At 41.4% G+C, this 57,671-nt stretch carries 53 protein-coding genes and 2 pseudogenes (1 of these 55 running past the window's edge); 10 read left to right on the top strand and 45 right to left on the bottom strand.

Annotation, left to right across the window (positions count from 1 at the left end):
- Positions 1-300 (top strand): immunoglobulin-like domain-containing protein (locus PCORN_RS19465; protein WP_036081927.1); only part of this gene is annotated, 300 nt, incomplete at its 5' end.
- 221 nt (positions 301-521) lie between these two features.
- Here PCORN_RS19465 and PCORN_RS14465 read toward each other — a convergent pair.
- On the bottom strand, positions 522-1,307 hold the full coding sequence (locus PCORN_RS14465; RefSeq protein ID WP_036081929.1) for a C39 family peptidase: 786 nt from the start codon (positions 1,305-1,307) through the stop codon (positions 522-524).
- A gap of 597 nt (positions 1,308-1,904) precedes the next feature.
- On the opposite strand from PCORN_RS14465, the gene PCORN_RS17575 reads away from it, so the two are divergent.
- Positions 1,905-5,045: an MSCRAMM family protein gene (locus tag PCORN_RS17575; RefSeq protein ID WP_051999507.1), complete on the top strand. Its 3,141-nt coding sequence runs from the start codon at positions 1,905-1,907 to the stop codon at positions 5,043-5,045.
- Between the two features lie 72 nt (positions 5,046-5,117).
- Here the strand turns inward: PCORN_RS17575 and guaB are convergent, their stop codons facing one another.
- From guaB to PCORN_RS14560, 16 genes are all read right to left on the bottom strand, one after another.
- On the bottom strand, positions 5,118-6,584 hold the full coding sequence (guaB, locus tag PCORN_RS14475; protein ID WP_036081931.1) for an IMP dehydrogenase: 1,467 nt from the start codon (positions 6,582-6,584) through the stop codon (positions 5,118-5,120).
- A 645-nt stretch (positions 6,585-7,229) separates the two neighbouring features.
- Complete coding sequence (locus PCORN_RS14480) at positions 7,230-9,008, bottom strand: EndoS/ChiA family endoglycosidase (protein ID WP_065520144.1); 1,779 nt, start codon at positions 9,006-9,008, stop codon at positions 7,230-7,232.
- Positions 9,009-9,144: 136 nt separating this feature from the next.
- A complete protein-coding gene (locus PCORN_RS14485) occupies positions 9,145-9,942 on the bottom strand; it encodes a hypothetical protein (protein ID WP_036081933.1) in 798 nt (265 codons plus the stop codon).
- Positions 9,943-9,958: 16 nt separating this feature from the next.
- Positions 9,959-10,147: a hypothetical protein gene (locus PCORN_RS14490; protein ID WP_036081935.1), complete on the bottom strand. Its 189-nt coding sequence runs from the start codon at positions 10,145-10,147 to the stop codon at positions 9,959-9,961.
- The gene (locus PCORN_RS14495) at positions 10,122-10,433 is read right to left on the bottom strand and encodes a hypothetical protein (RefSeq protein ID WP_036081937.1); all 312 of its coding nucleotides are present in this window, start codon (positions 10,431-10,433) and stop codon (positions 10,122-10,124) included. Before PCORN_RS14495 ends, PCORN_RS14490 begins: the two co-directional genes overlap by 26 nt.
- A 515-nt stretch (positions 10,434-10,948) precedes the next feature.
- The gene (locus tag PCORN_RS14505; RefSeq protein ID WP_036081941.1) at positions 10,949-11,128 is read right to left on the bottom strand and encodes a hypothetical protein; all 180 of its coding nucleotides are present in this window, start codon (positions 11,126-11,128) and stop codon (positions 10,949-10,951) included.
- Positions 11,129-11,601: 473 nt separating this feature from the next.
- The gene (locus PCORN_RS14510; RefSeq protein WP_036081942.1) at positions 11,602-12,165 is read right to left on the bottom strand and encodes a hypothetical protein; all 564 of its coding nucleotides are present in this window, start codon (positions 12,163-12,165) and stop codon (positions 11,602-11,604) included.
- 503 nt (positions 12,166-12,668) lie between these two features.
- Positions 12,669-13,067, bottom strand: a complete 399-nt coding sequence (locus PCORN_RS18695) for a barstar family protein (protein ID WP_051999508.1) — start codon at positions 13,065-13,067, stop codon at positions 12,669-12,671.
- A 421-nt stretch (positions 13,068-13,488) separates the two neighbouring features.
- Positions 13,489-14,187, bottom strand: coding sequence for a HEAT repeat domain-containing protein (locus tag PCORN_RS14520; RefSeq protein WP_036081944.1), 699 nt, complete (start codon positions 14,185-14,187; stop codon positions 13,489-13,491).
- 163 nt (positions 14,188-14,350) lie between these two features.
- Positions 14,351-15,016, bottom strand: a complete 666-nt coding sequence (locus PCORN_RS14525) for a HEAT repeat domain-containing protein (RefSeq protein WP_206537452.1) — start codon at positions 15,014-15,016, stop codon at positions 14,351-14,353.
- A gap of 208 nt (positions 15,017-15,224) precedes the next feature.
- A complete protein-coding gene (locus PCORN_RS14530) occupies positions 15,225-16,184 on the bottom strand; it encodes an SMI1/KNR4 family protein (RefSeq protein WP_036081948.1) in 960 nt (319 codons plus the stop codon).
- Between the two features lie 1,094 nt (positions 16,185-17,278).
- Positions 17,279-17,797: an RHS repeat-associated core domain-containing protein gene (locus PCORN_RS14545; protein WP_051999509.1), complete on the bottom strand. Its 519-nt coding sequence runs from the start codon at positions 17,795-17,797 to the stop codon at positions 17,279-17,281.
- A 169-nt stretch (positions 17,798-17,966) separates the two neighbouring features.
- Positions 17,967-18,095 carry a hypothetical protein gene (locus PCORN_RS20935; RefSeq protein ID WP_277620212.1) on the bottom strand — a complete coding sequence of 43 codons (129 nt, stop codon included), beginning with the start codon at positions 18,093-18,095 and terminating at the stop codon, positions 17,967-17,969.
- Positions 18,096-18,253: 158 nt separating this feature from the next.
- On the bottom strand, positions 18,254-18,694 hold the full coding sequence (locus PCORN_RS14550; RefSeq protein ID WP_036081953.1) for a hypothetical protein: 441 nt from the start codon (positions 18,692-18,694) through the stop codon (positions 18,254-18,256).
- A gap of 11 nt (positions 18,695-18,705) precedes the next feature.
- Positions 18,706-19,041: a hypothetical protein gene (locus tag PCORN_RS19090; protein ID WP_036081955.1), complete on the bottom strand. Its 336-nt coding sequence runs from the start codon at positions 19,039-19,041 to the stop codon at positions 18,706-18,708.
- The gene (locus PCORN_RS14560; RefSeq protein ID WP_051999510.1) at positions 18,989-25,267 is read right to left on the bottom strand and encodes a DNRLRE domain-containing protein; all 6,279 of its coding nucleotides are present in this window, start codon (positions 25,265-25,267) and stop codon (positions 18,989-18,991) included. The genes PCORN_RS19090 and PCORN_RS14560 overlap by 53 nt, the downstream gene beginning before the upstream one ends.
- Before the next feature lie 941 nt (positions 25,268-26,208).
- Here PCORN_RS14560 and PCORN_RS14565 point away from each other — a divergent pair.
- The 3 genes from PCORN_RS14565 to PCORN_RS14575 all read left to right on the top strand — a co-directional run bounded on the left by PCORN_RS14565 (position 26,209) and on the right by PCORN_RS14575 (position 30,164).
- The gene (locus PCORN_RS14565; RefSeq protein WP_036081957.1) at positions 26,209-27,654 is read left to right on the top strand and encodes a glycoside hydrolase family 1 protein; all 1,446 of its coding nucleotides are present in this window, start codon (positions 26,209-26,211) and stop codon (positions 27,652-27,654) included.
- A 254-nt stretch (positions 27,655-27,908) separates the two neighbouring features.
- Positions 27,909-29,273 carry a PTS sugar transporter subunit IIC gene (locus PCORN_RS14570; RefSeq protein ID WP_036081959.1) on the top strand — a complete coding sequence of 455 codons (1,365 nt, stop codon included), beginning with the start codon at positions 27,909-27,911 and terminating at the stop codon, positions 29,271-29,273.
- A 12-nt stretch (positions 29,274-29,285) separates the two neighbouring features.
- On the top strand, positions 29,286-30,164 hold the full coding sequence (locus PCORN_RS14575) for an ROK family protein (RefSeq protein ID WP_036081961.1): 879 nt from the start codon (positions 29,286-29,288) through the stop codon (positions 30,162-30,164).
- Positions 30,165-30,296: 132 nt separating this feature from the next.
- Here PCORN_RS14575 and PCORN_RS21420 read toward each other — a convergent pair whose 3' ends face one another.
- From PCORN_RS21420 to PCORN_RS14605, 8 genes are all read right to left on the bottom strand, one after another.
- Positions 30,297-30,404 (bottom strand): type I toxin-antitoxin system Fst family toxin, encoded by a 108-nt coding sequence (locus PCORN_RS21420; RefSeq protein WP_420912043.1) that lies wholly within the window; start codon positions 30,402-30,404, stop codon positions 30,297-30,299.
- Positions 30,405-30,536: 132 nt separating this feature from the next.
- Complete coding sequence (locus tag PCORN_RS14580) at positions 30,537-31,265, bottom strand: MurR/RpiR family transcriptional regulator (protein WP_036081963.1); 729 nt, start codon at positions 31,263-31,265, stop codon at positions 30,537-30,539.
- A gap of 99 nt (positions 31,266-31,364) precedes the next feature.
- The gene (locus PCORN_RS20940) at positions 31,365-31,499 is read right to left on the bottom strand and encodes a hypothetical protein (protein WP_277620213.1); all 135 of its coding nucleotides are present in this window, start codon (positions 31,497-31,499) and stop codon (positions 31,365-31,367) included.
- Between the two features lie 22 nt (positions 31,500-31,521).
- Entirely contained in the window at positions 31,522-31,980 is a 459-nt protein-coding gene (locus tag PCORN_RS14585) for an NUDIX hydrolase (protein ID WP_159102609.1), read from the bottom strand.
- Between the two features lie 59 nt (positions 31,981-32,039).
- Positions 32,040-32,699 carry a DUF1129 domain-containing protein gene (locus PCORN_RS14590; RefSeq protein ID WP_036082048.1) on the bottom strand — a complete coding sequence of 220 codons (660 nt, stop codon included), beginning with the start codon at positions 32,697-32,699 and terminating at the stop codon, positions 32,040-32,042.
- A gap of 77 nt (positions 32,700-32,776) precedes the next feature.
- Entirely contained in the window at positions 32,777-33,874 is a 1,098-nt protein-coding gene (locus tag PCORN_RS14595; protein WP_149024373.1) for a hypothetical protein, read from the bottom strand.
- A gap of 116 nt (positions 33,875-33,990) precedes the next feature.
- The gene (locus tag PCORN_RS14600; RefSeq protein ID WP_036081967.1) at positions 33,991-34,878 is read right to left on the bottom strand and encodes an ATP-binding cassette domain-containing protein; all 888 of its coding nucleotides are present in this window, start codon (positions 34,876-34,878) and stop codon (positions 33,991-33,993) included.
- Between the two features lie 5 nt (positions 34,879-34,883).
- Positions 34,884-35,261 (bottom strand): GntR family transcriptional regulator, encoded by a 378-nt coding sequence (locus PCORN_RS14605; protein WP_036081969.1) that lies wholly within the window; start codon positions 35,259-35,261, stop codon positions 34,884-34,886.
- A 298-nt stretch (positions 35,262-35,559) separates the two neighbouring features.
- On the opposite strand from PCORN_RS14605, the gene gshAB reads away from it, so the two are divergent.
- Positions 35,560-37,782, top strand: a complete 2,223-nt coding sequence (gene gshAB / locus PCORN_RS14610; protein WP_149024374.1) for a bifunctional glutamate--cysteine ligase GshA/glutathione synthetase GshB — start codon at positions 35,560-35,562, stop codon at positions 37,780-37,782.
- A gap of 218 nt (positions 37,783-38,000) precedes the next feature.
- Here gshAB and ychF read toward each other — a convergent pair whose 3' ends face one another.
- From ychF to PCORN_RS14640, 6 genes and pseudogenes are all read right to left on the bottom strand, one after another.
- Positions 38,001-39,104: a redox-regulated ATPase YchF gene (ychF, locus tag PCORN_RS14615; protein ID WP_036081971.1), complete on the bottom strand. Its 1,104-nt coding sequence runs from the start codon at positions 39,102-39,104 to the stop codon at positions 38,001-38,003.
- A 116-nt stretch (positions 39,105-39,220) separates the two neighbouring features.
- On the bottom strand, positions 39,221-39,922 hold the full coding sequence (locus tag PCORN_RS14620; RefSeq protein ID WP_036081973.1) for a hypothetical protein: 702 nt from the start codon (positions 39,920-39,922) through the stop codon (positions 39,221-39,223).
- Positions 39,923-40,316: 394 nt separating this feature from the next.
- A complete protein-coding gene (locus PCORN_RS14625) occupies positions 40,317-40,511 on the bottom strand; it encodes a hypothetical protein (protein WP_149024375.1) in 195 nt (64 codons plus the stop codon).
- Positions 40,512-40,605: 94 nt separating this feature from the next.
- On the bottom strand, positions 40,606-41,328 hold the full coding sequence (locus PCORN_RS14630; RefSeq protein ID WP_036081977.1) for a hypothetical protein: 723 nt from the start codon (positions 41,326-41,328) through the stop codon (positions 40,606-40,608).
- A gap of 32 nt (positions 41,329-41,360) precedes the next feature.
- On the bottom strand, positions 41,361-41,525 hold the full coding sequence (locus tag PCORN_RS19475) for a hypothetical protein (protein WP_159102610.1): 165 nt from the start codon (positions 41,523-41,525) through the stop codon (positions 41,361-41,363).
- A gap of 286 nt (positions 41,526-41,811) precedes the next feature.
- Positions 41,812-43,266, bottom strand: a pseudogene (locus PCORN_RS14640) (catalase); the annotation flags it as partial.
- 350 nt (positions 43,267-43,616) lie between these two features.
- Here PCORN_RS14640 and PCORN_RS14645 point away from each other — a divergent pair.
- Positions 43,617-44,792 carry a pectate lyase-like adhesive domain-containing protein gene (locus PCORN_RS14645; RefSeq protein ID WP_036081981.1) on the top strand — a complete coding sequence of 392 codons (1,176 nt, stop codon included), beginning with the start codon at positions 43,617-43,619 and terminating at the stop codon, positions 44,790-44,792.
- A 228-nt stretch (positions 44,793-45,020) separates the two neighbouring features.
- Complete coding sequence (locus PCORN_RS14650; RefSeq protein ID WP_036081983.1) at positions 45,021-45,305, top strand: hypothetical protein; 285 nt, start codon at positions 45,021-45,023, stop codon at positions 45,303-45,305.
- 65 nt (positions 45,306-45,370) lie between these two features.
- Here the strand turns inward: PCORN_RS14650 and PCORN_RS14655 are convergent, their stop codons facing one another.
- A complete protein-coding gene (locus tag PCORN_RS14655) occupies positions 45,371-46,078 on the bottom strand; it encodes a hypothetical protein (protein ID WP_051999513.1) in 708 nt (235 codons plus the stop codon).
- Between the two features lie 95 nt (positions 46,079-46,173).
- Here PCORN_RS14655 and PCORN_RS14660 point away from each other — a divergent pair, with 95 nt between their 5' ends.
- On the top strand, positions 46,174-46,434 hold the full coding sequence (locus PCORN_RS14660; RefSeq protein WP_036081985.1) for a DUF3139 domain-containing protein: 261 nt from the start codon (positions 46,174-46,176) through the stop codon (positions 46,432-46,434).
- Positions 46,435-46,568: 134 nt separating this feature from the next.
- Entirely contained in the window at positions 46,569-46,820 is a 252-nt protein-coding gene (locus PCORN_RS14665) for a hypothetical protein (protein ID WP_036081987.1), read from the top strand.
- A 48-nt stretch (positions 46,821-46,868) separates the two neighbouring features.
- On the opposite strand, the gene PCORN_RS14670 is transcribed toward PCORN_RS14665, so the two are convergent.
- The 13 genes and pseudogenes from PCORN_RS14670 to PCORN_RS18700 all read right to left on the bottom strand — a co-directional run.
- Positions 46,869-47,060 carry a DUF951 domain-containing protein gene (locus PCORN_RS14670; protein WP_036081989.1) on the bottom strand — a complete coding sequence of 64 codons (192 nt, stop codon included), beginning with the start codon at positions 47,058-47,060 and terminating at the stop codon, positions 46,869-46,871.
- 5 nt (positions 47,061-47,065) lie between these two features.
- A complete protein-coding gene (locus PCORN_RS14675) occupies positions 47,066-47,923 on the bottom strand; it encodes a ParB/RepB/Spo0J family partition protein (protein WP_036081991.1) in 858 nt (285 codons plus the stop codon).
- Positions 47,916-48,677: a ParA family protein gene (locus PCORN_RS14680; RefSeq protein ID WP_036081992.1), complete on the bottom strand. Its 762-nt coding sequence runs from the start codon at positions 48,675-48,677 to the stop codon at positions 47,916-47,918. Before PCORN_RS14680 ends, PCORN_RS14675 begins: the two co-directional genes overlap by 8 nt.
- A 219-nt stretch (positions 48,678-48,896) precedes the next feature.
- Positions 48,897-50,306: a DHA2 family efflux MFS transporter permease subunit gene (locus PCORN_RS14685; protein WP_036082055.1), complete on the bottom strand. Its 1,410-nt coding sequence runs from the start codon at positions 50,304-50,306 to the stop codon at positions 48,897-48,899.
- 255 nt (positions 50,307-50,561) lie between these two features.
- Complete coding sequence (locus tag PCORN_RS14690) at positions 50,562-51,299, bottom strand: helix-turn-helix domain-containing protein (protein ID WP_036082057.1); 738 nt, start codon at positions 51,297-51,299, stop codon at positions 50,562-50,564.
- A gap of 75 nt (positions 51,300-51,374) precedes the next feature.
- A complete protein-coding gene (locus PCORN_RS14695) occupies positions 51,375-52,097 on the bottom strand; it encodes a YqeB family protein (RefSeq protein ID WP_051999514.1) in 723 nt (240 codons plus the stop codon).
- Positions 52,097-52,687 (bottom strand): TetR/AcrR family transcriptional regulator, encoded by a 591-nt coding sequence (locus PCORN_RS14700; RefSeq protein ID WP_036081994.1) that lies wholly within the window; start codon positions 52,685-52,687, stop codon positions 52,097-52,099. The genes PCORN_RS14695 and PCORN_RS14700 overlap by 1 nt, the downstream gene beginning before the upstream one ends.
- 107 nt (positions 52,688-52,794) lie before the next feature.
- Positions 52,795-53,214 (bottom strand): annotated as a pseudogene (locus PCORN_RS14705) (ParB/RepB/Spo0J family partition protein); the annotation flags it as partial.
- Positions 53,215-53,399: 185 nt separating this feature from the next.
- Positions 53,400-54,419, bottom strand: coding sequence for an Lmo2079 family surface lipoprotein (locus PCORN_RS14710; RefSeq protein ID WP_036081996.1), 1,020 nt, complete (start codon positions 54,417-54,419; stop codon positions 53,400-53,402).
- Between the two features lie 34 nt (positions 54,420-54,453).
- On the bottom strand, positions 54,454-56,382 hold the full coding sequence (locus PCORN_RS14715) for an ABC transporter ATP-binding protein/permease (RefSeq protein WP_036081998.1): 1,929 nt from the start codon (positions 56,380-56,382) through the stop codon (positions 54,454-54,456).
- Positions 56,327-57,055 carry an alpha/beta fold hydrolase gene (locus PCORN_RS14720; RefSeq protein WP_036082000.1) on the bottom strand — a complete coding sequence of 243 codons (729 nt, stop codon included), beginning with the start codon at positions 57,053-57,055 and terminating at the stop codon, positions 56,327-56,329. Before PCORN_RS14720 ends, PCORN_RS14715 begins: the two co-directional genes overlap by 56 nt.
- A gap of 289 nt (positions 57,056-57,344) precedes the next feature.
- On the bottom strand, positions 57,345-57,626 hold the full coding sequence (locus PCORN_RS14725) for an acyl carrier protein (RefSeq protein WP_036082002.1): 282 nt from the start codon (positions 57,624-57,626) through the stop codon (positions 57,345-57,347).
- Positions 57,614-57,671 carry the final stretch of a 4'-phosphopantetheinyl transferase superfamily protein gene (locus PCORN_RS18700; protein WP_159102611.1) on the bottom strand. 209 nt of this gene lie beyond the right edge of the window, so only the last 58 of its 267 coding nucleotides appear in the window; its start codon lies beyond the right edge, outside the window; it ends in the stop codon at positions 57,614-57,616. The genes PCORN_RS14725 and PCORN_RS18700 overlap by 13 nt, the downstream gene beginning before the upstream one ends.

Raw genomic sequence — 57,671 nt, forward strand, 5'->3', positions numbered from 1 at the left:
AAAGAAGTCAACACGAAAACAGTCACAGTGATTCCGAACGGCTCCATCTATGATTACAAACTAGACGTTAATGCGTATACCTTTGGCGATGCGACCATCACAGGAACATACGGAAAAGACGTTACCGCTGTTCGCCTATGGGTCAATGGAGCTCCGGTTAAAAATGCAACATTGAGCAACGGAAACTTCACAATCAATGGTCTGGCAACCATCACGAAAGCGACTGATAAAGTAGAAGTCGTAGCCGTCAACGCAAGCTTTAAAGAAGTCAACCGTAAAACAGTACAAGCTGGCGAATAAGCAAGTAATAGTCAGTCACACATGAAAAGAAGCACACTGTCCAAAAATGGATGGTGTGCTTCTTTTGGTTGCTCTCTGGTTAGCATTATTATTCATCAAGCGGCATTTCATCTGGAAAACATTTCATTTTTATGTGCAACCATTCAGAAAAAAGAAGGACTTTCGCGAAATCCGTTTTTTCATAGATCCCAAGCGCTTCAAAATTAGTTTTTATCCTTGATTTAGTAACTAATCGCGCGTTTTTTCAAAGCAGCCCACGTACTATTGAACGAAGTCTTCGAAATTCGGACGTTCTTTTTCACTGTCCACGGATCATTGTAATAATAATAACTGCCATCGTAGCCCGTAAGCGTCACAGCGTGGACACTAAATCCATGCATCCGCGTCCAAGCAACGACCGGCCGACCCGATTTCAACTTTTTCTCCAGAGTCGTGTTCGCAGCCCCTGTCAAATTCACCGCTGAACCCGTATACTTCTTCGTTAATTTCATCAAAGCAGGCGGATAAATCGTGTAGCCCGAACGATTAAACGGACTTCCGACATAGCCCAAATTCGGATTGCTCGCATGTTTTGGCATCTCGCGCGCCAACCTCACCTTGTCCACGTTCGCGCCCTTATACTTCAACATCATTGTCACCGCCACAATCTCACACCCCGTTGGCAATTGTGGTCGCTGCGCAATGAGCGGCACATTAAGCAACACTTTTGCAGTAGGTTTCGGGGCCACCACAGGCTTCACAACCCGCGTCGTCAAATAATTCCCCGACACATATGCCTTCTTCCCTTTAAAAATAATCTGGTGCCATTTCCCTGTTTTCGCTAAACTGCTCACTTTTGCGCCCTTTGCCAGCCAACCAACCGCCTTGTAATTCGTTCCAGCCCCAGCGCGCACCGTCAAACTCCCCGTTGTATAATACGTCGTTGCAGCCGAAACCGCAGAAACGCTCACAATACTCAACAACATAACCAAAACCATTCCCAGTAGCCACTTTCGATAATTCCCCACTTTGCAGTCCCCCTAATCATTTCCACAAAAAAAAGACCAACATTCCCCTGCTAGTCTCTCACGTTGCGCTAGTTCTATATACCACCGTACGCATTTCTAAAACAAACATAGGGCGCACGTTCGATTATTCTAGCTAAAAGAAACAAGTTTTTAATAAAACGAATTAATTCCATTTATATCAAAAAATTCACATTTTAGACATAACACACTTCACCTAAGTAGTAAGACACGCACATCCTAGTAGAACTCACGCAAAAATAGACTTTTTTAGTAAGACCCATCACACAAATAAAGCGCATCACGGTTATCTTTTTTACAATTAATAAACCTATTTACATAAAGTCATGACCTCCTGTTTAGACATCCTTTACACGCTTACTTGTCTATGCTAATATTTTACTTTGTAGGTGAGTAATAAAGAATTTTATAGCATTTATTTCAAATCAATAACTAAAAGGAGGTCATATTAAACGAATTTATATAAAAATCGCACTTATTGAATTATACTGCTTTTTCACAGACCCTATCTGGCACACACTCTCTACGTTTAGATAAGTTAGACTTTTCAAAAAATGATTACCATAAAGGAGAAACATAATGAAAAACAAACAAAAATACCTAATAACCTTGATATGCTTTATCCTATTCTTACAATCGTTTAGCTTGGTCGCAGTAGCCGCTCAAACTACATCCTCCACAGATAGCATCAAAACAGCGATTACTGTCCCATCTGGCTCCATTACTAACCGAGAAGAAGTCACCCTTAAAATCGACCTTTCTGGTAGCGCTGGTTCCTTCACACCAGCGAACGGCGATCTCACTGTCACTGTACCAAAAGATATCGTTTACAGCGTCACAGATTTTACATCCAAACTGGATTTGCCTGTACCATTCAAGTTGAAGAGCGTCACCTCGGATGGCGCGAATTACAAAATACTAATATCCATAGACACCTCCTTGATTGCCTCGAATGAAGCCTTTCACGGTATTTTTCAGATTCAATTTGGCGCACCGATACTGACAATTGGCGATGCACATAATGATGCACAGACTTTTTCAGTCGATTATGCGACCACGCACGATGAAATAACAGTTGATGTCTCAAAGAAAAATCCGATTGTACCAACGATTTTTGATAAGTGGTATAAAGGGGATTTAGACGAAAACAATGTTGCGGTTTTAAATACAACGGCACCTGAAAATAATAAATTCCAGCTTGTCGTGAACTACAAACAAGTGGCTCTAGATGACGTCATCATAACCGATACACTTCCCATTGGTACCTCTTTAGTCGCTACCAACAAAAATTCCAGTATACCGGGAGATAGTACGACAGTTGATAACATCAGGATTTTAAAGGCTACCACATTTGATGCACAAGGCGCCGCTGTCGGTTTTAAATATGCAACGGCGGATTTCCAAGATAAGATTAGCTACGACACAACAGCTCGCACTTTTAAAGTAGATTTAGGTGATGTAGCAGCGGAAGATACTTACTTTATTGAATACGCTTTAAAAGTAGATGACCCCGACCTTGGCGCGCAAGTAAATACCGCTAATTTCACAGCGTCAAATACGAACGCTATTCAGAAAGTCTTTCCAGTTAAAGCGATTCAGCATTTTGGAACAAGCTACGTTCTAAGCAAAAGCGTGGATAAACAAATTCTGAACTACGATGAAAACACGCTTACCTACACGCTAAAACTGATGTCACTAGATGGCGCGAGCATTCCTGCGGGCACGATTATTACTGATCCGCTAGATTCCCGTATCCATGTCACATCGATACTTGACTATGATAAAAGCAAATTTGACATTCAATATGATGCAGATTCCGTAACGATAACAACGCTCGTCGACACACCGAAAAACGGGAGTAACAGTTGGGCTTTTGAAGCCAACGTCTCCACTTTAAAAATTGGCGACTCGCTCCTGAACTCGGCCTATATGAACCTATCCAATAACATTATCCAGTCAAATACCGTCGCAACGAAGAAATACGATGGCCGAATCCAAATAATGAAAACGGATAACTTCAATCAACCGGTCGCTGGCGCCGAATATACCATCACAGACACGAACGGTACGGTGGTGTTCCAAGGGGAGACGGATAAAGCCGGGATTCTGCTATCGGCGGCATTGCAAACTGGCACGTATACAATAGTAGAGACAGCTGCGCCGGCCGGTTACGTTCTTGATAACACACCTCAATCCGTGACGATTACCGAGCAAGATACTGACCCGATTATCTTACAGACCAAGAACATCGTTAAAACTGGTTCAGTGGAACTGACAAAAGTCGATTCGGCAGACCACTCAGTGAAGCTTGCTGGGGCCACTTTTGATTTACTAGACGAACAAGGTACAACTTTGAAAGCTGGCCTGAGCACTGCTGCAAATGGTGTTTTGAAAATTTCTAGTTTGAATCCAGGAAAATACAGCCTTGTCGAGACCTCGGCACCTATCGGCTACACGCTGGATAAAGCGCCCATCGCGTTCGAAATTCTTTTTGGCGATAATCAGACTCCTGTTACTGTAGTCAAAGAAAACACGATGAAGAATGGTTCTGCGGAACTGACGAAGGTCGATTCAGCAAACAAGCAAGCCCTGCTACCCGGTGCTGTTTTTAGCTTACTAGATGAGCAAGGTACCGTTTTAAGGCAGAACCTAACTACCGATATAAACGGATACTTGAAAATTGCGAATTTGAAACCTGGGAAGTACAGCCTTGTCGAAACTGCGGCTCCTTCTGGTTACACACTAGATAGTACACCGGTCGCGTTCGAAATTGCTTTTGGCGATGACCAAAATCCGGTTACTGTAAGCAAAGAAAACACGATGAAGAACGGTTCTGTGGAACTGACGAAAGTTGATTCGGACGACCATGCAATGATGCTTGCCGGAGCTACTTTTGACTTGTTAGATGAGCAAGGTACGATTTTGAAAACTGGCCTGACTACCGATGGCAACGGATTTTTGGAAGTTTCTAATTTGAAGCCTGGAAAATACAGCTTTGTTGAAACGGCGGCTCCAGCTGGCTATACATTGGATAGCACACCAATCGCGTTCGACATTGCTTTTGGTGATGACCAGACTCCTGTTACTTTAGTCAAAGAAAACACGATGAAAAATGGGTCTGTGGAGCTAACAAAAGTCAGCGCATCTGACCATGCGATTTTATTAGCTGGCGCTGTTTTTGACCTACTAGACGCGCAAGGTGCGGTTTTACAAGAAGGGCTTACAACAGATGAGAATGGACTTTTGGCAGTGGATGGGTTGAAACCCGGGAAGTATAGCTTCGTCGAGACCACGGCTCCTGCTGGCTACACATTGGACAGCGCGCCGCTCCTATTTGAAATTCCGTTTGGCGACGATCAGACTCCGGTGAAAGTCGTGATGGATAATGTGATTACGTTCCAACCCGCACCACCATCAATGGATGACCCTACACCGCTTGATCCAACGCCAGTCAGCCCAGATCCGGAGAAACCGAGCACAGAAAAACCGGATCCGGAGAAACCTGGCACAGAAACATCGAACGTAGAAAAACCAAGCATCCAAGACCCAGCAAAAAAAGCACCAGTTCTCGAAGAAACGAGCACACCGACAAAAACAACAGATTCAAAAATACCAAAAACTGGTGACAGCTCCGAGCGCAATTTAATCCTAGTTGGCTTACTTTTATGCCTGCTTGCTTCCATGCTATTCGTAGCACAAGCGAGAACGCGGAAAAACTAGACCACACAAAAAAGCGTACTAGATTTGATGAGATTTGCGAGTCTCATCAAGCCTAGTACGCTTTATTTTTATTTAGGAAATACTATAGTTTGGCGCTTCTTTTGTAATTTGGATATCGTGTGGATGCGACTCACGCAAGCCCGCACCAGTCATCCGGATGAATTGCGACTCTTCACGTAAGTGGCGCAAATCGGCCGAACCGCAATAACCCATACCAGAACGAATACCGCCAATCAGTTGGAACAGCACGTCCGCAAGAGAGCCCTTGTAAGGCACGCGCCCTTCAATACCCTCCGGAACTAGCTTCTTCGCATCCGCTTGGAAATAACGGTCCTTAGAGCCCTTCTCCATCGCAGCAAGACTACCCATACCACGATACGTTTTAAAACGACGACCTTGGAAAATTTCCGTTTCGCCAGGACTTTCGTCGGTTCCAGCAAACATACTACCGATCATAACCGCATGTCCGCCAGACGCAAGAGCCTTCACGATATCGCCGGAATACTTAATCCCGCCATCCGCAATAATCGTTTTGCCATACTCACGCGCAACCGTCGCACAATCATAAATCGCCGTAATCTGAGGCACACCAACACCTGCCACTACACGCGTTGTACAAATCGAACCAGGCCCGATACCCACCTTCACGATATCCACCCCCACATCAAAAAGTTCACGCGTTGCTTCGGCCGTAGCCACGTTACCAGCAACAATATTCACATCTGGGAACGCCGCACGAATCTCAGCAATTTTATTCAAAACGCCTTGCGAGTGACCGTGCGCCGTATCAATAATGATAGCATCCGCGCCAGCTTTGACTAGTTTTTCCGCACGGCTCAGCGTATCATGCGTCACGCCAACTGCTGCGGCAACGAGCAAACGACCATGAGAATCCTTTGCCGAATTCGGGAACTCGATCACTTTTTCAATATCTTTTATCGTAATAAGACCTTTCAAAACACCATTGTCATCCACGAGTGGAAGTTTCTCAATCCGGTGCTTCTGTAGGATGTTCTCAGCTTGCTTCAACGTCGTGCCAACTGGTGCTGTAACTAGGTTTTCCTTCGTCATCACATCAGAAATCACGATCGAATAGTCTGTAATGAAACGCAAATCACGGTTGGTCAAAATCCCAACAAGAATGCGATCTTCTTCATTATTAACAATCGGTACACCAGAAATGCGATATTTCGCCATCAAATGCTCCGCGTCAAATACTTTATGATCTGGCGTCAAGTAGAATGGGTCAATAATAACACCACTCTCCGAACGTTTCACCTTCTCAATTTCCCCAGCTTGCTCATCGGCTGTCATGTTCTTATGAATAACCCCGATGCCACCTTGACGTGCAATTGCAATCGCCATTTTAGCCTCCGTAATCGTATCCATACCCGCACTAAAAACCGGTACATTGAGCTTCAGTGTCGGCGTCATTTCGACTTTCAAATCCACTTCATTCGGCAGTACATCCGACTTCGCCGGTACCAACAATACATCATCAAAAGTAAGACCTTCTTTTGCAAACTTAGTCTCCCACATGGGTCGCAACACTCCTTCAAATTTGGTTGACGTCACCGCTCCAAAATTACAAGCCATTCTATAGTAGAAAAAATCGCTCGCAACTCCTCTTCGTTTCCGCCGATAGATTTTGCTAATTAGATAAATGCTACAAGAAATAGCGTCATATGTCAAGAGGCTTGCAATTATCAGTTTTTTCTGAACTAGTTTGACTTTTAGACCATCAGCCAACTATTTTGATATGAAAGGAGTTACAGCCGTTTTTCACGTTCTTTCAACATGGGTATATAGTCTCTATGTTTCACGTGAAACAATTGCTATTTTGGTGTACACAAAAAAGCTTAAGCAAATCCTCGATAATCCGGCAAACAACGCGTCAGAAAACGCACTATTTCAAAATTCGAGACAAATGCCAAGCTTCTTCTCTATCTTATTTCAACGTGGGAATCCATGCTTCTCTTATTTTTTCGATATTCAGTTACGCAAGTTGGACAGACTTGTGTCCTGTAACTGAAAAGATGGAAAAAATGGCACGGATGATACTGCATAAATTGGCAACTAACTTCAAACGTGCTATCGAGAATTTCATGGGTTCCTCACCTCTTTCCATTCCTAAAATACGCTTTTAGAACACTAGGTTTGGCGCAGATTGTCAAACCCTATTTATTACGCCTTCTCTTTTTTCCTATAAAGAATGATCACAGACGTCAAAATTGCTAGCAAACCAACGAGGATTAGCCATTTATTCGATGACTCGTCGCCCGTTTCTGGGAGTTCACCAACTTTTTCTGGACTTTTCACAGCGGCCGCAGCTTCTACGACTTTCACAGCTTGCCCATTATCCACGGTTGGTACTGGCGCCGGTGCAGCTTTTGCGTAAATGTAAACGACCTCTTGTGCCGTTTCTGAAAACGTGCCGCTACTCTTGCCGTTAACCTCTTGCAACGTATAATCTGGAATATCTTTTTGCGCGAAGTCGTAACTCTCGCCAAATTTTCCGGTAAGTTGCGCATTGTCCGCAAGTTTTTCGCCATTCGTATCCTGATAAATCGCAGTCACTGGTTGCGGGACGGCTGCAATACGGCTCGCGAGATTTGCCACAGCTTCACTTACTTCCGCCTCCGTATATTTCTTCCCGCCGATCAAGTTTGTTAATTCGTTTTTCGCCGTTTTCAAAGCGTTCACATTCGCCGTATTATTCTCGACTTTAGACAAGATGAAATTAGCTTCGTCAATCGCCGCAAACGCTGATGTGAGGTCAATACTCGTTAGCACTTTCTCCAAAATAGGATCGTAACTCGGGCTAATCGCCGTTTCAAAATTTGCACCTAGAATCGCGACATTCACCTCGTACAGATTGCTCGCCTTGTCAATAAGGTTCTCAAGCTCGGCAACTTTGGCGCTGGCGATACCTTTACTGTACTGAATACGCTGCAAATGATGTTTCGCCAACTCCTTCGCGCTTTCTACAGAATAACCGTTAACCTCCAAAATTGCCGTTTTCGTCCATAGCAGATTCGACGGTGAAACGCTGCTTATATCAGGCTCATTATACGTTTTGCCATCGCGATCGAAGGCGTACAAGAACATCCCCGACAAATCGTTCTCCCGCACATATTTCGCCAGCTGGTACATATTCGATTCCTCATACGGAAGTTTCGTGTCATACCAACGATTCCGATCCTGCTCCTCCGGGAAAGTCAGACCCGGCAAGAACTTATCCTTCGCAATATACGGCGCATAAGCATTCGACGACATCTCCGTCCTATCCGTGCCACTGCCATACTGCTGATACGCCAACATGTCAAAACTGTCGCTCACATTCTCGAACGGAGCCATCGTTTCTGCATTGGTATCGTACAAAAAGAGCGTCCCATTATTCGCTTTCGGACCAATATACTTCGATAACGCCTTGATAACACCATCAGAAATTTTCACGTCAGCCGGACTTGGATACGTTTCCATATCAATATCCAGCCCGTCCAAACCCCACGGAATCATCAATTCATCCAGCAAAGCTTTCGCATAATCGTCAAATTCCTTCTCAGTCGGAAAACTACCCGCATGCGGCACTGTCAGCAATTTCGAGTAGTCAAAACCACGAATCAACTTAACCCCACGCGCATGCAACTCCGGTCCATATTCCGTTTTTAGCTTATCAAAAAACGGTTTTGCAAGCTCCTCCTGACCCGGTGGCACATAACTGAAAACGTTGACAATATTAATCCCGTACGGAATATCGCTCATACTAATCCAGTTTTCATCCGGCAAACTCGTATTAACCCCTTTCATCTCCACGTCCCGCCAAGCCCGATAATAAACCAAGAAATTCTTATTCGTGACCTGCTCCTCGGCCTGCACACTTCGAGATGGCAACGAAAACATCGGAATCAAACTAACACATAGAACAAAAACAATCGAAAAAATCAAGCTCTTCTTACTCATGCAAAAACCCCTTTTCAATTTTGTCTTCTAATCTCCCCAAGGCATACTAAATAAAAACGCTTTCATATTAATTTTAGCATAGCTATATCTGGATTATATAGACAAATTAAAGGTATTAGTGTACAAATCATGGTTTTTACTTATAAACGGAATAGGATTTGTCCTCTTTAATAATAACTAATTCTTGATAGCCACCTATTATATCGTTCATTTCCGACATATCGAGTGCAGTGTAATCCATTGGCTCCATTTCGCTATTAAACTTCATAATTCCTTTCCCATCAAACCCAAAACAGCGGTTATCATAATAATAAGAACCATAGTAATAAGTTGGAACCGTGTAGTATTCACCTTGATTCGTAGCCAAATTGTACTTCAAACAAAAATCCCCATAAATCTCATTCACTTCGCCGTAATAGAAAATATACAAATTTCCTTTACCGTCGTAGCAAAACGAATTAGCGTCATCGATAGGAAGAAACTCGTCAGGCAACACACGCACCATTTCATTTTGAATAGGATTCCATTTTAATAAAGCGTACATACTATATCCATTTAACTGATTGTCTGAATGTGTATGGTATACGCCTTCCTCGTGATACAACAAATAAGCTAGCCCATCGATCACTAAAAAACCTGTCAAACCTTCACCTACTATAGCATAACTACTAGCACTGTCGCTGAAACTCAAAATGTACAGACCCTCATCCTCCAGCCAATCACTAACAATAAGAAACAGTTTCCGACCTTCCGCCAAAATAGCATGACATATTGTAAAAGTTGGCTGATTATAAGGGTACGAAAACTCCAAACGCTGCTTATCGTTTAAAATTGCTAGCTTGCCGTTCGTGATAGAGTGAGAAGCTGGACCACCGCCATTCTCAGAATACAGATAGAACTCATTCTCCAGTAAGACTTTTTCAGTGATTTTCATTTTGGCCTCCTTTTTCTTAGTAATCCTCCATGCTCAACTCATAATCAAATTGAAAAATCTCCTCCAAATTTAGATCCCCATATCCTCTTACAATGGCTTTATTAACAACCAGCGTCTTCTCCTTAGAACCAAACCTATCCTGCCAGTACAGCGCTATTGGCTGATTTTCTGGAAATTTATTAATACGTTCTAAAAATTTTTTCATACACCTCTAAATTATCAGGAATCGCAGTTTTCTTATTCCTAGTCATACAATCCAGCTTCGCCAAATTTTCTGCTGTTATTCCGTCCTTTATTGTTTTTATAACACCGATAGCACTTGGTTTTCTGCCATCACTGAGCGCTACAAAATAGGATGTACCTCTTCTCGGCTTGAATAGTTGTTTAGCAGAATCACCTTTTTGAGAAAGAAACAGAATATCACCTTGATTTGCATAACTATCCAGTTCAGGTGAATATATGCTAACCAGGATTTTATCATATCGAATCATAATGTACCTCCTGAATTTATACTATTCGTTAAATCAAATTCTCAAATTTAGAGGCATCTATCTCAATCTCATCAGCCTCAATTAGCAATAAACCTTCCATTTTTACTGTTTTGCTTTTTCCACTCTGTATATTGCCCATAGTCAAACCCAAGCAAGTATCTTAGGTACCACATATACCACAGTCGCAATAAAAAACAGGCATACAACAATCAACGAAGCCATTTTCCTTCGTGTTTTATAAATTTTCATCTTATAAATAACAAGTATAACAACTACAACTATAAAATTGATTATTAACGCCATCACACTCGCTTCTTGATACAATTTTGCCACCCCTTCATCTACAAAAATATTACTACACTAACAGTAATCAGCAACCAAAATGTGAATAATACGCCCCAAAAAACTTTTCCATTTCTCGCTTTTAAAATTTACTAACATGAGGCAGGCAATTACTATAAACACGTAGAGAAAATCGTTTATAAGTTCAATCATGATCCACCACTCTTTAACCTTCAACCACCAAATATCGTCTTACCGCTCTCCCATGCATTTTTTAATAGCACAGACCCTAAACCTAGGAAAAACACCACGCCTATCATTTTTTTAATAATGGGAGTCTTGCTATCAAGTACAACAATACCGATAACAGAACTAATAATCCCACCAATCAAATATAAAATAAATCCCCACATGCTTCCTTGACTCCTTTGCATCACTCATAATAAATAAAAGTGTCCATCACGTACTTGGCATAAAGCCCGACAATCAACAAAAATACACAAATCGAGCCCAGAGTTAACCACTTATTATGTCCATAGGCTTTCATTGCAAAATAAAGTACCACGGTGACCAAAAACAGAAGAAAAAAACACCCCAAAATAAACAAAACGATATATATTTGAAAACTCCATTTCCCACCTGCCTCGATGTTATATTGTTACATAAAAACCTATACCGACAATTAGAAACCAGATAACCAACATGATATATGAAACTGCTCTATCAAGAAAACCCCATTTAAATTTCTTAATACCTATTAAAACTAGTATCATAATCATCAATAATAAGTGTATAGATATATTTAACAACGAATCCAAAGATATCACCGCCTGCCTATTCTATAAAACAAACCCTCCTCAAAACTCGAGAAGAGCCTGCTCTCACCTTACCTTGTTTGCTTCCGCAGTTTCCGCATCATATCTTGCTCAACGCTGCCGCCAAATCGAACCGCAATGATGTCTTCTTTTTTGATCCAGCAAGTGCCATCCGGACGTCCCTCATCGGTGACCAGACTGATTTCCAAGCCTTCATAATCATTCTCCGCGATAATCCCTGCAACCTGAGCCTCGTCTCCCAGGATCTCAATACCCGCAATTTCCTCATTTTGATACACATGATCCACCGCAATTTCGAATAGCGAATGCTTTTTGTTTGGTGCTTTGTCAAAGAACGCCGGACTTCTCGGTTGGCCTAACTGCTTCGCGAGTAATTCTGCGGTTTTCAGAAAAGCCGTGTCGATTTCGATGCGATACACCATTTCCAATGGCAGCACGACAAACCCTTCCTCATAGCCATCCGCACGCCTAGCACGGAACATGACATCGCTTGCAGTGAGCGCTTCGATGTACCCCGCCTCGAAATAATCTGCTTCACGAGCCGTATAGATAGCCACGAGTTTCTGCTCCTGTTGGCATTTTAGTAAACGTTCATACATGAATTTTGTGGACATTTTTTGTTCCTCCTTGTTGGTGTATAATTATTTTTGCTTGCAGTGAGTTTTATTATAGATATATAAGACATCCCCTTGTGGTAGTCTAGAAGCTGTATACAAAGAACGTCATGTAGGCAACGAGCGTTACAACATAGGCCACAACAGCAATTACATTAAAAGAAGGATGATGCCTGTTCCTCTTTTTCAAATATAAAAGTATCAGCACAACTGCAAGCACGACCACCATTACAGCAAAGAAAAGTAGTAAATTATTATCCATTTTACCTCCTATTTGAGAAATGTTGCATTATGTGAGGAATAGTAACGTTCCTACAATGAAAATTCCAGTAAACATCGATATTCCCTGAAATACAGTAGTCATTTTTTCGCTCTTCATTTTAATTAAAAATGGTATCAATATGAAAATGAAAAACGCGATAAAATTTATTCCAAAATCTAAAATGAGATTCATTGCGTCCCTCCGAAGTTATTAGATTCAATATTACTCGCTGGTTGCAAAACTACTCTACAAGATATACATCAAATGAACGTGGCTCTCCGCCAATCACTACAGTTTGAACTTCATCTTGCCAAAAAGGAAGTATAATCTCTTTAAAATCATTCATAATACTTGCCTTTAATTTCGGCTCCTTAGCTAGAAAATAATTATAATGATGAATGACAAGCTTGTAACTCTCTTTATCTATCCAACTGAGATCCCGAATCCAGTCCAAATAACCATCAACTGTATCGATGCAGCTTGTCGGAAAATCAAAGGCTTTTTCAATTTTAGTAATATAATCTTCCCATGAGCCTATTGATTTTCCATCAATTTCAACTACATACGCATCTGACCTAGACCAGTTCTTCTTTAAATCATTTACATTGTCCTCACTAGTAGTATATATGCTATTATCCATTTTTATGCTCCTATTCATATTTTGTAATTTTACACTGGTTTTGCTTTAGCTGTAATGAACAAAGATTCCTATCACGTAAAATATATACACAACTAAAGCTATACTTTGCATGCAACCATTGGTATATTTGCATTGTCTAGTACAGGAAAATCATATTTATCTGCACACTTGTCTAGCATTTTTAGGAAATTATGATTCATGATTATTCTCCTTAATCATGTGATTTATAGTGTATATTTCGTAACAATATTAATCTTATCCAAATTACATTTTTTCTGGGCTCTGTAAGTATATTTTCCATTATCAAATCTATATGTACAGCATGTTCTCCTCATATACAAGGAGAACATACTTATTCAGGTTCTAATCACCACTCACAAAGACACTGTAATTTTATACTTATAATTAATTACAGAACAGCTCACAATTTCTCCCATCGCTCTATGCAAGCCAAACTCCATTCCAGTAATCTGATTAGCTTATTGTCCTCCTCCACATCTAATCTGCTTTGCAAAATAGTTATTATCTGTTTACTAAATGGAGCATCTGCGAAATCTGTCAGCGAATTGATAGTAACATATGCCGCATCGGGATCTTTTGTATTCATCAAGAGCTCTCCCATTTTTCCAATCCAAAACGGTACATCTTCTTCATACTCAACTAATTTGATAATTCCCGAGTAACAACCACTTCGAACTATATCCTCGATTTCTCCTTCCAACTGAGTACTTAGAAAAGAAATTAGTGAGTCATCATTCATATCACCTAAGTTGTCAGCTGCATAAAATTGTATCCATTTATTCGGATTGTTCATCAGTGATTTAAGCAAAGGTATTGCCTTCAAAATACGATGAAAACCTAGCAATTCTATGCACCTAATTACTACTTTATACTCATCATCCAGATGTTTTATTGCCGCATTTATTACCTCTTTATGTCCATTTTTAATTAATGCATCAAAAGCCGTTGAGCGTAAAGCCACGGATGGGCTTTCTGTGTATCTTAATAAAGTATCCTGCACTGTTGGGCCTTTGGAGAACTTGCCCAATTCGCTCAAAAGGAAGATTTGAATCCCTTCATCTGTAGTGTTTTTTAATTTTTTTTTGTAACTCTTTAGCATTCATTTTTTTTTATATTTTTTATGTTTTCAGGTGTCATATTTCTCCTTTCTAAGAACTAGCTCTTTTTTTTTTACATTATGTAAGAGGTATGTATAAATAAACCAAGTTTATACATACTCTCATTTTTTATTCAATAAAATTTGTCCAAGTTAATCTATAGGGTTAGACCTCACTCAGGCATCTCTTCTGCGTCCCCCTAATTATTGTTTCATTTCCAACAAGCATAACCTCACTCTTTGCAACTCTTCTTTTTGTGATTTGTTTTGTTTCGATTAAGATTTGTCTCTCTAATGCATCTAGAATCTCATGAAAAAATACTTCTCCTTCTGTAATTTGGACTAAACGATTTGCTGCTCTGGTTTGAACGATGGAGTCTGCAGATTGAAGTAATCCTATTAATTTATTTATCCATGTTTTATCACCCTCCAGATTGTATAACGCTGCATAGTATGCACATTTCAAAAATTCATTATCAGTGTTCTTTAATTGACCTAATAACACCTGTACCACGCTCTTATCTCCCATTCTCCCCAGAGCCTCGATTACTTGTACCCTTACTTGATCATCTGCATCATCTAGTAATGTTATTAGCATAGGAACAGCCCTTGTTTCTCTATGAACCCCTAAATATTCTGCACAGACTAGTCTTTTGAAAAAATACTCATCGGTCAGGTTATCTATAGCATATGAAATGAGTTCTTCATCATAGATATCTATAAGCTCATCCAGGATCATAGAGGCTGTGTATCTATCTTCTTGAACCAGGCTCTTCAACAATATTTTTTTCACATCACCATCTATCGTTCCGGCTTCCCTATCTGATGCCATAATCTCAAGTACACTATACTTGAGGCTATGATTACGTTTCCTTTGAGCATGCTTATACATCCATTCAAATTCTACCTGATTTGCATTGTATAGCTTATCTAGCAATTTCTTCCTTAGTCTTTTTTTTCATGGCTTATTCTCCTACCTTATTTTTTGTTTTATTTATCCACCCCTTAGATAACCTTCCTATTCACATTAACAACAGCCTCTATTCAATAATTTCAGCTTCGTATTCCAACCATTTATCCCATGAATCATAGGATGTTTCAAATTCTCGTTTTTGGAATACTTCGCCTGTACTGCAATTCAGAAACACTGGCTCTCCGTCGCTTTCCACAGCCACTTGCAAAACGTTATCAGCCACTTTTTCGACATATAGTTCTGCATTATCAGGCTTGTCTAAACTTAGCATAGCAACAGTCGGACCAGCTGAGCTATCAATCTCCCCACCATTATGCTTTAGTAAAAAATCTCTATACTCAGTGGGCAATTCCATATCATGAATACTTTCAAAACGCTGTAGTTCTTCCAACGCTAAAGGTTCATTCCAGTCCACTCTCAAAGCTTCTTTTTGCACCTTCGCAGTAGTAATGCTCAAGCCATTATTTAAACTATCACCTGAATAAGTGTGTGCCAATATTATCTTCTCTAGCCACGAGTATATATCTTCATATTCCCCAACTATATCCATTTTATTATAATGATAACTGATATTCTTATCTTTAATCTCCATAACGCTTTCCTTGTTAGTGAGCAGATATAGCGTGTCACGTTGAACAGATTTTCCAATTACGAAAAATTTGTCCGGCATCCATGATAATGATGTAATCTCCTCAATACCAGTCGGCTGCAAGTCCTTCTCCTCTAACGTCATCCCTTGATATTTTCTCTTATGACCAGGAATAATGATATCATTGAATAGTATAGCCCCATTCGAAAACTCTAAAAGTAATTTCTTAAATGGTTCCAGTAGCTCATCCTTGGTGTATAGGTGCCACTCTTTTAAATGCTTTTGATATACTTCCAACTCCTCTAAACTAAGTGGTGGTGAGAGATATGTTTCATATTCCGAATCAGAAATTGGTCCATACAGTACTCCTTGCCAAGGTGTTTCAAGTTTTGAAGCTCCATATAATTCTTCTAGTAGATTTTTTAGATGGTTAAACATAATTTATACACCTCAAGTAATAAATTTTATAGCATGTATATGTACAGTATGTCCTCCTCATTCAAGGAGAACATACTTATTCAGGTTCTAATTATTACCTACAAAGACACTGTGAACTATACTCTTACGCTGCTTTATGGGTCCCAAACCGCATGTTATTGTCTAGTCATTTTAGTGTTAACAAAATAATTAAGTAGGGATAGCCCTGTGCGTCATAACTATTCTATTGCTATAAATGAAATATAAAATAAATAAATTATATAAGCACACATCAATAGATTCCAAATCATTGATATCATGATCATCCTGTTACTTCTTTTGAAATAATACATTATCCAATTCGCTATAATAACAACCATAATAAGTATGTTCGTTATTAGTAAGATAAGGTTATTATTTTCTCCATCCCATACTAGAAATAGAGCATAAGAAAGGGACATACTACATACTATAATCCCTGTAAAAATTGCATAAACAGACTTTTCGCTCCAGCTAGTTTTCAGCTTAACATTTATCTCGGTAAATGTTTTTAATAAATAACTCGAAAATAAGCCGGTAAAAACGCAGAGTAGACTAATTAATATATTCATGGAATCGCCTCATTCTCCTTTTCCAATTAACTCTATGCAACTATCCTTCTACCTTAAAAATATTTTTTAAACCAATAGAAAAAATTGATTAAAAAGATAGATCATATAAAATGTCATTAGCCCACACCATATAACAGATAAAATCACCATCATTTTATTTTTACTCAGCTTGTAAAAAATATATAGTAATACCAAGGTGACTAGCAGAAACACGATTGTCTGATAAAGTATGAGATTATTGTGCACATCCCAAATCACAAAGAAAATAAAGGATAGCGCAGATGAATAACAAATTTCCAAAATACACAATATAGACGCCATCGTTGTAAGTAGCCCTGATCCCTTCTCTGATAAATCCTTCAAAACCTGCAGCAAGTGTCCACTGTATACAGCTATTGTAATACAAAACAGACTAACTATAACACTAGTTAAGAAAACAATCTTAATCACTTCCTTCTTTTACTCACAACTTTACCTTTGTGAATTTTTTTATTCTTGTAGAAATTATTCACTTTTTTTACTATTAATTCTACTGCGTAGTTTTGAGTAATTCGTTTTTGATTTTTTAGCAATATTTTTATTTAACAATGTTGTTCTCAGGTGTTTTCTGGGATTTCTAATTAGTGACTTGCCATACGTTTTAATACTTTTAATCAAATTCTTTCTTTTAGCAAGCTTCGCGACTACTCTTATGGTACCACCTACACCAATGATACGACCAACTCCTGTTTTCCACACTCCATCGACGGCTCCTCTTCCCGCTGCCCATGCAAGCCCTTTAACAGAATAGCCTTTATTACGATTTTTATACAGATATTTAGCTGTACCCCATGCTGCTCCTCCCGCGGCCGCCACAACCCACCATGCTATCTTGCCATCAGGGTCCAGATACATCACTGGATTGTTGTTTGCATAATTATAGCCATTCATCATTTGAGGGTTATCTTCATCACCTGGCTCTGGGTCATAGCTAATAAAAATACCTTGTTCTGGTTCATAGTAGCGAGCCATCAAGTAATACATACCAATTTCTTTGTCATACGTATAGCCGGCATAGCCAAATGGGTTTTGTTTGGCTTCATTCGTGGTTTCTGTGGCTTGTAGTACATTTTACTTCTATTAAATGTGATTTCTTCAAAATCGCTTTCAGAAAATATATCATTCAACTTTTCCCTTTTCACAATATCCTGTTCTAAAAAATACTGATAGGTTCATTTGCTTCCATAAGGATTTTCTCCAGAATCTCGTTTAGTATATCATCCTCAGGTATGACATCTACTTCTATATCATACTGCAAAGTAAAGATATTATTTTCTAACATCGATTACACCTCTTTTCTATTGCATTCCATATCGTTATCATGATACTTGTAGGCATCTGCAGAAAAGAACGTGCCACGAAATGGCACGTTCTTTTGAATTTACTTATTAATTCTGCTTTAAAATAATAACAGCAATACCATCTTCCATAGTAAAGATATTAAGCTTTAAAATCAAGCTCTTCAACTAAAATATTGAAATCTCTAGCATAGAAATTAATGTTCTCGCCTTCTAAAACTCGGAATGTTATAGTTGAATTTTCTACTAAAAAGTAATCAATATTTCCAATAACATTAAGATTTGATATGTTCGTTACTAATTCGTTTATTTCTTCACCTTTAGGAATTACTATATACTTCCCATCTTCAATGATTGATGGTAGCTCATCCATTATTTTTTCTAGATAAAAATTTATATACCGCTTAGCTTTTAGAGGTAGTGATATATCACCTTTCCTTTTTTTATCTACTGTATATGCATATATATCATATTTCTCAAATAATGGATTTAACACTCTTCTTATGTCAATCATTATATCAAAATACTCCTTATCCACCTCATTGTATGAACCCATAGTGGTCATTCCTACACTGTAAATCATTATATCACTTCCTATTCTTCGCTTTTTTTTAATGTTATCCGTTTCTTAGCTTTACCTCGTTTCCATTTCCCACTGTATTTCGAATATTGGTTGTTTTGTAAGTGCCACCCATGATCATTGTGAGGTGTATGAAATTCCCAACTTCTATAAGTTTTCTTGCCACTTTTCTTTTTTGTTGAATAAATGAATCCCCAATATCCATTGCCTTTTTCAGTAGAACCTTTAATTTTACCTACTTTATGAATTTTGTATGGGATTTTACCCCATGCTTTTTTAGCTGATTTAGCTAACCATTTACCACCTTTTTTTAGCTGATTTCCACGCCGATTTACCACCTTTTTTCCCATATTTCCAAGCATACTTTCCATATTTAGCAACAAACCCTATAACTGGAACAAGCCAAGCCCAATGTCCATCCGGATCTATATATTTAACTGGATTATTATTGGCATAATTATAACCATTCATCGTCAGTGGGTCATCTTCATCCCCTGGATCTGGATCCACACTGATAAAGATGCCTTGTTCTGGTTCGTAGTAACGAGCCATCAAGTAGTACATACCTATCTCTTTGTCGTAGGTATATCCAGCATAGCCGAATGGGTTTTGTTTGGCTTCATTGGTCGTCTCGGTAGCTTTTAGTACGTTACCCCATGCGTCGTAGCTGTATTCTGCTATCGTGTCGCCTGCTTCATTCGTCAGGGCAACCACATCGCCATGCGCGTTGTAGTGATAGAAGACTGTTTTGGTACCAACTTTCATTGCCATTCGAACGTTACTATCCGAATAAACATATTGGCGTTGCACCGTTCCTGCACCGTCTGTTTCGTATAAAATGTCAATACTATCGCCATCGTAGTAGTATTTTGTGGTCTGTCCATTCACTGCTTTTTCAATACGGCGGTTGTCATCATCGTATTTGTAAGTTGCGAATGGGGTTGACTCGCCTTTTTTCGTGATAGCTGTTAGTTGGTCTGAGGTGTCCCATGTGTACGTGTATTTACCATCGCTTAGACGGTTTCCATTTGTATCGTAGCTTAGCTTGTCGCCATTCCATGTGGTTAACTGGTTACCATCATTATAACTTGCATCAGTAGCTTTTGTCTTGCCAGAATCGATCACTTTCGTACGATTGCCAAAACCATCGTAGGTGTAGGCTTTGACGGTGCCATCTGGCAGTGTTTCTTTGGTCAGTTGGTTGATGGCATCATATTCGTAACTTGTTTTACCTGATTTCTTGTTATCAATGGATGTTCTATTACTTGCTGCATCATACGTATAACTCTCTTCAAATAAGCTATCGCCAAGCTTGGTTCCGATTTGGATGTCACGTACTTTTTGTGTCGCGTCATAGTTGAAGTTTGTTCCTACGCCATTTCCATTGATGTACTGGCTCACGTTTCCGAATTCATCATAATCTAGGAAATAGTTACGAGAACCATCGTTGAATTTCGTATTTTGGTCTAAGGCGTTATAATCATAGGTTGCTTTGTAATTGTGCGTGCCATGCGAGACAACAACCTCATTGATTTTGTCGGTTTTCCCTTTGTTGTCTTTGCTCGGTTTATCTTTGTATGTCCAGGAAACACTGCCGCCTCGCTCTGTTTGTTTTGTGATACGGTCAGCATCGTCATAGGCTTTATCGCGTATCATGCCAGATAGCGCATCGGTCACTTTCGTTTCATTGCCATTCGGGTCAAATTGGAAACTAAAAGCGGTTTGACCATTCCATTTCACACCGGTGGCACGATCTGCGGAATCATAGATGCTTTCAATGGTGTCACCGTTTGGTTTCGTGACTTTGGTTTCATTCGCATTCGCGTCGTATTCGTAGCTGATTCTGCGACCTAAGGCATCCGTGAATTGGGTGACTTTGTTGTCGTTATCATACGCATAGCTATTTTGCTGTTCTTTGCCGTCTGCTGTCACAAATTTCTCGGTGGTATTACTGTTGTCATCATACTTGTAGGCAACGGCTGTTCCATTTGCCAAGGTCGTTTTCGTTAGTTGATTATCAACATTATACTCTAACTTCTTCGTATTGCCTTTTTCATCGGTTTCAGTTAGTTTGTTACCATAGACGTCATACGTAAAGGCGGATTTGCGATTTTCTTCATCGTACGAAGCGACCACATAATTTCCATTCGCATCGTACGTATTTTCCGTCATCACTTCACCGTCTAATATACGGAAATCATCAAACCAAGCTTTCCCTGTCACACCATTTTGGAACATCGTTGACACGCGAATCGTTTGGATTGGCTTCGTTGCTTTCACAACTACCGCACTTCGGTTCCAGTCATTGGTTCCTAGTGGGAATTTCGCACGGACGTATTCATTGGTGCCATCTGTGTATTTCACATCGGCCCACAGCGCGTAGTCATCGCTCACCTTGCTTGTGCCGCTCGTTTTCGCGTTCTCCGATTTAGACATCCCTGTAATTGTCACGGCTTTGGCTGTCGTTTGATTCAGTGGTACCACTTGTCCCAGATAGGCATTGGTTTCTGCCGTCGTTTTACGCTCGTGTAAAGCAGAGCTATCCCCACTGAATCCTTCTTCATCCGTGACGCGTAAGGCTGTTAGTGCTGTGTTTCCCGTGCGCGACCAACCTTCTGCCGTCAGTTCGGTGCTTTTCTCCATACTATTATTCACGACTGGATTGTAGCTCGACGCGATACTGCCTTTTTCTAGTTGGACGTTGTCATACCAAATCGTAGCCTTGCCTTTCGATCCAGCCATCTGTTCACCAGTCAGATACAACAAGACTTTTCCTGTTTCTTTGGTGGTCGTAAACGTGACTTGACGCTTCAACCAGCCACGGTTCCCTTGAATGGATGCCGCTCGGTTCGAGTGCCATGCCGTGCCATCTGTCACATCTTTCCCTGCGGCAGTCTGGGCACGCACCATTGGAAAGACATCTGAATTGGTCATATTCGCTGTTTTGATAGACGCACTTAATGTGTAGGTTGTGTCTGGCTCTACATCGATATATTGCGTCGCTGCGGTATACCCTTTCTCCGCATTGATGCCTTCACTCGTAATTTTCAGCGCGCCACTTCCGCCTAAACTACCTGGTGCTTTTTCAGCGCTGTCAAAACTTAAACCGCCCGTCGCATTGCTTTGGATCATTTTCCAATTGGCGAGTGCCGTTCCACTTTCAAAACCGCTGTTCAACACTAAATTGCCGGCAGCCGATAGCTCACCACTACCACTGATTGGGTTTCCGTAAGCATCGTATTGCGTCACCGAAGACATATTCGCTTCCGTTTGATTCGTCTCGGATACCGCATCGGCGCCACTGTATGCCGTCGTTGTTTCGCGATTCTCCGTATCTGTTGCGGAAATCACATCATTATTTTCATTATACGTATAATTCTCCGTCCCATACGGATCGGTCACCGACGTCACATTCCCGTCCGCGTCATACGTATACGTCTCTTCTTGCCCTTTTGGACTTACTTCTTTGATCAGGTTGTTCGCCTCGTAGCTCGTCGTCGTGCTCAGCTTCAAGCCATCCGCGTCCACAACCACTTTCTCGGGATTTCCCGCCTGATTGTAGGTATAAACCGTCTTCTTACCTTTCGCGTTTACCAGCGTCGCCTCACGCTTCTCCGGCGCATAGCTCAGCGTCGTCGCTTTGCCAACTGGATCGGTCACTTTCACCAATTTCTTATCTGTGTACGCGTACGTTGTCTGGTATGGCGTCGCTTCCGTGTGCTTCGGATCATAAATCGCCGTCAACAAGCCGTCCGTGTAGCCATAGCGATACGCTTTCCCACGCGGTGTGGTCGATGCCGTCAATTGTTTCGCTGCATCATACGTAAACGTCACTTCCCGGTTTTCCGGCCCCGTCACTTTCGAAATCTGCGCACCATTGTAGGTCACGCTCACCTTCCGACCAGACGCATCCGTAATCCCCGTCAACTTCCCACTCGCGTAAGTGTACGTCAATACATTGCCGTTAGGGTCTTTTTCGCTCAAAAGTTGTCCCGCCGCATTAAACGCCACTTCCGATTTATCCTGCTCCACCATCAAAAAGCCCGTCGCAGTTTTCGTCAGCTCGCTATATACACCTGCAGGCGCCTCATACGTCGTCCCCGTTTTCATAAACAATTGCGTTTTATTATCGGATTCATACAACATCACATCGCCGTTCGCTTGTTCCGCAACGCGCGTTTCCAGTGTACTCGTCCAACCTTTTCCGAACAAGCCGACTTGGTCATTTTGGCTGTTAAACGTTCGGCTAATATTAATGCTCGGCCCGCGTCCTTCCAACTCAAAATCCGTCTCGCTGAACAAGAAATTCCCGTTCGTTGCGTTGACTTCGCCGCCAATCACCGGAATGGCTGTCCAATAATCCACCATGCCTTGCTGCGAACCAACAAGCGGAATCGTTGCTTTGTATGTCCCAGAAATCGTGCTGGCACCTTGTTGTCCTGTCTTCGTATAGGCCTTCACTCGGAACGCATAATTTTTCAAATGCCCTAATGTTCCACCAGAATTGGTATATACAGGAGACGGATCTTGCGCTAATTCCGCGCCTTTTCCATCTGTATGCAATGCCCAACCACCGGCCGCAATCTCTGCATTCGTTGGCCAAAGCCCTTTATGCTGCGTCGTCCATGTCGTCTTATTCCCAACATCAAATTCGACATCCTTTTTCCCGTCGAACATCGTCACGATATACCCTTCCGCATTCGCGACAGGCGCCCAGTTCACTTGCACATAACCAGTATTCGTACCCGCCAAATTGGCATACGCTTTTCCTGTCGGTGCTGCTGGCGTCTCGATTGGCATGTATACATCCGTAACATCTGATGTCGGGCTATCCCCACCTGGGAATGTTGCTAAAACCCGAACGATATAGCTCTGTCGATTCCGGTAATCAGCCGTACTACCTGCTTCATACCCATTTGTATAGAGTTCTCGCGGATCATTCGCGAACTCCGCGCCTTTTCCATCCGTATGGAACTCAAAGTCACCTTCATCCATTTCCGCCTGTGTCGGGAATATTTTCTTCCCTTTCGATGTCCAAGTCGTTACATTACCAACTGGAATATGCTCATAATAGTAACCATTCCAAATCAGTAGTCGGTACCCCGTCGCACCTGACACCGCGTTCCACGTCAAGTCCATGTAACCGGTGCCAGTACCCGGTCCATTCGAATACGTTTTCGCAACCGCTTTTGCCGGTTTCGCGTACGTATACGTCACTTCCAAATACGGCACATTCGTCCCCGTTTCGGTCGCCGTGAACTTTTTCCAAAAACCTTGCGTGTTCGTCGTGTGCATCATGAAACCGTAGTTCACCCGCGTGCCCTGCGCCCATGCCTGCACTGTATCTTTCACGTTAAAACTGGCCCACTGATCGCGTCCAACATTCGTTTGCGCAATATTCGTCGCAGTCGGCTTGTTATTCCACGTCACCGCGCCCGGCGTCCAAGCTCCTTTCACCTCATCCAATTTCACCAAGTTCGGCGTCGATGGATAGTAATGCCACGTTGCATACGCCTTAAACGTCGCCGACTCAATCGAAGCCTTCGCGAGCGACGACACATCAGGCTTGATATACGCATAATTAATCCCCGTCGTGCCATCATACTGACCAACCGACAACGTATACTCGCCCTGACCCGCGTCCCACAACTTGCTTCCCGAATAGTTCGTCGTCGGGTAAGCACTCGCAATATGCGCATCCGTTGCTTTTTTCAACTGCACACTCGGATCAATATACACTGGATATACCCGATCCTCCGCCTTCAACCAGTCCACATCCGCCACGACTTGTAACGAATAAACCGTACTCGTCAGCGCCTCTAATTTAAACTCTACCGCATCCGAACTCACCGCGATGCCCGATTTCTCATCGATTTTCGAGTCCGACATCACCGGCTTCGGCAATTCAAAAACGACCGCGCCCTTGCGATTCGTAAAGCTGATCGAACCGTCTTCCAATTGTTCCACTTTTAATTTCGTGTCCAATCGGAAATTATACGTATTGAATCCATTATATTCATTCACTACGATGTCTTCCTTCACAGACGTGTTAAAATGCAAATTCCGCAAATCCGTGTTCGGTAACACCTCTTTAAATCGCGCTTCATTGCCGTCGACGCTTGCTTCCACGTCCGTCACAGCCGTTTTTTCCTTCTCGCCTTCTGCCGATTCAAAACCAAACGTAATCGCTTCGTTTCCCTCGCCAAACGTACTATATTTTCCTTTTTCCATCTTCGGTAGGAATTGCGCTTGAATCTCCGTGCGTTCTGCCTCAATGACATCCTCATCCGTCGTCACCAAGTCATTGGAAACCCGCTCCCACTCGCCATCTTCCTTCACATTAATCGGTTCCGTAAAAATCTGTTTTGTGAAAGAACCGTTCTGATTATCATACACAAGCTCATTCTCCGTGCGTTCCTCGACCACTTCCACCGGCTTCGCTTCCGCCGTTGTTTTTGGTGTTGGTGCCGCATCCCCCTTTGTTTCCTCCGCTCGTGGTTCAAATGCCGGCAGCGTCGAAACAACCAACGCAAAAACCAACCACACTAATAACCCTTTTTTTAGCCATGTCTTCATGTAAAAACTCCTCCGCTTTTTGTATTTTTCCTACCATCTCTTTTTTGGTGAGCGTTTTCACCAAATTAAAAAGTAACATAATTAACCTTGGAAAACAATACTTTTTTCGTTTTTTTTCTAATAAATTATTTTTTTTCTTGCATTTCTAACTATAAATCTATTCAATCCCGCTACATTAAGCTTTCAACACGCCAAAACGGCATCCCCACCTTTCTTGACTTCTTATTCATTATACGAATATACGTTCGGTTTGTAAATAGCAAAAGTCTCCCAAGTTGAAAAGTTGAGCGGGCTCGTTCAGCTCCGAAAAAATTTGTTAGAGGCCGCAGTGAAAACCATCTTCTGGTTTTTGCGGAGGCCACGAAATTTCCGAGAGGCTGGCTAAACGGAAGGCAGTTTCATTACATCCAACTGCATATTGAGGTTCTAATAAAGCAAACGACGCTTTCTAAGAACCACAACAAAGCTGGATCCATTGAAAAGCTGAGAAAGCCCGTTAGCCTCGACAGAAATTGTTAGAGGCTGCAGTGAAAACCATCTTCTGGTTTTTGCGGAGGCCACGAAATTTCCGAGAGGCTGGCTTTTGAAGCTGGATTCAAAGGCGCCCAACCAAAAACTAAACATGATTATCCACCCAAACAAAACAATGCCATTTCAAATCCACAACAATTTTAGCACAAAAAAATAGTCGAAAAACCATTTTTGTCCTAAACGCTTGATTATCGATCCTGAACGCCGAATTTTTACCTAAATATTGGATATTATCCTTTTGCATGAAACAAGGCGTTCCCCATCTGAAACATATTCCAACTCACTGAAACATCAACCCAATTCCCCAATTCATATTTACATTTCACCCGAAACCGTTTACATTTAAATCATACAGAAAGCCCGCAAAAACTGCTTTCTAATCAAGCTCGATAATTTTTCGGAGGTGCATTATGCAACACAAAACGTTAAAACCATTCCCAAAGGATTTTCTTTGGGGCTCGGCGTCTGCGGCTTATCAGGTCGAAGGTGCTTGGGACACAGAGGGCAAAGGCCCGTCTGTTTGGGATGAATTTGTCCGCATTCCTGGCAAAACTTTTAAAGGAACGAACGGCGATGTGGCAGTCGATCACTATCACCGCTTTAAAGAGGACGTTGCGCTGATGGCCGAACAAGGTCTGAAAGCTTACCGTTTTTCAATCGCGTGGAGTCGTATTTTCCCGAAAGGCCACGGCGAAGCAAACGAAGCTGGTCTCGCGTTTTACGACGCACTCGTTGATGAACTCCTAGCGAACAACATTACACCGGTCATCACGCTTTACCATTGGGATATCCCGCAAGCCATTCAAGACGAGTACGGTGGCTGGGAATCGCGTCGCATTATCCAAGATTTCACCGACTACGCCGAGGTTTGCTTCAAGCGCTACGGCGATCGTGTCAAATACTGGGTTACATTAAACGAACAGAACGTTTTCATCTCACACGGCTACAAATTGGCGCTACACCCGCCCGGTCTAACCGACGACAAACGGATGTTCCAAGCCAATCACATCGCCAATCTTTCCAACGCATCAGCCATCGCTAAATTCCGCGAACTAGGCATGGACGGTAAAATCGGCCCAAGTTTTGCCTACGGACCTAATTACGCGATTGACGGCAAGCCTGAAAACGCGCTAGCGGCTGATAACAGTGAGGAATTCAACGCGCACCTCTGGATGGACGTCTACACATGGGGCGAATATCCAATCGCGGTTTGGAACTGGCTCGAAGAAAACGGTTTTGCACCAGATTTAGAACCAGGCGACACCGAACTTCTTAAAAAAGGAAAACCCGATTTCATGGGCGTCAATTACTACCGCACGATGACGAACGCGGCGAACCCGCTTGATGGCATTGGCGTTGGTAAAATGAATACGACCGGTGAAAAAGGCTCCACACAAGAAAGCGGACTTCCTGGTGTTTATCGTCATGTGAACAATCCATACCTTGAAAAAACTAACTGGGATTGGGATATCGATCCGACCGGTCTTCGCGTTGGCCTTCGCCGTATCGCAAGTCGTTACCGTTTGCCGATACTTATTACGGAGAACGGGCTCGGCGAATATGATACATTAGAAGAAGGAAACGAAATCCATGACGAGTACCGCATCGACTACATTCGCGCTCATTCGATTGCAATTCAAGAAGCAATTACCGATGGCGTGGAAATGCTTGGCTACTGCACATGGTCGTTTACAGATTTACTCAGCTGGCTCAACGGCTATCAAAAACGTTACGGTTTCGTCTACGTAGACCGCGATGAAAATGATGAAAAAGAGCTAGCACGCTATAAAAAAGATAGTTTCTATTGGTATAAAAAGACGATTGAAGAAAATGGGGAAAATTTGATTAAAGAGTAAAAAATCGGGTTTGCGAGGCGTATCCCAAATGCGTGTCGTGAACCTGGTTTACAGAGGTATAAAGAAAGCGTTAACAAGAGTTGTGTCATGTGGGGCGTCTAGTTCGGCGCCTCCGGATCCAGCTTCAGAAGCCAGACCCTCGAAATTTTCGTGGCCTCCGTAAAAGTCAAAAGAGGACTTTCACTACGGCCCCTAACAAATTTTTTCGGGTCTAACGGGCTTCTTCAGCTTTTCAAATTGGGAGGTATATATTTATGAGTTTAATGACAAAGTTCGAACACGGGATGGAGAAAGCACTTGTACCAGTTGCCAACAAATTGAATTCACAGCGGCATATTGCTGCCATTCGTGATGCATTTATTTTAGTTTTTCCTTTAATCATGGCAGGGTCGATTATTCTTTTAATCAACTTCGCAGTGCTTAGTCCAGATGGTTTTATCGCTAAAATCCTATTTTTAGGTAAGATTTTCCCGAATCTCGCGGAGGCTCAGGCTATTTTTGCGCCCGTTCTGCAAGGTTCGACCAATATTATGGCCATACTTATCACCTTTTTAGTAGCACGAAATTTAGCGATTTTCTTCCAGCAAGATGATCTGCTATGCGGTTTGACAGCGATTGGCTCGTTCTTCATCATCTACACGCCGTATCTCGTTGTCGAAAACCAAGCATACATGACTACCAAATTCCTAGGAGCGCAAGGCCTGTTCGTAGCGCTAATCGTTGGTATTATTACTGGGGAAGTATTCAGCCGTCTTGCTCGTGCGCCGAAGCTGACCATCAAAATGCCAGATCAAGTGCCACCAGCCGTTTCTCGTTCTTTCAAAGTTTTGATTCCAGTTATTCTTGTGATGATCTTGTTCTCTGTTTTGAACTATTTAATCACTTTAATCGCTCCAGAAGGCTTGCATGACCTTGTTTACACGGTTATCCAATCGCCGCTAAAAGACATGGGTACGAATATTTATTCCGTCCTACTACTTGGCTTTATCTCCAACTTACTATGGGTTCTCGGGATTCACGGTCCGAACACGATTGCTGCGATCCGCGATACCATTTTCACCGAGCCTAACTTGGCAAACTTGAACTATGTAGCACAGCACGGTTCTGCATGGGGCGCGCCTTACCCAACAACTTGGGCAGGTCTAAATGACGCTTTTGCGAACTATGGTGGTTCTGGAATGACGCTCGGTCTTCTGATTGCGATTTTCTTTGCTTCCAAACGTGCCGATCACCGCGATATCGCGAAACTATCGATTGCGCCGGGCTTGTTCAATATTAATGAACCAGTTATCTTCGGTCTTCCAATCGTGCTGAATCCGATCATGGTTATTCCGTTCATCTTTGTCCCAGCCATCAACACGCTAATCGGTTACTTCTTCATCCATTTCAAAATTATTCCGCCAATCGCGTATCAAGTGCCGTGGACAACACCTGGCCCACTGATTCCGTTCCTTGGTACTGGAGGAAATTGGCTCGCACTACTCGTCGGACTACTCTGTTTGGCAGTCGCAACCATTTGTTACCTACCGTTCGTACTCGTTTCGAATAAAGTAGCAGCAAGTGACGCACAAATGGACGCAAACGCGACAGAATCCGCAACAGCAACAGGCGAAAAATAGGAGTTGAAAATTTTGAAAAACCTAGCAGCATTTGATATCGGCGGAACAACCTTGAAGATGGGCGTTGTTTCAAGTGAAGGCGATATTCTCCAACACGAAAAAATGACAATCCCTGATTTTGACGGCGAACTGATATTAGCAGGGATTTCAGAGTATACGAAAAAACACGATGTGGCGGGCGTTGCAATCAGCGCGCCCGGCTACATCAATCCAAAAACCGGCTTTATCACGATGGGTGGCGCAATCCGTGCCTTCGATAATTTCCCCATTCGCGAATACTTAGAAGAAAAAACCGGCCTTCCCGTCACCGTCGAAAATGACGCCAATTGCGTAGCCCTTTGCGAAAAATGGCTTGGTGGCGCGCAGGACTTGGACTATTTTCTCTGCATGACAATCGGAACAGGCATCGGCGGTGGCATTTTCATTGACGGCAAACTATACAGCGGCTCCCGATTCCGCGCCGGCGAATTCGGCTACCTGTTCAGCGATCGACCTGGCAGCTACGAACCTGGCAACTACACGATGAACCAAACAACCACACTGCTCGTTTTGCGTCGCCAATACGCAGCGCACACAGGCAAAAACCTAAACGAAGTCACCGGTGAAGAAATTTTCGCAGCTTACGACAACCACGATTCCATCGCAGAAAAACTAATCCACGACTTCTACACCGGTCTTTGCACAGGCTTATACAACCTGATTTACTGCTTCGACCCGAGCCATATCTTCATCGGCGGCGGTATCACAGACCGGCCAACGTTCCTTGCCGAGCTCAAACACCACATGGCCTTCTTCGGCCTCCGCGACACCGAACTAGAACTCGTCTCACACAAAAACCAAGCCGGCTTACTCGGCGCAGTATATCACCATTTATTGTTAACAGAAATCTAGATAGGGCAAATTGCATTACATTTATAAGCATGGTATAATATGAATGAAAATATAATTACCACGTGAACACCCAAATACCCTAGCTGCTGGAACAGCTAGGGTATTTTTTTGCGGGGTTAGAATTCTTGTCGTCTACTTTTTATCGCTTCGACCTTCTAACATGTGCTTGAAGTACACAACAACGCATCCAACCACGATAGGAGCGATAACACTAGAAAATATAATCACCACACGATACACCCCCCTTCAACGAAAACGTTCGCCAAGGGTAGACGACTATTTTATTATACCATGCTTAGAACTGAACTTACTTAACATAATGGAATAAATAAAGAGACAGATTTCACGAAATATTGAAACCTGTCTCCACTCCTATATTTGGTGCCTATTATACGTTTTCTTCGCCATCGCCTCCAGCAAAAACAAAACCGGAATCTGCGTCGTAATATTCGTTTCATGAATCATTTCCTGCGTCACAAAGTAAGGGATATTCACATCCGACAACCCCGCCAATGTATTTTTGCTAGAATTCGTAATGCTGATAATCTTGCTCCCATACTGCTTCATGTTCTGCGCCTGCAAAATAACCTGAGGCGTCTCCCCAGAAACCGACAAAATCACCATCACCGCATTATCAAACTGCTGCGCCGCGTTCGGGTAAAACGGGTCCTTAATGTAAAACGTCCGCTTCTGCAAATTCGAGAAAAAGCGCGATCCATATTCCGCGAGAATTCCCGACGTCCCAATCCCCACAAACACAACCAGCTGCGCATCATCAATAATGTCCACAGCCTTATCCAAGCTCACATCATAATCCCGACGCAACGTCCGCTCAAAAAACTCCTCCAAAACCTCAATCGTATCCGCCGTCTTCGTCCTGACCTTCTCCTTCGATGCCTGTTTCAACTGCACCTTAAACTCCGAAAAGCCATCATAGCCTAACTTCCTCGTAAAACGAACAATCGAAGCCGCCGAGACATGCGTTTCATCCGCCAATTCGCGCACCCGCATGTACATCACCTTTTCAGAATTATCCATTATGTATCTGTATAAATGCATCTCCGTCTCAGTAAATTTACTCACAATTTCATAAGGAAACATCCTTTATCACCCTTTCAACTAAAGGTTTCACGACTTCATTATGTCACATTCCAAAATGAAAAGCTAGCCGTTATTTCCCGGGAAATAATCTAACATTCCCTACAATATTCCCCGCAACTCCATCGCGTTCACTAATTTCCCATAATAATTATTCTCCTCCAATGTGAACTGACGCATCCCAAGCACCTCATTCACAACCTCAATCCCAGCATCGCGTAACTTAAATCCCTCCACACGAAGCCCGTTCGATTCCCCTTTAAAAAAACGCTCGAAATTCCTGCAAATTCGCCGTCACCATTCCGCCTACCTCTTCCTCCTGCAACCTGAAATCCGCTAAATTCCCTGTAAACTTATACAAAAACACATGGCAAAACTCCCGATCCACAAATCCCGGCGAAACATAGCTCGTATCAATCACACCAAGCGATACCAACGCATCAAAAGTCACATCAATACCAAGCTCCTCCTTTACCTCACGAATCCCATCCAAAACCGTCTCATCCTCCGTCAAATGTCCAGCCGCCGTAATATCATACAGTCCCGCAAAATCCTTTTTCCGCTCACTCCGATACTGAATAAAAATTCGCGTCAAGTCCTCCGACACAAACCAACAATGAAACGTCTCATGCCACAAACCCTTATGATGCACATCATCCCGACTCGCCGTCCCAATCTGCTGATGCTCCAAATTAAAAATCTTCAATTTTTCTACCATCGTCATCACCCTTTCTATTAAAAAATGCTGCTCCTATTAAGAAACAGCATCACTATCATTTATAAATTCGGTATATTTTTCTTCTTTTTCAAATAGAAACGCAACGCCAAAAGCGCTGCCCCAACAATAACCGTCGGATAAGGATCTAAAGCAATATTCCATTTCGCTGGAACAACCACCTGCACGACCGTCATAATCGTCATCCACACAAGAATAACAACCATCGCGATCACGAGATACTTCCACGTTCCGCCTTTTTCACCTTGACGCATGGCACCCGCGTATTTACGCAATACCATCATCGCACCACCACCGACAAGGAACGTCACGAATAGCACGGCCAAACCAAGCGTTTGCCCTTGGAAAATCGCGCTCACACCACTGATCAGCATCATCGCACCAAGTACGAGCAATCCGCCATCCAGCGCAATCCACCATTTCCCAGCAACTTCACCAGTCGGCGCCGCCTTCACAGTCAAAGCTTTCACATATTCCGTAGGCGTCACATCGAATAATTTCCGAGCCGTCACACCTTGTTTTTGATTCTCAAGCACTTTCTCCGTCATTTCATAAATCAAATTCGCCTGCTGCTCCTCGCCATACTGCCCCGTTTCGCGAAGATGCTTCTCCACTTCCTGAACATATTGCAAGTTACGCTTCGTCAAATTCGCCTTCATCTCGCCAATCTCAGGCTTCACTGTTTCTGCTTCTGTTGTCACCAATAAAATCCTCCCTCAAACATACTACCTCTATTATAACCCAATATAGTTCCCAGTAGAAATATATTTATGAAAAATTACAAACGTTTCCCGTAAACAAACCGAATTCCCACAACCACAGAAGCCACCACGCTCACGCCAAAAATCACCAAGAACCCAGCAAAACCAGCCGGCCCAGACAATTTAACAAAATCCTGAATCATATTTGCCACGAACATCCCAATCAAAATCGCTGAAATTCCAATTCCCCACGCGCGCATTTTTTGGAAAACAAATAATCTCCCATTCGTTTCAAGCGATTCCCGCTCTGCAACAACACCCGCGAAAACCAGCGCTCCAACCAATAACCCCAATTGCAAAATAAGCGGTCCATAAGCCGGCCGAATGAACCCCAGTGGCTCCAAAATCCGACAATAATCACTCCAATACGCCAAATCGCCTGACACACCTTTATTCATAAAATGCTCCATATGAACCACAAATGCCAAAATCGTACCCGGCAACAACACCAGCCCCGCCGTAGCAAGAATCCCACCAAGCGGCGAACCAATCACATAACCTACAACAATCGGCAGCAAGAACAACAACAAATACGCAAGCCAACTTCCCAACATATCCATGATTAATTTTTGCTGTTGAAAGTCAACGAACTCTGCTGGCACCTGCGACGTAAAATACCACACACCCAGCCCCAAACTCACAAAATAGCTCACCGTGATAACCACAAAACCAAGCAACACCTTCACACCTAGAATCGCCTTCTTAGAATAAGGCATCACCGCCGTAAAATGATTCCCACGCGTATACCGCTCCAAAATCACCGAACACATACCCAGAATCACCGACAACACCAGCGTCAGCGTAAACGGAACACTCACTGTAAAACTAAAGAAAAAATATGTATACTGATCCACCTTGTCCGACAACTTCGTCTCATACGCCAAATAACGCACCGTCAAATCATCGCGAATCTCCTGTTTCGTCATCGCAAAATCCGGATCAAGCTCCTGTTCCACCTGAAAATCCTCCGACTTATAATGCGCCTGACTCTTATTCCAAGCATCCGTCTCATTCACCAACCCCACAAAAAACGCTAACAAAAACACCAGAAAAACGAACGGAACAACCCACTTGATTCCCTGCCACTCCTTATACCACAATCCCTTTTGCCACATAAAAATCACCCCTATCTTCGCATCCACGCATTTCTGTAAAGCACCATGTAACAAATAATCCAATCCTTATAATAATGAAAGTCATCAACGAGAGGCCTTCCAATGCTTCTCACTCCTCAGACCTCGTAGTAATCGACCTTATCGTCCGCTAACCTAACTGTAAAAACGTCCTCAATCGTAATAGCCATTTCCTGATACAAAATCGGTTCCTCTGCCTTTACCCGGCTTACGAAATCATCCGTATTTTCCGTTACCAATAACGTATAGATCCGCCCATTCCGCTGTAAAAGTTCTGATTCCGCCTTCACAAACACAGGCACATGCTTCGAATTAAATGCCACTTGAAGCTTCAACGCCGTATCACGCAACGATTCCAGATAATAATCCAGTTCCAATGTCGTCCCTTTTAGAACCAACACCCGATCCGCTACCATTTCCAGCTCATCCAAGCGATGCGAGGCAATCAACACACTCGTTTTCCGATCCGCAACCGTCTCCAAAATAAACTGCAACAACTGCTTCTTCACAATCACATCCAGCCCATCCATCGGCTCATCCAGCAACAAATAACGCACATCCAGAGAAAACGCCAAAATCATAAAAAAGAGCGCTTTACGCCCCTTCGAAAACGATATCACCTTTGCTTTTTTTGGCAATTCAAAACGTTCCATTAACGAATCAAAAAACTCTTCATCAAATGTGGCGTATACATTTTTATAAATTTTCACAACTGCTTTCACACTATACGAATTAAAATAGTTCATATTATCTTCCAAAAAGAAAATATTCTTCTTCAGCGCCGGATGTTTACGTAAATCTTGCCCATCAATCGCCACATGACCAACATCCGCCAAATACATCCCCGCGATAATCGAAAAAAGCGTCGTCTTCCCAACACCATTTCGTCCAATCAACGCCGTAATTTCACCTGATTTCAGCTCAAAAGAAATGTCCTCCAACACTAAATTGCCCTCAATACGCTTCGTGACACCGTCGATAATCATCTATACTATCCCTCCAAACTTCTATAATACTGCTTCACAAAATTTTGAAGCTCTTTCTCCTCAATCCGTAAATAATTCGCTTCCAAAATTAATTCCTCAAAATTCCGTCTAAATAAAGCAAGCGCTTCTTCGTTCGGACTATTATCACTAGCATACGCTACATACGAGCCTTTTCCAAGCTTGGTCTCAATAATTCCCAGTCTCTCTAACTCCTTGTATGCCTTACCCACCGTATTAGGATTCACTAAAATATGCGTTGACATTTCACGAACACTCATCAATTTTTCGCCTGGCTGTAAGACTCCACTGATGCAATAGCCCTTGATTAAGCCAACAATCTGCTCATAAATCGGAACATGGCTTTGAGAATCTAGCGTGTACATCCCCATCACTCTCCTCATGTGTCCTATTATAACTAGTACACTCTAAAAAGTAAAGATTATTATTACAAATGTTTCAATCATATTTCTTTTGCGTTCCGTCACGAAATATTGGTAATCTAAAACCATTTTCTATACTATTGCTCATAATTATTGTAAGATAAAACTATTGAACAAAATGGACTACAAGAAGGTGAAATCATGTTATATAAAAATGACAATTTGTTTCCTATACTAGAACAACACGCCGATTTGAAAAAAAAGGCTATTTAATGGAAACTTTGGACTTGAAAAAGAAAATGTGCGAGTAGATGAAAACGGAAATTTATCACTTACACCACACCCCGCCGTATTTGGCCTAAAAGAAGAAAATCCCTATATCAAAACCGATTTTTCAGAAAGTCAAATCGAGATGATCACACCCGTCAGCGGCTCTGTGGACGAAGTATATACATCCATGGAAAACCTGCAAAATATCGTATCAGACCGGATTCGCGACGAATATTTGTGGCCAAGCAGCAACCCGCCAATCCTTCCAGCAGAACAAGATATCCCAATAGCAGTTTATCAAGATCCGAATTCAGCGAGCAGACTCTACCGTGAGCATCTAGCCCGCGAATACGGCAAGAAAATTCAACTTTTCTCCGGTATTCACTATAATTTCTCGTTCTCAGATGACTTTTTAGAGCGACTACACACAAGCATGGGCGGCGAAAAATCACTACAAGACTTCAAAAACCAGATTTACCTCAAAGTCGCCAAATACTTCATGCAAAATCGCTGGTTCCTACTTTACCTTACAGGAGCAAGTCCCGTATATCTACCAAATTTTCTGAATAAAACTCCCGACAACGAAGTTTCACGTGAAACATCTGATTTTGCGTTAAACAGCGGTATTTCACTGCGCAACAGTCATGCTGGGTATAAAAATAAATGTTCCCTTCACGTAGACTACGACAGCTTTGATGGCTATATCTCAAGTATCGAATCGTGGATAGACCAAGGTAAAATCGACAGTATGCGCGAACTCTACAACCCCATTCGGTTGAAAAATGCCCATACCGATCAATCACTCGCAGGTCTTGCTGAAGCTGGCGTCGAATACATTGAAATCCGCTCTTTAGACTTAAACCCATTCGATCCAAACGGTATCACGAAAGAAACGCTACATTTTATCCAGCTGCTCCTAGTCACAGGCCTATTAACCGAGAGCACCGCTTTTGACAAAATACAGCAAGAACAATCTGATCAAAATGAAGAGCGAATCGCAAGTAACGGCTTAACCAAGCCAGATATCTACGTTAACGGCACAGAAATTCCATTCGATCAAGCAGTTGACAAACTCCTAACAGAAATGGAACACGTCGCGAAACTAACCGATACAACCGATTTCCAAAGCATCATCGAGACACAACGCGACATCAGCCGACACCCAGAAAAAACAATCGCATCACAAATCACAGCAACATCCGAATCATTCGTATCCTTCAACCTTGAAAAAGCGAAAACCTACCTAGAACAAAGCTTGCAGAACGCTTACAAACTCATCGGTTATGAAGATATGGAACTCTCTACCCAGATTGTCTTAAAATCAGCGGTAACAAAAGGCTTGTCCATCGAACTCCTAGATCGCGAAGAAAATTTCATTCGTCTCGAAAAAGGAAATCAAGTGGAGTACATCAAGCAAGCAACGAAAACAGCGCGCGATAGCTACATCAGTGCTCTCATCATGGAAAACAAAGTCGTCACGAAACAAATTCTAGCAGAACACAATATCGAAGTTCCACACGGTCAGCATTTTTCAGATATTGAGATTGCACGCGATAGCTTCGAACTATTCGCTGACAAACCGATTGTTATCAAGCCGAAATCAACCAATTTCGGTATCGGAATCAGCATTTTCAAAGACGGATTTAGCCAAGAAAACTATGAAGAAGCTCTAAAAATCGCTTTTAGCTATGATTCCTCCGTCATTATCGAAACTTATATTCCAGGTGACGAGTACCGTTTCCTAGTTATCGATGGCAAAATCGCTGGTATCCTAAAACGCGTTCCAGCCAATATCACTGGCGACGGTACGCATACTATTTCTGAACTCATTGACGAAAAGAACCTAGACCCATTGCGCGGTACCGGTCACCTCAAGCCTTTAGAAATAATCCAAAAAGGCCCAGAAGAAGTACTCATGCTTTCCATGCAAGGTTTCAGCCTCTCTGATATTCCCGAAAATGGCCAAATCGTATACCTGCGTGAAAACTCGAATATAAGCACTGGCGGTGACAGCATCGATGTGACCGATTTGATTCACCCCTACTACCAAGAATTAGCGATTAAATGCGCCAAAGCTGTTGACGCTAATCTGTGCGGTGTAGATATCATTGTTTCACGTGAAACAATAGCAAATGGCCCCTACGCTGTGATTGAGCTAAACTTCAATCCAGCAATACAAATTCACTCCTTTCCATACCAAGGAGAAAACCGCCGAATCGGTGATATTATTTTAGATTTTCTATTTAAAAAATAAACAAAGAGGCTAGCCATTCATTGACTACAAATCAATGAACCGCTAGCCTCTTTTATTGCTTTTATTTATAACACGATAGAACCACCAAACCTCAGCGGGCCGACAAATGCTTAGATCCTAGGCAAAAGCGAGTACCGAAGCGGAGTGTACTAAGGTACACGAGCATCGGAACACAGCTTTTAACGACGGAGATGAGCGTTTGTCGGCCCGCTGAGTGATTAGACGTTGAATAGGAAATGAACAACATCCCCATCTTTCATCACATATTCCTTACCTTCTGAGCGCAGTCTCCCAGCCACTTTTGCGGCTTGTTCTGAACCATGCTCTAATAAATCATCATAAGAAACGACTTCGGCACGGATAAAGCCGCGTTCGAAATCCGTATGAATAACGCCGGCACATGCAGGAGCCTTCATACCATTGCGGAATGTCCACGCACGAACTTCTTGAACGCCTGCTGTAAAGTAAGTAGACAAGCCAAGTAATGTATACGCCGCACGAATCAATTGATCTAAACCAGACTCCTCGATACCAAGCGCCTCGAGAAACTCAGCTTTATCTTCCTCATCAAGCTCAGCAATTTCTTCCTCAGCTCGGGCACAAATAACGATAACCTCTGACCCCTCACCAGCAGCCAACTCACGCACTTGTTGCACGTATTTATTGTTATCTGGATCGCTAACTTCATCCTCAGCAACATTGGCTACGTATAAAACTGGTTTGCGAGTTAATAAAAACAAGCCACGAACAATTTTATCCTCATCTTCATTAAACTCAATAGAACGCGCTGGTTTATCGTTTTCCAAAGCCTCTTTCAGCTTCAAAAGAACGTTATATTCCGCGATCGCATCTTTATCTTTTTGCTTCGTTGCCAGCTTTTCAACACGGCTAACACGCTTATCAACCGTCTCCAAATCTGCCAAAATAAGCTCCAAGTTAATCACCGCGATATCATCTAGCGGATCGATGCGGCCTTCCACGTGCGTAATGTTCTCGTCTTCAAAACAACGCGTTACATGACAAATCGCGTCCACTTGACGAATGTGAGACAAGAACTGGTTACCAAGTCCTTCGCCTTTACTCGCGCCCTTTACAATACCCGCAATATCCGTGAATTCGAACGTTGTTGGTACTGTTTTTTTCGGTTTTACAAGCTCCGTCAATTTGTTCAGACGCGCATCAGGAACCTCAACGATACCCATATTCGGCTCAATTGTCGCGAAAGGATAGTTTGCTGCTTCCACTTTTGATTTCGTAATTGCGTTAAAAAGCGTCGATTTCCCAACGTTTGGAAGACCAACGATACCTGCTGTTAATGCCATTTAAATGAACTCCTTTGATTGAAAAGCACAATCGCTTCCCTCATTTTATATTCCACTCATGTTTCTATTATAAAGGTTTTCTCGCTAAAAAGACACAAGAATTTGCCACATCGCTCTCAAACCGTATTTCCGATATCATTCAGCTTGTTAATCTCCACATTCATGCTTCCCAACATATCAATCGACAGCTCGTCCATCACCTGCACTAACCGCTTCACAACCGCCTGATAATTCTCGAGCTCCTTGCGAAATCCCTTCGAATCTCCAATCAAAAGCTCATGCTCCATCGTGCTCAAATATTTATTACTATAATTAAACGTCAATACAATCAACTTCACCTTCTCCAAATCATCCGGAAAATAAATGCTCATCAACTCAATTTCATGAATATATTTCTCCGTATCATTCCGGTTTTCAATCAACCGCGCCCGTATTTTCTCACTCTCCAAAATCTGCCCAATATCCTTGATAAAGCTCATTATTTCCTCGTTTTTATAAATCGCCGTATTCAGCAAACCATACGTCTTCTCTATCTTCTGAAAAAGCAATTCCTTATACAAAAATTCCGCCTGAATCTGCCGCTCTTTCCGCGCATTCAGATCAATCTCATCCCGCAACGCCTTATTTTGCTGCTTCGTCTCGCTAAAAGCCAACATAACCGCACCAATAATCCCAAAAAACGAACCAATAAAATTATACATTCCATCAATCGTCAGCTCATTATCAATACTCCGCGTCAAAACAGGCACGATAATAAATAGCAAACCAATAATCATAATACTCAGCATCAACCAATGGTCTTTGATAAATCGAATCATATGCCTCATCTCCCTTTGCGTTCCCTATCTTATTCCCCGTAAACAGTGAGTTCTAACTTCAAGAGTAACATAAAAAATTGCATGAAATCCATTTTTCCAAATGCTATTTTCATGCGATTTCTTATTCTTTTACTTAGCCTATTCCCATTAAATTTGATAGTCAAATTTTTCGTATTCATAAAAAATAATGACACTAACTTTGTTATCAAAAATACCCAGAACTAATATTTTCTTCGTCTTAGAATCTTGGTATTCGATAACATTTCCATAACGTTCAGTAGTTTTTTTTTTCTATAATTCGTTCCATATGCTGCTTCAACGTCCTCCAGCGAACTACCTATTGTTATATTTTTTCCCGTAGCAAATTTTTTGCTTAGGAACCTCATTTTTCAATTCAATGCAAACTATTTTTTTTATTCATAGTAGTTGCAACAAAATCCCCTTCATCATTATAATAATAGGTATTGCTATTTTTTTCATGGAAAATAGCAAACTCGGGATAGTAATGCCTAATGTGCGCTTCATCTATTCCAATAGACAACTTTCCTATCCCATCATTTTTTAAATCTGTGTCTTTAATAGGCCACATATCTTTAGCCCAGCTAATACCTAGATATACAAAAAAACCTATTAACAAAATTCCAAATATCATTATTATTTTTTTTTTAGCATCTATGCCACTCCTAATGTGCGTGAAATGTTTTGCTATGCCCTATAAGGCCACTGCATTTACCTCTTTTCGAAGCTGTTCCCCATGAACAATACCTGTATTTTTCGAGTCCATAGTCTTTTAAACACTGGACATGCCAAACTAACGCTTGGTCACAATCACTCCATAAAAAATTCCTTGCTGCCATAACAGGGTTCTTGCTCTTGATATAGTACGTATTGTTTCCCCACGGTCCATTATACCGATTACAAGTTACTGGGTCACCTTTTTTAGATGCCATTAACAAAACCTCAATACGTTGACCATCCTGTTTTCCCAGTGGAGCAGCAATAAATTTATTGGACGCAAGAGTATTCTCCACATTTATTTTCTGACCATTCGCTTCATCCATTCTATCAATCATTGTATCTAAATTAATTTCCTCTAAAAGCATTACTTCTCCTTGCTCACCAGACGTTACATTAACTTGCTTAGGCTTATCATTCTTTTCAGCTGTTAGGCTCACGGGATAGGTATCATAGTTATCCGACGAGACCTCTACTTTACTCGACCCATTGCGTACACTTATTTTTGTCGATACTTCTCCATTTTCATCCGTTACATAATCTATCCCATTTATATTAACAGTTTCATCTTCATACAATACATCTTTAAACATGTAATTAAATTCTTTATTCCATTCCCATCCTGCTTTTAAATATTGATTAATTAAATCTACAGGTGGATTATCTGGCATAGAATACTCTAGTCGTTTCACATTCTTTACTGTTAAATTATCCGTCGACGGGCTAGCATTTGTACTTTTTCTACTTCTGATTTGTCACTCATTTCTTCATGGTTATGCATCTCATCAGCAAACACGTTTAATGAATCCAGTGTTGCACTTCCAAACAAAAACATAAACATATAAAGACTGATTCTAATCATTTTCATTATTATATCTCCCTTTTTGTGTAGTAAATCACATTTTAGCATAATGAATTTGAAATACCTACGATTTGCCGTATACGCCAGTTTTATATCCAGAACAGCCACGGAAGGTTTACATGTTCGCTTTGCTCTCATGCATATTGGGGCTGTAACTCATTTTATTCGAACAGCCACGGAAGGTTTACATGTTCGCTTCGCTCTCATGCATATTGGGGCTGTAACTCATTTTATTCGAACAGCCCCAACAAAAAAACCAGCAGAGCATCACGCCCCACCGGTCCATCAACTATTATTTCAAGTCAGAAATATGTTTCTCCAAGTCAACGCCAGTTCCTTTTGCCACGCGTTCTGCAAAGACTGGTTCCACTTGATAGAAGTTACGCAGGTTACGGATTTTGATATCCTCACGAACGCCTTCCCAATCGCCAACAATGTTGTTCACTAGCGCATCACGTTCGCCGTCAGAATAACGATTCCAAACTTCGCGCGCATGACCAAAGTTGTTCGGTTTCTCTTGCTCCAAACGACCAACTTTTCCAGCGATCAAATCTTGCTCATCCTCCACATAACGCGGCGTCTCTTTTGGCGTCGTATCATAGCTATTCGGCTCATAGTTAATCGAGCTTGTTTGCTGTTTGAAAGGCATCGCGCCATCACGCTGATTGTTATTCACGTCCACTTTCGGACTATTAATCGGCAGTTGCAAGTAGTTCGGGCCAACACGGTGACGCTGCGTATCCGAATACGAGAACAGACGACCTTGCAACATACGATCCTCAGACGGCAAAATTCCAGGTACAAGTACGCCAGGATTGAAACCAACCGATTCCGTTTCCGCAAAAATGTTCTCAGGATTGCGGTTCAACACCATTGTCCCAACGTGCTCATATGGGAATACATCTTCAAACCAATCTTTCGTCGCATCAAGCGGGTTGAAATCATAGTTATCAATATTCGCAGGGTCAAGCACTTGAATATAAAGCTCCCACTCAGGGAAATCGCCTTTATCAATCGCTTCATGGAGATCGCGAGTCGCATGGCTAAACTCTTTCGCTTGAATTTGTGCCGCTTGGTCCGTCGAAAGGTTCACGATACCCGCTTTTGGCACCCAACGCATTTTGATGTAAACCGTTTTGCCCTCTTCATTCGTCCATTTAAAAGCATGAACACTCGAACCACGAATTTGGCGGAACGAAGCTGGAATACCCTCATCACTGAATAGGTATGTAATCATCGTTGTAGCCTCAGGAGTTAAACTGAAAAAGTCCCAATAACGGTTCGCATCTTGCATATTCGTACTTGGATCAGGTTTCAGAGAATGAATAACATCCGGGAATTTAATTGCGTCGCGAATAAAGAATACAGGCAAGTTATTACCAACAAAATCGTAATTTCCCTCTTCTGTATAAAACTTAACCGCAAATCCACGTGGATCACGCAATGTTTCAGGAGAATGCAAGCCATGGATTACAGTAGAAAAACGAGCAAAAACCTCTGTCTCTTGTCCTTCTTCTTGTAAAAATGCTGCCTTCGTATATTTCTTCATGCTATTTTTAACTGTAAATACGCCATGCGCACCAATTCCACGCGCGTGTACGACACGTTCTGGAACACGTTCACGATCAAAATGTGCTAATTTCTCGATCAAAACGTAATCTTCCAATAATGTAGGACCTCGATGCCCTGCCGTCACTGAATTTTGGTTATCGCCAATTGGAACACCTTGGTTTGTTGTTAGTTTTTTTACTCATTCATCTAACCTCCGTTTTTTATAATAATTATAAAGTAATACTAACTCCATTCTACAAAACATATGCTCGGAAAACAACTATTAGCCCTTACAAATCCCAATTCGTCGCCAATCTCTCATTTAATAAAGTATTATTGTGTACCGAAAAAACCACCTGTTTCCTTTAATTCAAGTCTAAAAACAAGCATATATCACCAAGAAAGCGCGACCAATAACAATCGTTCATACTTTATTCGGTTTTTATCCACACAAATGTCACCCCTGAACGCCCCTACAACGTGGTATCATGGCGGAAGTTGCAGTTTAGCCAAATTGCAATAGCAAAACAAAAGGAGAGAAAAAAAATGAAAACAACAACAAAACTTGGTTTATCCGTTCTAACAGCGGCAGCAGTCCTCATTGCGCCAACATCATTATCTTTTGGAGGAAATATTTCTAATGTCGTGGCACAAGCAGCCGAAGTCAAGACGGTTACTGTCACTACTTTTGCAGAGTTAAAAAACGCTTTGGAAACGTCACCAACAGGCATTATCTCAATTGCCGCAGACATCACAGCAACGAGCGACATCATCATTCCGGGCCAACATAACCCACTAGTTCTAGGTAATAACCATAAACTAGACATGAGCAAATATGTTATCAACACAAAACAATTGGGTAACATCGCACTTGAGGATTTATCTATTGAATCCACTGGTTCATACGGTATCTACCGCACCGAATTGCCTAATCAACTTGCGCTTAACAACGTGACGTTCACTGGTAAACAAATAGCCTATGCGCCAAAAGGTACTGTATCATTCTTTGGTACAACAAACGTAACAACAACATCCACACTTGAAATCGCAAAAGTAAACACAATCGTATTCGGTGAAAACCTCAACTTCACGGCTACAACAACCGCTGATGCCTTCCTAATGGCCCAAGCTAATCCAAGAGTTTACGTTAACAAAAATGCGACTGTCAATATCACATCCGCAAAAAAAGTCTTCAACATGACTGGCGCAACACCATTCTTCTCTACAGAAGCTGGCTCTAAACTCACAACAAACTCTGTAGATGTCGCATTATATATGAATGGAAAACCAACATTTGGTGCTAACTCAAGCACAGAATTCAATCAAGACGCGACTGGTACAGCTGGCCTAATCTATGCTTCCACAGGTTTTGACGTTGAAAAAGACGCTAGCTTTGTCCTAAATGGTGGCGCTAAATCAACACAACTAATCAAAACAGCTAAATCCGTGATTGATTTTAAAGATGTAGCAAACGTATACTTGAAATCAAACAATGCAAAAGGTAACATTTTCAGCGTGAGCGCAGGTAGCCTCGTGCAATTCAACACACCACAAACACTAACGCTAGGCACAAAAACAACAGACGCAATCTACACAGCAACAAACCTACGCGCGTTCTTGTCTGGATCTGGAACCAACCTATCTGTTCAATCATTCGCTGGCAATAACTCCATCGTCACGTATGACTTCAAAACAATGGGCTCTTTCAAATTAACAAAATAAGGATAACCTTGCACTTGGCGTGAAATCATGCTATTCTATAGGTAATTCATATTCTCGTTCCGATAAGGGGAGTAGCAGTAATAGTAGAGTCGTCAGTACGGGGCAACCCCGGCGCTACTAGCAATGACATCATTGTTTGCGAGACCTTACGTTTTTTACGTAAGGTCTTTTTTGCGTACTTTTTTGGGAAACGGAGTCTATGAAAATCGCACAAAAGGAGACGATAGTATGGCTTTATTCGATTTTTTGAAAGATATGGCAACAGAAAAAGTAACAGATTTACTCGGCGGTGCAGGTGACGTCGTCGATCAAGTAACAGGCGGTGCAACAGACCTCACGGAGCAAGCACAGAACCTAACAGAACAAATCAACCCCGAAGAAATTACAGGTCAAATCAGCGAACAAGCTGGCGGCCTCGTTGACCAAGTAACAGAAAACGCAAATATCACAGAATCCCTTGGTGATGTTGGAAATATCGTGAATGGAATTAAAGATTTGTTTGGTGGGAAGTAATATAGCATGATTAAAAGGCCAAGATGACTACATGAAATCGGTAGTGTCTTGGCCTTTTCGTATTTTTAAAATTTCGCAACTAGTTTTGGTTTATAACTGTTACTAAAACTATCTACTAATCCATACGGAGTCACAACAAACCCCGGAGCCCTAACCTTCATAAACGCCATATTTTCCGAACCATTCCAATAAGCTTGATACGGAATTTTAGAACAATACGTTGGATTCGTCGTAAATTGAACAGGCCCACTCAAAAATCCGTATCGCGGGAAAATATTTTGCTTACTACTGCCCGTCGTACTATAGTAATTCCGATCCGCCCAACTCGCAGCCTTTATGGCAATATCCCGATATTTACTATCTACGCGGTATACCCATACAGTTCCTGATTTATAAAAGCTTTTCCAAGTTGCCAATGTACTTTGTCGTGTAGTCTTACCTACAGCAGGAATATCCAGTACCCAATTACTTGATGTTGCAATGGCTGCATGACCAGTCATACCACCTAAACTAGTTGCATTTGTTACAAAAATATCACCCGATTGCATTGTGTAAGAAGAAGCCTTCAGTAATGTTCTCTGTACTTCTTCAGTTGGCTCTGGAAAAGAATTCGCTTCTAGCCAATTTTCATAGGTTATCCCCACATCCATTATTCCTGAATCAATCAAACCATCATAATTTTCTTTAGCCTCTATTTCGGATGCGCTTACATTTCCTGATATAGGAAATACACAAAGTACCATTAAAAACATTATAAATACCCATTTTTTCATTTTTATCTCCCTTTTCTACGTAAATTTATCAAATGTATGATATTATGTTCGTAATAACACATTATCAAAATATTACAAGCGAGGATGGATAAATCATGAAGAAATACATTTTTACGGGCCTAATAGTTATCATGGCAGGATTTGCAATATACTTTACCTATCAGTACTATCATACTAAGAATATAGCTATCAATTCTTATGAACAGTATATAAAAAAGCAAGGGGTTCCTAAATCAGATATCAAAGAATCTAAAACAACTTTAAACATACTGACTGGCAACTTTGAAACGATTACTTACTATACCAGTGATCCTGATTACAAATATCAATATATATATCTAAAAAAAATTAAATGAAACTGTATTAGGTGTTTACTCTATGCCACTCGGCGGAAACTCTGGTGTAGACAAGGGAATGAAGTATAAAATTTTAGAAAATGAATAGAAACCACATCTGCAGACTCTAACAAAAAACATAGGAGCTAAACCAAATGACTATTTTCAAAATAATCTCCAGTATTTTTCTAGTTATATACGCTATCCTCTTTATAAATATAACGTATAGCATTATTCAAACACAAGAAGGCTTTGCTTACCCTATTTGGATTCAAATCCTACTTGCTCTCTCCTTTTTAGCGGTAGCATTGCTAAATTTCACTCAAAAGCGTTACATTCTTGGCAGCGTCTTAACAAGCGCGGTTTTCATGCTTGGAATTAGTATTGTTATTACTTCTATTGCATAATAAAAGCGTTGAATGAACAGCTCAGGCTACTCATTCAACGCTTTTATTTTACTCCGCTCTCTCCAAAACCCGCTTCATTTTCTTCGTAAACTCGCGTCTTGGAATCATCACACTGTGTCCGCAGCCTTCGCACTTAATCCGAATATCCATACCCAGTCGAATAATCCGCCAACGATTGGTACCACATGGATGCTGCTTCTTCATTTCGACAATATCATTTAGATTAAAAGTCTGTTCCATACGCCTTAATCCTCGTCAAACTGAACATCTAAAATTTCTAAAATACGCCCTAAATCATCTTCAGATAAAAATTCAATCTCAATTTTACCTTTGTTATCACGACGCTTAATAGAAACCGCTGTTCCGAATTTATCACGTAATTGTGATTCACTTTCTTTGATAAAAACTGGGATTTTCTCCTGTTTTTTGGGTGTTTCACGTGAAACATTGTTATTCAAGTCCCCGACTAATTTCTCCAACTGGCGAACTGTCAAGCCATCTGCCACTGCCTTTTTAGCGACTGGTTTGATGTTCTTCTTATCTTTTAACCCGAGCAAGGCACGAGCATGTCCCATCGATAATGAACCGTCTCGAAGCATCACTTGAACTTCTGCTGGCAATGAAAGTAAACGTACCATATTCGCGATATAAGGACGGCTTTTACCTAGACGATCCGCTAATTTGGCTTGGGTCAAATCTAAGTTTTTCATTAGAAGATCATAGGATTCCGCTTCTTCAAGCACCGATAAATCCTCACGCTGCAAATTCTCCAAAACGGCTAACTCCATCATTTCGCGGTCATCTAACGTACGTACAACAGCTGGAATAGCTTCTAATCCGGCTTCTTTCGCTGCACGGAATCTACGTTCACCAACAACAAGTTCGTACCCTTTCGCCTCTGATCGACGTAAGATAACAGGTTGCAAAATACCATGAAGCTTGATAGAGTCGCGTAATTCGCGAAGTGCTGTAGGATCGAATGTTTTACGTGGTTGATACGGATTCGGGCGAATTTCGCTAACAGGGATGCTTTGCACAGCTTCCTCATTCTGATCGACATTGTTGAACAGCGCGCTAATTCCTTTTCCTAATCCTTTAGCCATGAGCAATCACTTCCTTTGCAAGATCTACGTAAACCTCAGAACCACGGGATTTATCATCGTATAAAATAATCGGTTTCCCGTGACTTGGCGCTTCACTCAAACGAATGTTACGTGGAATAATCGTTTCGAAAACTTTATTTTGGAAGTATTTCTTCACTTCGTCTATAACCTGAATGCCCAAATTCGTTCTGGCATCTAGCATCGTCAACAGTACGCCTTCAATTTGCAAATCTTCATTTAGATGTTTTTGGACGATACGAATGGTATTTAGTAACTGGCTCAAGCCTTCCAGCGCATAATACTCACACTGAACCGGAATTAGAACCGTGTCAGAGGCAGTAAGGGCGTTTAGCGTAAGCAGTCCTAGGGATGGCGGACAATCAATAATCACATAATCATAGTCATCGCGAACAGAATCGATCGCCTTTTTCAGACGAATTTCACGTGATATAGCTGGAACAAGCTCAACCTCTGCTCCAGCAAGTTGAATCGTAGCGGGAACCACTTCCAATGTTTCCATTGCTGTTGGTTTAATAACATCTTTAAGTGCAACGTCATCCACAAGCACATCATAGATACAATGCTCGATCTCACCTTTATTGATGCCAACTCCGCTCGACGCATTCCCTTGAGGATCGATGTCCACAAGCAGTACTTTTTTACCTAGAAACGCAAGACTAGAACTTAAGTTAACAGATGTCGTTGTCTTGCCCACGCCACCTTTTTGATTTGCCAGTGCGATCACTTTGCTCAATCTATTTCACCAACCCTCACATATTTATAGCACCGAAACGCCGATAAACTCATTCCACGTGATTAATCGCCGAACTTCCATGCGTCGACAAATGCTTCGTTTCGTTATACTTCTCCTCTTCTATTCTATCAAAAAATTAAGGTTTAGTCTTACTTTATGCGAAAATAAATTTCATTATACGCAAAAGCCGCGCCTGAAATTCATCGACACGGCTTGTTTTTATGCTTTTTTGCGAAGAAATAGTGATATAACTAGACCGATAATCGCCATCACGAGGCCGAACGTAAACGCGTTACGCGAACCTTCGACAAGCGATGCGGCTAAGTCTTGCGGGCCTGGATTCGTCACGGTCGCCATATATGTTTTTTGACCTGCTGACATAATCGTGATTGCCACCGCTGTACCAATTGCGCCTGAAACCTGTTGTAATGTATTCATGATCGCTGTACCATCTGGATACATTTTTGGTGGTAGCTGATTTAAGCCGTTTGTTTGTGCTGGCATCATGATCATACATACACCAATCATGAGCGCACTATGCAAGATAATGATTGTAACAGCCGTTGTGTCTAGCGTGATTTGCGTTAAGAACCAAAGTGCCACGACCGACACGATGAATCCAGGAACGACCAGCACGCGGGCACCGAATGCATCGAACAGACGCCCTGTAACCGGTGATAGCAAGCCGTTTATGACCCCACCTGGCAAAAGTACCAATCCAGCTGAAAATGCAGCTAAGGCTAGTCCTGTTTGCAAATAAAGCGGCAATAAAATCATGGTTGATAGGATAATCATGAATGCGATGAAAACGATCAATAATCCAAGCGTAAACATCGGAAATTTGAAAACGCGTAAATCCATCATCGGCTGATCCATCGTCAGTTGGCGCCAAGCAAATAAGCCCAAACTGACGACACCTATAACCATCGTTGTAATGACGAGCGCGCTTCCCCAGCCACTTTCGCCGGCACTACTAAAGCCGTACACAATTCCCCCGAAACCAAGCGTCGATAAAATAATCGATAAAATATCAATACGTGGCTTGGTAACTTCGGATACATTTTTCATATAACGCAGTCCAAAAAGCAATGAGAAGACTAAGAACGGTAAGGCAATCCAAAAAATCCAGTTCCATGTTAAATTCTCAATAATAAGTCCTGAAATCGTTGGTCCCACTGCGGGCGCGAACATAATAACAAGTCCGATAAGCCCCATCGCAGATCCCCGTTTATGCTCTGGAAAAATAACCAGAATCGTGTTGAACATTAATGGTAGTAAAAGTCCGGTACCAATCGCTTGGATAACCCGAGCGATCATTAAAATCCCAAAATCCGGTGCCAATGCTGCGATTAGCGTTCCAACTATCGAAAATACGACAGATGCAAAAAATAATTTTCGCGTGGTAAACCATTGTAATAAAAGTCCTGAAACTGGTACTAAAATACCTAATGTCAGCAAATATCCCGTCGTTAGCCACTGAATCGTTGCTGAACTTACATCAAATACACGAATTAAATCCGTAAGTGCCATATTTAAAGCCGTTTCACTAAACAAGCCTATAAATCCTGCAATTAGAAAAGCCGTGACAATCGGTATAGTCTTAAATTCCTGTCTTTCTTGTGCTGTTATTGTTTTACTCAAAGAAATTTCCCCCTCTTCACCTTCATTTGCGTGAAGCTTCTATTTTAATAGTTTTCATGGGTAAAGTCAAGCAAATAAGAACATACGTTTCCATAAATAAAGAATTATTATAGAGGTTTTTCAAGCGATACTCAGGATATTTCTATTAAAAATCCCATTTTAGCGACCTTTTTTCTATATTAAGAACTAAAAAATGGCTCCTGAGTAAACCAGAAACCATCTCCTTATCCCCATTCTAAAACACTATTCAATCGTCAAATGATCATCCGTAAAATCCGTCGAAACATCCAGCACTTCACATGCCTTTTGATACATACGAACAGTCATATCCGGATCTCCTGCTTCCAATCGCGAAATCACAAGTGGCGATAAATCCGATTTCAGACCTAAATCCAACTGCGACCATTTCTTTTTCACGCGTTTAGCAAAAATAAATTGACCCAATCGCGCCGAAAAACTATCCAAATAATGAACAATCGCTTCGTTCTGCCACGCCAATTCTTTCAGTGATTCAAATTCATAATCATCCTTGCCAATACTCAATCTTGCCTCTGCGCGACGAAGGAAAATCCGCTTCACTTCTTCCCGATAAGCTCCCATTTTATCATTGAACGGGTTGCGATCTTTAAAATAGCCTTTTACGAAGCAATAATACGTTTCTGTATCCGAAAAAGCCGTGAAATAAAGCATCCGACAATTTTTATCTTTGAAGTGGACTTTCATTTCCTCGATTGGTTGGTCAACCGACGTCTCGATTTTATTCGTTTGTAGCGAGTACGATTGATTTTTGCCGATTGTCAAATGAACTTCCGGTAAAATCTGTTTTCCCGTTGATAATTTTCTCGTTTCCGCTTTCTCTAGCTGCATCAGGCCTTGCAATAAAAGGGTCGACATTAAAGGTTGTTCTTTAATCAAACTGTGTAGGAAATCATATGCTTGAAATTCATCTTGTTCATCTCTTACAAAAATTATTTTCGCCATATTATTCGCAGTAACACCTTGCGAGTGCACCGCTCCCCTCCTTTATCCATCGTTCTACCCTTATTGTATAGGTTTTCATGAAAAATTGCACCTTACTTGCGCGGCTGATCGCAATTCTTCTTTTTGCCTACGCCAATATTGCTTTTTACCATCATCTTTCACCGAAATACCAACATTCCAAATCTCCCTGCGAAGTTCCCGCGCGTCCTTTTCGTCAGACTTCTCCAACGCCTTTTCACGCGCCGCAAATAAAGCATTTTCACCTGTCTCAAATTCCGGTGTTTGCGCTACCCATCGCTTAAATTCCGTCTGAAAAGGATCCACCGATTGCCAGCTATAACCGTGTTCTGTGAATGCTCGCTCCACTTGTCCAGCCTTCATTTCCTGCTTTTCTCGATACATTTCCCGATTCTCCAAGTCCAGCAAAACCACTTGCTTCTTATCTAAAAATACCATCGAAATCCGCGCTTTAGGAAAGATCGACTCCACGCCAGAAATCGTGAATTTCACATCGGCGTCTCCAATATCCATCACAAGACTTTCGTGAAAAGCCATGACAGACAGCCATATTCCAGCGATAACACCCAATCCTGTTGTCGCAAAAACAATCCAAGTTTCACGAATGGAAACAATGAGTTCAAAAGGTCCTTTCAACGGAATCCACGGTAAAGACACCGCCCATTTTGCAATGTCCGGTATGAAAAATCCGAGAATCAGCCCTATAATCGGCGGAACAAGGCATATTAGCAGTTTATCAAAGGTCGAAAAGCTCAATATCGTTCGCTTATTTTTATGCATTATTTATTCACTCTCTTCATTATATTTTCGATAGCCAACTTCCATATTTTCCGGTGTTCCACTTGGATGCCCATTAACATATAGTTTGAAATATTATCAATCGTAAGCGCCAAAACCTGTGACTTTGCCTTACTATCTTTTGCATCGACAACACCCAGATCAACGCCCAGATCAATACAACGCTCAAAACCTAGCAGAAAATCCTCCTGCAGTCCCACTATTTCCCCTGCATAATTATGCTCTCTTCCCGCAGTTAAAATGAATTCGTTCAGCACCTTCATCACTATAAAATTTTCTTCATTTGCTTCAGGAATCATGGAAATTCCACCGCTATACAGTTTTTTCTCGAAGTTTTTTGCCGTCATTTTATCTACTTGGAAGTAATTGTCGAAGCGATAATCCTCAAATATGACTTTAAAAACGGTATCTATTAGCGCATTTTTGGAGGAAAAGTGATAATAAATGGACGGTTTTGAGATGCCTACTTTTTCAGCAATCATAGCTAAACTCGTGCCTTGAATACCAAATTCCGCAAATAATGCAAATGTAACCTCTAATATTTGTTGATATGTCTTCTCTTTTTTCTTCATACTACCACTCTTTTCTACCTATCGTTAGGTAAATTATATGATGGTATTCGCCTAATGTCAATAAAAAACAGATATCCTCGTTGGAAATCTGCTTTTTGATCGCTTTTTTTTGCTTTTGGAATTTGATAGTAATCATCAGACTCCTCTTCCATCTGTAAATCCATACCGTTATCCTTTACCATCATGATGGACTGCTTGATTGCATTCACAGCAATTCGAACATCACGGCTAATTGCTTGGCGTTTCGGTTTTGCTTTTTTAGGCTTTGGCTTGGCTGGAACTAACGTCTGGATATGGCGCTCCGAGATTTGCTTCTCTAAAACGGCTTGCTGGGCGGCTTCTGGCAACCTTAGCAAACGCAATTTATCAGCTATCGCGGATTGGCTTTTCCCGACGTACTGAGCTAGTATTTCCTGGCTCACTTCTTGCATATCTAGCAAACTTTGATACGCTTTTGCCTCCTCAATCGGTGCTAGCTCTTCACGTTGTAAGTTTTCGATCAAAGCTGCCAATGCTACTTCATCGTCTGAATGCCATCTTGTACAATCCCCATATCAGCATAAAGGTAATACACAATTAATCCTTTTTCTCATACCAAAAATAGGCTGCCATTCCCTGAAAAACTATCAGCGAAAAGCAGCATAACTTAGATTCATTCACATTTTACGTTCATTACTTACGCTGTTCACGAATAATATCTGTCATAATTGCGTCAAACTTTTTTTTCCGTCACAACGCCTTCCTTACTTGGGGTTGTTGGTATTTTCTCAAAGTCCAAAAGTTCCACCGTAAAATCGAATTTCAGCTTCTGATTCATCTCTTTATTTTCGTAATCTACTGCCATGACAAGTTGTTTAATCCCCTTATCCGCATCTGGTTGTAGAGTCATAGTCACACCAAGCTGTGCCTCATCATTTTGCACTAAGTTTTTAAGCGTCTCTTGGGCGTTTTTATTCATAGTGTGCCATTTTTCTTTTGCTTCGGACTCCGTTAAATCAGCTATGTCAGCATAAATTTTCAAAAAATCTTGATTGGAGTAGAATTCTTCCAGCCAAGCATTTGCAAATTCCGCGAGTTGTTTTTCATTAAGCGTGAGCGTAATCTTCCCATCAGTCGCGCGATAGTTACTCTTTTCTAAGCCATTTAACTGTTTATAAAGCAGAATAATCGTTTTTTCTACTACAGCGCGAATCTGGTCTGCCTGTTCATTAGCTGTTTTTTCATCCACGACTTTGTTCGTTACGTTTTGCAAAACTTGTAATAGGTCAAGGTGCTTGTCTCTCATATCTTGATTGTCAGCAAGTACTTCAGAGAAAACAGAATTTGTCGCCGCATCTAGCACGTATGTCACAGGTACTGATGTTTGGAAAAAATCATTCGTCGGCATAAAAATTTGCCCCGTGTTCCCATTGCGGAGAGCGTGCGCAGTTATATCGAGCGCCGGAAAACCTCCAATATGAAGCCCAAACGTATGATGCGTTACATCACGCTCGCTGTCTCCTGATGTTTTGACTTTCAAGTTGCTGGCTAGTAATGCATCTGGGTTCAGTGAATCAAACACAGAGAATCCGGATATTTCTGTTGGCTGTAATGTAAACTCCGCGGTATACTGCTTATTTTTTATGAGGTTTCGGAAAGACGACATGAAATCTGATTTTGGTGAGCTACAAGCAGTGACAAATACCGCTACCGACAAAACAATAACGACCAATGCGATAATGGCTTTTTTCATAAGATTTCCCTCCATAATTCTTGTTGCATGATAATTATTCCATCGTTACTGCTTCAATTGGATCTAGTCTGGCCGCTTTTCGACTTGGAGCTAGAGCAGCAAGTAAATTAATCAGTAAATTGATTCCAATTCCAAAAAGAATCTGTCCAAGTGATAGCTGCACAATATTGTAAGAAATATGTTCATAGGCAATTGGATTTATCAGCGTCTGAACGACGAGAGCTCCAATGACACCTAAGATAGAACTAAAAATCCCTAAAAAGAGGGCCTCTGATACGAATAAGTAACGTATATCCTTTCTTCTAGCACCTAGCGCTCGTAAAATTCCAATTTCTTTCGTTCGCTCAGAAACCGAGATATACAAGACAACGATTACCATGATAGCAGAAACAAGTAATGAAATCCCAGCAATGGCTGTTAAAACATAAACCGCAAGATTAATATACAGTGTCACTGTGTCTAAGATGGCACCAACCCCTGTAACGGAGAAGCTTATTTTGCTGTCTGTTTTCAGGGCCTTAATTTTATTTTGAACGGCTTTTACATTCGTAGTTTCATCAACCGTAATGTTAATAAAATTAGGGGTAAGAGTAACGTTATTTTTCTTGTGCATTGCTTCTAACGTATCATAGGAAACCGATGAACTGCCTTGTTCATTCGAAATACCTGCAACCGTAAGCTCTGCCGAAATGATTTTTGGAACGTCAGCGGAGTCTAAAACTTGTAAAGATAATTTGACTTTTTTCCCAAGCAAATCTTTATAATTTTTGCTGAGTTCCTTTGCTACTCCTTTTTCTAACAGAATTTCATTTTTTACTGGGGCTCTCCCTATCTTAATATCATTTTGCTTTATACTATCCGTAAGTGTTTGAAAAATGGTGGTTTGTGCTTTTTTTTCTGCAAAGTTTAAAGTTGCCCCTCCAGTAAACACGCCTTTTTGGACATTTTCAACATGTTCTAATTTCCCAAGTCTCTTAATGTCTTGGTTGTTTATCGTTTCGGAATGCTTTACTTTCTGGCTATCTTCGCGTTCCTTCACCACTTGAAAAGAGTTCGGATTAACCAAATCTCCAACTTGCTTATTAATATAGCCGTTTCCTCCAGCGCCCAAAGCTAGCATTAGTAACACAGAAAATATACCAATACCACCGCCCAGAATGATGAGTAGGTTTCTCTTAATACCGTACATCATGTGACTCCATGCCATTTTAATGAGACTGCTAAAAGAAAGTGGCTTACTAATCGCTGTTTTTTGCTTTTCGATGGCATATGTTTCGCGAAGTCTTTGCTCTTCTTCCACTTTTCCATCTGCTAAACGCACAATATACGTGCCGTAATCAGCAACAGATTGCGAATGGGTAACCACAACAACCAATTTACCGGACTTTGCAATGTTACCTAAAATCTCTAATACTTCTTTCGTATTTTGAGCATCTAGCGCTCCTGTTGGTTCATCTGCAATAATAATGCTCGGATCATGGGCTAAGGCTCGGGCAATTGCCACACGCTGCTTTTGACCACCTGAAAGTTGATTAGGATGTTTCCCCATATGTTGTTCCAAACCGACTTGTTTTAATAAATCGGTAGCTCGTTTCAACTGTTCTTCTTTCGTCAAATTGGTCATTTTTAATGCGATTAAAACATTATCTAACACGTTGAGATAATTGATTAAATTAAAGGATTGGAAAATAAAACCAATCGTATTGCGACGATACAAATCTAGTTCTTTCTCCGTGCTTTCTTTAATATTTCGGCCATTCACAACCACTTCTCCGGAATATTTATTATCTAGTCCGCCAATAATATTCATCAGAGTGGATTTACCGCCGCCAGATTCTCCTAAAATAGAAATAAATTCTCCGCGACCAATCTCCAAATCAATCCCCTGTAATACCGGGAATTCTTCCTTATTCAAATAATACGATTTTTGGATGTTTTGTAATTTTAAAAAAAATGGCCTCATTCTTTTCAGAAAGAAAATTAGTTATGTTTTGAGCAATCCACTTACCCTTCTTGACTGGAAAATTATGATCTCCAGACACGGTATTTATCTGGGAATCAGGTAATAGTTTTTCTAACAGCTTTCCAGTTTGGATAAATGGAGATTTAGTACCGTATAGAAGCAAAACTGGTTTCTTTATCGTGCTAATTTTGTCTTCTGTCAACAAGCTTTGGCTCATAGTCATCGCATCAACCAACTGACCTTCGTTTACAATCTTATCTATTTTTTTCTCAGCTTGCTCGACTACATTTTTATTTACCGCTACCCCAACAGATTTCCTATACGTTTGGAACATCTCTTCACTGTTTAACGATACATTTTTAAAATAGGCTTCATTTAAAAGAGGCATATCAATTAAAGTAAGTGTTTTAACTCTAGTTGGATAAGTAATAGCAGTATATAATGCAGCTGTCCCGCCGTAACTGTAACCGACAAGATCGGCGTTCTCCACATTATAAAAATCCATAATTTTGAGTAATTCTTCGGAAAGTGAAGCAATAGAAAAGCCCTCATCATTCCATTCACTCATACCATGGCCTCTCATATCATACAAAATAACGCGTTTATTTTTGGCTAATTCCGGACCAATAGTCATGTAGTAAAGTGATAGATTTGTGAAAAGACCGTGCAACATGATAACTGTTTCTTCACCAGACGGATTTAGTTCTATCGTGTGAATTTTTTTTTCCTTCTATTTCTATATAATCCATTTGTCCTCCTTATTTTTCTTCTGTATTTTTTCATTTCCTACACTCTATCCTTCAAAGAAAATTGGGTGTGAGGCTTGCAACATCTAACTCGTTCTCCATCTTTTTATTCAGAGAAAGAGGCACCAACCTCCCCATCAAAAGCTTGCGCCCCAGATGAGAACGGTAAGTCCTCTCCATCAATACATATATTATTTCAAACCAGCAGAGCTAAAACTATTTGTTGTGAACGATAAACTCGACGACATCACCAATGGTCATGTTGATAATTTTTTTCATAGATTTTTTAGCAATCCATCCAACAAATTCTGTGCTCAGATCGTATTCTTTTTTTACCTTCTCTGCAAAAACGACGATTTGGATACTGTCCATTTCTAAGTCTTGAACAAAACGACTGGATTGACCTATTTCAATAAATCCAGCTACATCTTCTCCAATAATCTCCACAATAAATGCCTTTAGCTTCAAGAATACTTGCTGCTCATTTAAATTGTCCATCCAACCACGTACTTCCCTTCAATAACAGACGTCTTCACACAGTCT

The organism is Listeria cornellensis FSL F6-0969 (genome assembly GCF_000525855.1).
Classification (GTDB): domain Bacteria; phylum Bacillota; class Bacilli; order Lactobacillales; family Listeriaceae; genus Listeria_A; species Listeria_A cornellensis.

Excerpts from the sequence above, each read along its gene's own strand:
- PCORN_RS14600 (WP_036081967.1), bottom strand. The coding sequence starts at position 34,878 with ATGATTATCGACGGTGTCACGAAGCGTATTGAGGGCAATTTAGTGTTG.
- PCORN_RS14525 (WP_206537452.1), bottom strand. The coding sequence starts at position 15,016 with ATGGCATCAGATAGGGAAGCCGGAACGATAGATGGTGATGTGAAAAAA.
- PCORN_RS14670 (WP_036081989.1), bottom strand. The coding sequence starts at position 47,060 with ATGGAACAGACTTTTAATCTAAATGATATTGTCGAAATGAAGAAGCAG.
- PCORN_RS14485 (WP_036081933.1), bottom strand. The coding sequence starts at position 9,942 with ATGAAAATCACTGAAAAAGTCTTACTGGAGAATGAGTTCTATCTGTAT.
- PCORN_RS14550 (WP_036081953.1), bottom strand. The coding sequence starts at position 18,694 with ATGATTTACAGTGTAGGAATGACCACTATGGGTTCATACAATGAGGTG.
- PCORN_RS14650 (WP_036081983.1), top strand. The coding sequence starts at position 45,021 with ATGGCTTTATTCGATTTTTTGAAAGATATGGCAACAGAAAAAGTAACA.
- PCORN_RS14560 (WP_051999510.1), bottom strand. The coding sequence starts at position 25,267 with ATGAAGACATGGCTAAAAAAAGGGTTATTAGTGTGGTTGGTTTTTGCG.
- PCORN_RS14625 (WP_149024375.1), bottom strand. The coding sequence starts at position 40,511 with ATGTGGCCTATTAAAGACACAGATTTAAAAAATGATGGGATAGGAAAG.
- PCORN_RS14690 (WP_036082057.1), bottom strand. The coding sequence starts at position 51,299 with ATGGCGAAAATAATTTTTGTAAGAGATGAACAAGATGAATTTCAAGCA.
- PCORN_RS14605 (WP_036081969.1), bottom strand. The coding sequence starts at position 35,261 with ATGTACACGCTAGATTCTCAAAGCCATGTTCCGATTTATGAGCAGATT.
- PCORN_RS14530 (WP_036081948.1), bottom strand. The coding sequence starts at position 16,184 with ATGTTTAACCATCTAAAAAATCTACTAGAAGAATTATATGGAGCTTCA.
- PCORN_RS14720 (WP_036082000.1), bottom strand. The coding sequence starts at position 57,055 with ATGTTGCACGGTCTTTTCACAAATCTATCACTTTACTACATGACTATT.
- PCORN_RS19090 (WP_036081955.1), bottom strand. The coding sequence starts at position 19,041 with ATGGGAAAAAAGGTGGTAAATCGGCGTGGAAATCAGCTAAAAAAAGGT.
- PCORN_RS14595 (WP_149024373.1), bottom strand. The coding sequence starts at position 33,874 with ATGTGGCAAAAGGGATTGTGGTATAAGGAGTGGCAGGGAATCAAGTGG.
- PCORN_RS14510 (WP_036081942.1), bottom strand. The coding sequence starts at position 12,165 with ATGTCCACAAAATTCATGTATGAACGTTTACTAAAATGCCAACAGGAG.
- PCORN_RS14715 (WP_036081998.1), bottom strand. The coding sequence starts at position 56,382 with ATGAGGCCATTTTTTTTAAAATTACAAAACATCCAAAAATCGTATTAT.
- PCORN_RS14565 (WP_036081957.1), top strand. The coding sequence starts at position 26,209 with ATGCAACACAAAACGTTAAAACCATTCCCAAAGGATTTTCTTTGGGGC.
- PCORN_RS14545 (WP_051999509.1), bottom strand. The coding sequence starts at position 17,797 with ATGTATTACTTGATGGCTCGCTACTATGAACCAGAACAAGGTATTTTT.
- PCORN_RS14695 (WP_051999514.1), bottom strand. The coding sequence starts at position 52,097 with ATGCATAAAAATAAGCGAACGATATTGAGCTTTTCGACCTTTGATAAA.
- PCORN_RS14580 (WP_036081963.1), bottom strand. The coding sequence starts at position 31,265 with ATGTTTCCTTATGAAATTGTGAGTAAATTTACTGAGACGGAGATGCAT.
- PCORN_RS14630 (WP_036081977.1), bottom strand. The coding sequence starts at position 41,328 with ATGCCAGATAATCCACCTGTAGATTTAATTAATCAATATTTAAAAGCA.
- PCORN_RS14620 (WP_036081973.1), bottom strand. The coding sequence starts at position 39,922 with ATGATTCGATTTATCAAAGACCATTGGTTGATGCTGAGTATTATGATT.
- PCORN_RS14675 (WP_036081991.1), bottom strand. The coding sequence starts at position 47,923 with ATGGCTAAAGGATTAGGAAAAGGAATTAGCGCGCTGTTCAACAATGTC.
- PCORN_RS14655 (WP_051999513.1), bottom strand. The coding sequence starts at position 46,078 with ATGAAAAAATGGGTATTTATAATGTTTTTAATGGTACTTTGTGTATTT.
- PCORN_RS14490 (WP_036081935.1), bottom strand. The coding sequence starts at position 10,147 with ATGAAAAAATTTTTAGAACGTATTAATAAATTTCCAGAAAATCAGCCA.
- PCORN_RS14505 (WP_036081941.1), bottom strand. The coding sequence starts at position 11,128 with ATGTGGGGATTTATTTTATATTTGATTGGTGGGATTATTAGTTCTGTT.
- PCORN_RS14710 (WP_036081996.1), bottom strand. The coding sequence starts at position 54,419 with ATGAAAAAAGCCATTATCGCATTGGTCGTTATTGTTTTGTCGGTAGCG.
- PCORN_RS20935 (WP_277620212.1), bottom strand. The coding sequence starts at position 18,095 with ATGTTAGAAAATAATATCTTTACTTTGCAGTATGATATAGAAGTAGAT.
- PCORN_RS17575 (WP_051999507.1), top strand. The coding sequence starts at position 1,905 with ATGAAAAACAAACAAAAATACCTAATAACCTTGATATGCTTTATCCTA.
- PCORN_RS14660 (WP_036081985.1), top strand. The coding sequence starts at position 46,174 with ATGAAGAAATACATTTTTACGGGCCTAATAGTTATCATGGCAGGATTT.
- PCORN_RS14700 (WP_036081994.1), bottom strand. The coding sequence starts at position 52,687 with ATGAAGAAAAAAGAGAAGACATATCAACAAATATTAGAGGTTACATTT.
- PCORN_RS19475 (WP_159102610.1), bottom strand. The coding sequence starts at position 41,525 with ATGAAAATGATTAGAATCAGTCTTTATATGTTTATGTTTTTGTTTGGA.
- PCORN_RS14570 (WP_036081959.1), top strand. The coding sequence starts at position 27,909 with ATGAGTTTAATGACAAAGTTCGAACACGGGATGGAGAAAGCACTTGTA.
- PCORN_RS14665 (WP_036081987.1), top strand. The coding sequence starts at position 46,569 with ATGACTATTTTCAAAATAATCTCCAGTATTTTTCTAGTTATATACGCT.
- PCORN_RS14725 (WP_036082002.1), bottom strand. The coding sequence starts at position 57,626 with ATGGACAATTTAAATGAGCAGCAAGTATTCTTGAAGCTAAAGGCATTT.
- PCORN_RS18695 (WP_051999508.1), bottom strand. The coding sequence starts at position 13,067 with ATGGATAATAGCATATATACTACTAGTGAGGACAATGTAAATGATTTA.
- PCORN_RS14585 (WP_159102609.1), bottom strand. The coding sequence starts at position 31,980 with ATGGTAGAAAAATTGAAGATTTTTAATTTGGAGCATCAGCAGATTGGG.
- PCORN_RS14480 (WP_065520144.1), bottom strand. The coding sequence starts at position 9,008 with ATGAGTAAGAAGAGCTTGATTTTTTCGATTGTTTTTGTTCTATGTGTT.
- PCORN_RS14645 (WP_036081981.1), top strand. The coding sequence starts at position 43,617 with ATGAAAACAACAACAAAACTTGGTTTATCCGTTCTAACAGCGGCAGCA.
- guaB (WP_036081931.1), bottom strand. The coding sequence starts at position 6,584 with ATGTGGGAGACTAAGTTTGCAAAAGAAGGTCTTACTTTTGATGATGTA.
- PCORN_RS14520 (WP_036081944.1), bottom strand. The coding sequence starts at position 14,187 with ATGCTAAAGAGTTACAAAAAAAAATTAAAAAACACTACAGATGAAGGG.
- ychF (WP_036081971.1), bottom strand. The coding sequence starts at position 39,104 with ATGGCATTAACAGCAGGTATCGTTGGTCTTCCAAACGTTGGGAAATCG.
- PCORN_RS14495 (WP_036081937.1), bottom strand. The coding sequence starts at position 10,433 with ATGATTCGATATGATAAAATCCTGGTTAGCATATATTCACCTGAACTG.